Source organism: Ructibacterium gallinarum (assembly GCF_014982785.1).
Taxonomy (GTDB): Bacteria; Bacillota; Clostridia; order Monoglobales; family Monoglobaceae; genus Ructibacterium; species Ructibacterium gallinarum.
Genome location: NZ_JADCKB010000002.1, coordinates 115343 through 173013, shown reverse-complemented (window position 1 = coordinate 173013; position 57671 = coordinate 115343). Strand labels below are relative to the sequence as shown.

The 57671-nt window shown below is 47.8% G+C and carries 53 protein-coding genes (2 of these 53 running past the window's edge); 24 read left to right on the top strand and 29 right to left on the bottom strand.

Annotated elements, in window-relative coordinates; genetic code table 11:
• The 13 genes from INF28_RS02020 to INF28_RS01960 all read left to right on the top strand — a co-directional run.
• Positions 1-887 carry the 3' portion of a [Fe-Fe] hydrogenase large subunit C-terminal domain-containing protein gene (locus INF28_RS02020; RefSeq protein WP_226391808.1) on the top strand. Its footprint begins 790 nt before the window's first position, so only the last 887 of its 1677 coding nucleotides appear in the window; the start codon falls outside the window, past its left edge; it ends in the stop codon at positions 885-887.
• Positions 877-2052 (top strand): SpoIIE family protein phosphatase, encoded by a 1176-nt coding sequence (locus INF28_RS02015; protein ID WP_226391807.1) that lies wholly within the window; start codon positions 877-879, stop codon positions 2050-2052. The genes INF28_RS02020 and INF28_RS02015 overlap by 11 nt, the downstream gene beginning before the upstream one ends.
• Before the next feature lie 17 nt (positions 2053-2069).
• Positions 2070-3509: a 4Fe-4S dicluster domain-containing protein gene (locus tag INF28_RS02010; protein ID WP_226391806.1), complete on the top strand. Its 1440-nt coding sequence runs from the start codon at positions 2070-2072 to the stop codon at positions 3507-3509.
• A gap of 144 nt (positions 3510-3653) precedes the next feature.
• The gene (locus INF28_RS02005; RefSeq protein WP_226391805.1) at positions 3654-4328 is read left to right on the top strand and encodes a polyphosphate polymerase domain-containing protein; all 675 of its coding nucleotides are present in this window, start codon (positions 3654-3656) and stop codon (positions 4326-4328) included.
• A gap of 21 nt (positions 4329-4349) precedes the next feature.
• Positions 4350-5021, top strand: a complete 672-nt coding sequence (locus INF28_RS02000; RefSeq protein ID WP_226391804.1) for a DUF4956 domain-containing protein — start codon at positions 4350-4352, stop codon at positions 5019-5021.
• A gap of 16 nt (positions 5022-5037) precedes the next feature.
• The gene (locus tag INF28_RS01995; protein ID WP_226391803.1) at positions 5038-7194 is read left to right on the top strand and encodes a CotH kinase family protein; all 2157 of its coding nucleotides are present in this window, start codon (positions 5038-5040) and stop codon (positions 7192-7194) included.
• 157 nt (positions 7195-7351) lie between these two features.
• Positions 7352-8086, top strand: a complete 735-nt coding sequence (locus tag INF28_RS01990; RefSeq protein ID WP_226391802.1) for a LytR/AlgR family response regulator transcription factor — start codon at positions 7352-7354, stop codon at positions 8084-8086.
• A complete protein-coding gene (locus INF28_RS01985) occupies positions 8083-9381 on the top strand; it encodes a sensor histidine kinase (RefSeq protein ID WP_226391801.1) in 1299 nt (432 codons plus the stop codon). The genes INF28_RS01990 and INF28_RS01985 overlap by 4 nt, the downstream gene beginning before the upstream one ends.
• Positions 9382-9501: 120 nt before the next feature.
• A complete protein-coding gene (locus INF28_RS01980; protein ID WP_226391800.1) occupies positions 9502-10089 on the top strand; it encodes an accessory gene regulator B family protein in 588 nt (195 codons plus the stop codon).
• Positions 10082-10231, top strand: coding sequence for a hypothetical protein (locus INF28_RS01975; RefSeq protein WP_226391799.1), 150 nt, complete (start codon positions 10082-10084; stop codon positions 10229-10231). The genes INF28_RS01980 and INF28_RS01975 overlap by 8 nt, the downstream gene beginning before the upstream one ends.
• A 117-nt stretch (positions 10232-10348) precedes the next feature.
• Complete coding sequence (locus INF28_RS01970; RefSeq protein WP_226391798.1) at positions 10349-10882, top strand: hypothetical protein; 534 nt, start codon at positions 10349-10351, stop codon at positions 10880-10882.
• A gap of 24 nt (positions 10883-10906) precedes the next feature.
• Positions 10907-11467 carry a hypothetical protein gene (locus tag INF28_RS01965; RefSeq protein ID WP_226391797.1) on the top strand — a complete coding sequence of 187 codons (561 nt, stop codon included), beginning with the start codon at positions 10907-10909 and terminating at the stop codon, positions 11465-11467.
• A gap of 24 nt (positions 11468-11491) precedes the next feature.
• On the top strand, positions 11492-12460 hold the full coding sequence (locus INF28_RS01960) for an S-layer homology domain-containing protein (protein ID WP_226391796.1): 969 nt from the start codon (positions 11492-11494) through the stop codon (positions 12458-12460).
• Between the two features lie 147 nt (positions 12461-12607).
• Here INF28_RS01960 and INF28_RS01955 read toward each other — a convergent pair whose 3' ends face one another.
• The 6 genes from INF28_RS01955 to INF28_RS01930 form a co-directional block, all read right to left on the bottom strand.
• Positions 12608-12892, bottom strand: coding sequence for a DUF1292 domain-containing protein (locus INF28_RS01955; protein WP_226391795.1), 285 nt, complete (start codon positions 12890-12892; stop codon positions 12608-12610).
• Positions 12893-12905: 13 nt separating this feature from the next.
• Complete coding sequence (ruvX, locus tag INF28_RS01950; RefSeq protein ID WP_226391794.1) at positions 12906-13316, bottom strand: Holliday junction resolvase RuvX; 411 nt, start codon at positions 13314-13316, stop codon at positions 12906-12908.
• Positions 13317-13419: 103 nt separating this feature from the next.
• The gene (locus INF28_RS01945) at positions 13420-14820 is read right to left on the bottom strand and encodes a phage terminase large subunit (protein ID WP_226391793.1); all 1401 of its coding nucleotides are present in this window, start codon (positions 14818-14820) and stop codon (positions 13420-13422) included.
• Complete coding sequence (locus INF28_RS01940; protein ID WP_226391792.1) at positions 14801-15112, bottom strand: hypothetical protein; 312 nt, start codon at positions 15110-15112, stop codon at positions 14801-14803. Before INF28_RS01940 ends, INF28_RS01945 begins: the two co-directional genes overlap by 20 nt.
• Complete coding sequence (locus tag INF28_RS01935; RefSeq protein ID WP_226391791.1) at positions 15093-15500, bottom strand: hypothetical protein; 408 nt, start codon at positions 15498-15500, stop codon at positions 15093-15095. The genes INF28_RS01940 and INF28_RS01935 overlap by 20 nt, the downstream gene beginning before the upstream one ends.
• A gap of 26 nt (positions 15501-15526) precedes the next feature.
• On the bottom strand, positions 15527-15721 hold the full coding sequence (locus INF28_RS01930; protein WP_226391790.1) for a hypothetical protein: 195 nt from the start codon (positions 15719-15721) through the stop codon (positions 15527-15529).
• Positions 15722-16041: 320 nt separating this feature from the next.
• Between INF28_RS01930 and INF28_RS01925 the strand changes: the two genes are divergently transcribed.
• Positions 16042-16779, top strand: coding sequence for an XRE family transcriptional regulator (locus INF28_RS01925; protein ID WP_226391789.1), 738 nt, complete (start codon positions 16042-16044; stop codon positions 16777-16779).
• On the opposite strand, the gene INF28_RS01920 is transcribed toward INF28_RS01925, so the two are convergent.
• Positions 16738-18360 carry a portal protein gene (locus tag INF28_RS01920; RefSeq protein WP_226391788.1) on the bottom strand — a complete coding sequence of 541 codons (1623 nt, stop codon included), beginning with the start codon at positions 18358-18360 and terminating at the stop codon, positions 16738-16740. The two genes, INF28_RS01925 and INF28_RS01920, sit on opposite strands and share 42 nt — an antisense overlap.
• A gap of 17 nt (positions 18361-18377) precedes the next feature.
• Positions 18378-19262, bottom strand: coding sequence for a hypothetical protein (locus INF28_RS01915; protein WP_226391787.1), 885 nt, complete (start codon positions 19260-19262; stop codon positions 18378-18380).
• 157 nt (positions 19263-19419) lie between these two features.
• Between INF28_RS01915 and INF28_RS01910 the strand changes: the two genes are divergently transcribed.
• Entirely contained in the window at positions 19420-19899 is a 480-nt protein-coding gene (locus INF28_RS01910) for a GNAT family N-acetyltransferase (RefSeq protein WP_226391786.1), read from the top strand.
• 17 nt (positions 19900-19916) lie between these two features.
• Positions 19917-20681, top strand: a complete 765-nt coding sequence (locus INF28_RS01905) for a 4Fe-4S binding protein (RefSeq protein ID WP_226391785.1) — start codon at positions 19917-19919, stop codon at positions 20679-20681.
• A gap of 286 nt (positions 20682-20967) precedes the next feature.
• On the opposite strand, the gene INF28_RS01900 is transcribed toward INF28_RS01905, so the two are convergent.
• On the bottom strand, positions 20968-21501 hold the full coding sequence (locus INF28_RS01900) for a DUF5662 family protein (protein ID WP_226391784.1): 534 nt from the start codon (positions 21499-21501) through the stop codon (positions 20968-20970).
• Between the two features lie 14 nt (positions 21502-21515).
• Positions 21516-21953 carry a GNAT family N-acetyltransferase gene (locus tag INF28_RS01895; protein WP_226391783.1) on the bottom strand — a complete coding sequence of 146 codons (438 nt, stop codon included), beginning with the start codon at positions 21951-21953 and terminating at the stop codon, positions 21516-21518.
• A 209-nt stretch (positions 21954-22162) separates the two neighbouring features.
• Here INF28_RS01895 and mreB point away from each other — a divergent pair, with 209 nt between their 5' ends.
• Positions 22163-23188: a rod shape-determining protein gene (gene mreB / locus INF28_RS01890; RefSeq protein WP_226391782.1), complete on the top strand. Its 1026-nt coding sequence runs from the start codon at positions 22163-22165 to the stop codon at positions 23186-23188.
• A gap of 20 nt (positions 23189-23208) precedes the next feature.
• On the top strand, positions 23209-23640 hold the full coding sequence (gene fabZ, locus INF28_RS01885; RefSeq protein WP_226391781.1) for a 3-hydroxyacyl-ACP dehydratase FabZ: 432 nt from the start codon (positions 23209-23211) through the stop codon (positions 23638-23640).
• A 131-nt stretch (positions 23641-23771) separates the two neighbouring features.
• Here fabZ and INF28_RS01880 read toward each other — a convergent pair whose 3' ends face one another.
• The 4 genes from INF28_RS01880 to guaB form a co-directional block, all read right to left on the bottom strand.
• On the bottom strand, positions 23772-25904 hold the full coding sequence (locus tag INF28_RS01880) for an S-layer homology domain-containing protein (RefSeq protein ID WP_226391780.1): 2133 nt from the start codon (positions 25902-25904) through the stop codon (positions 23772-23774).
• Between the two features lie 82 nt (positions 25905-25986).
• Entirely contained in the window at positions 25987-26682 is a 696-nt protein-coding gene (locus tag INF28_RS01875) for a hypothetical protein (RefSeq protein ID WP_226391779.1), read from the bottom strand.
• Between the two features lie 172 nt (positions 26683-26854).
• The gene (locus INF28_RS01870) at positions 26855-27769 is read right to left on the bottom strand and encodes a Ppx/GppA phosphatase family protein (RefSeq protein WP_226391778.1); all 915 of its coding nucleotides are present in this window, start codon (positions 27767-27769) and stop codon (positions 26855-26857) included.
• Positions 27770-27833: 64 nt separating this feature from the next.
• Positions 27834-29306 carry an IMP dehydrogenase gene (gene guaB / locus INF28_RS01865; protein WP_226391777.1) on the bottom strand — a complete coding sequence of 491 codons (1473 nt, stop codon included), beginning with the start codon at positions 29304-29306 and terminating at the stop codon, positions 27834-27836.
• Between the two features lie 437 nt (positions 29307-29743).
• On the opposite strand from guaB, the gene INF28_RS01860 reads away from it, so the two are divergent.
• Both INF28_RS01860 and INF28_RS01855 read left to right on the top strand, forming a co-directional pair.
• A complete protein-coding gene (locus INF28_RS01860; RefSeq protein WP_226391776.1) occupies positions 29744-30235 on the top strand; it encodes an RNA polymerase sigma factor in 492 nt (163 codons plus the stop codon).
• Positions 30232-30969 carry a hypothetical protein gene (locus tag INF28_RS01855; RefSeq protein WP_226391775.1) on the top strand — a complete coding sequence of 246 codons (738 nt, stop codon included), beginning with the start codon at positions 30232-30234 and terminating at the stop codon, positions 30967-30969. Before INF28_RS01860 ends, INF28_RS01855 begins: the two co-directional genes overlap by 4 nt.
• Positions 30970-31087: 118 nt before the next feature.
• Here INF28_RS01855 and serS read toward each other — a convergent pair whose 3' ends face one another.
• The 9 genes from serS to INF28_RS01810 all read right to left on the bottom strand — a co-directional run bounded on the left by serS (position 31088) and on the right by INF28_RS01810 (position 45802).
• Positions 31088-32365 (bottom strand): serine--tRNA ligase, encoded by a 1278-nt coding sequence (gene serS, locus INF28_RS01850; RefSeq protein ID WP_226391774.1) that lies wholly within the window; start codon positions 32363-32365, stop codon positions 31088-31090.
• 33 nt (positions 32366-32398) lie between these two features.
• Positions 32399-32839 carry a hypothetical protein gene (locus INF28_RS01845; protein ID WP_226391773.1) on the bottom strand — a complete coding sequence of 147 codons (441 nt, stop codon included), beginning with the start codon at positions 32837-32839 and terminating at the stop codon, positions 32399-32401.
• A gap of 197 nt (positions 32840-33036) precedes the next feature.
• Entirely contained in the window at positions 33037-33963 is a 927-nt protein-coding gene (locus INF28_RS01840; RefSeq protein ID WP_226391772.1) for a ParB/RepB/Spo0J family partition protein, read from the bottom strand.
• Positions 33964-34005: 42 nt separating this feature from the next.
• Positions 34006-34770 (bottom strand): ParA family protein, encoded by a 765-nt coding sequence (locus INF28_RS01835; RefSeq protein WP_226391771.1) that lies wholly within the window; start codon positions 34768-34770, stop codon positions 34006-34008.
• A 538-nt stretch (positions 34771-35308) separates the two neighbouring features.
• On the bottom strand, positions 35309-36652 hold the full coding sequence (locus tag INF28_RS01830) for an MATE family efflux transporter (RefSeq protein ID WP_226391770.1): 1344 nt from the start codon (positions 36650-36652) through the stop codon (positions 35309-35311).
• Between the two features lie 39 nt (positions 36653-36691).
• Positions 36692-38851 (bottom strand): Tex family protein, encoded by a 2160-nt coding sequence (locus tag INF28_RS01825; RefSeq protein ID WP_226391769.1) that lies wholly within the window; start codon positions 38849-38851, stop codon positions 36692-36694.
• A gap of 17 nt (positions 38852-38868) precedes the next feature.
• Entirely contained in the window at positions 38869-43182 is a 4314-nt protein-coding gene (locus tag INF28_RS01820) for a PolC-type DNA polymerase III (RefSeq protein WP_226391768.1), read from the bottom strand.
• Positions 43179-44219, bottom strand: coding sequence for a flavodoxin-dependent (E)-4-hydroxy-3-methylbut-2-enyl-diphosphate synthase (gene ispG, locus INF28_RS01815; protein ID WP_226391767.1), 1041 nt, complete (start codon positions 44217-44219; stop codon positions 43179-43181). The genes INF28_RS01820 and ispG overlap by 4 nt, the downstream gene beginning before the upstream one ends.
• 35 nt (positions 44220-44254) lie before the next feature.
• On the bottom strand, positions 44255-45802 hold the full coding sequence (locus INF28_RS01810; RefSeq protein ID WP_226391766.1) for an alpha-L-rhamnosidase-related protein: 1548 nt from the start codon (positions 45800-45802) through the stop codon (positions 44255-44257).
• Positions 45803-46013: 211 nt separating this feature from the next.
• On the opposite strand from INF28_RS01810, the gene INF28_RS01805 reads away from it, so the two are divergent.
• From INF28_RS01805 to INF28_RS01795, 3 genes are all read left to right on the top strand, one after another.
• On the top strand, positions 46014-46616 hold the full coding sequence (locus INF28_RS01805; protein ID WP_226391765.1) for an XTP/dITP diphosphatase: 603 nt from the start codon (positions 46014-46016) through the stop codon (positions 46614-46616).
• A gap of 121 nt (positions 46617-46737) precedes the next feature.
• Entirely contained in the window at positions 46738-47547 is an 810-nt protein-coding gene (locus INF28_RS01800; RefSeq protein WP_226391764.1) for a GTP pyrophosphokinase, read from the top strand.
• 14 nt (positions 47548-47561) lie between these two features.
• Positions 47562-48113, top strand: coding sequence for a hypothetical protein (locus INF28_RS01795; protein WP_226391763.1), 552 nt, complete (start codon positions 47562-47564; stop codon positions 48111-48113).
• A gap of 212 nt (positions 48114-48325) precedes the next feature.
• Here the strand turns inward: INF28_RS01795 and INF28_RS01790 are convergent, their stop codons facing one another.
• The 5 genes from INF28_RS01790 to murJ are packed head-to-tail and all read right to left on the bottom strand — an operon-like array spanning position 48326 to position 53893.
• A complete protein-coding gene (locus INF28_RS01790; RefSeq protein ID WP_226391762.1) occupies positions 48326-48814 on the bottom strand; it encodes a DUF4330 domain-containing protein in 489 nt (162 codons plus the stop codon).
• Positions 48815-48825: 11 nt separating this feature from the next.
• Positions 48826-49296, bottom strand: a complete 471-nt coding sequence (locus INF28_RS01785; protein ID WP_226391761.1) for a DUF4330 domain-containing protein — start codon at positions 49294-49296, stop codon at positions 48826-48828.
• Positions 49280-50434: a glycosyltransferase family 4 protein gene (locus INF28_RS01780; protein WP_226391760.1), complete on the bottom strand. Its 1155-nt coding sequence runs from the start codon at positions 50432-50434 to the stop codon at positions 49280-49282. The genes INF28_RS01785 and INF28_RS01780 overlap by 17 nt, the downstream gene beginning before the upstream one ends.
• Complete coding sequence (locus INF28_RS01775) at positions 50431-52311, bottom strand: O-antigen ligase family protein (protein WP_226391759.1); 1881 nt, start codon at positions 52309-52311, stop codon at positions 50431-50433. The genes INF28_RS01780 and INF28_RS01775 overlap by 4 nt, the downstream gene beginning before the upstream one ends.
• Before the next feature lies 1 nt (position 52312).
• Complete coding sequence (murJ, locus tag INF28_RS01770) at positions 52313-53893, bottom strand: murein biosynthesis integral membrane protein MurJ (protein ID WP_226391758.1); 1581 nt, start codon at positions 53891-53893, stop codon at positions 52313-52315.
• A gap of 314 nt (positions 53894-54207) precedes the next feature.
• On the opposite strand from murJ, the gene carB reads away from it, so the two are divergent.
• On the top strand, positions 54208-57435 hold the full coding sequence (gene carB, locus INF28_RS01765) for a carbamoyl-phosphate synthase large subunit (RefSeq protein ID WP_226391757.1): 3228 nt from the start codon (positions 54208-54210) through the stop codon (positions 57433-57435).
• A 106-nt stretch (positions 57436-57541) separates the two neighbouring features.
• On the opposite strand, the gene INF28_RS01760 is transcribed toward carB, so the two are convergent.
• Positions 57542-57671 carry the 3' end of a cation:proton antiporter domain-containing protein gene (locus tag INF28_RS01760; RefSeq protein ID WP_226391756.1) on the bottom strand. The gene runs 1046 nt beyond the window's last position, so 130 of the gene's 1176 nt are visible here — the last part of the coding sequence; its start codon lies off the right edge, out of view; its stop codon occupies positions 57542-57544.

Here is a 57671-nt window from a genome sequence, read left to right as displayed (position 1 = left end):
CTCTTGAAGATATTGAAAGCGGCAATTTAAATAACTGTTTTATTGAGATGTCAGCTTGCTCCGGAAGCTGTCTGGGCGGCCCTGCCATGGACAAAGAGAATATGCACCATCTGCAGGAGCTGGCGGCTCTCAAAAAGACGGCCAAAAAGGTAGATCATGACCTTTTGATGCCGGATAAGTCGGTACTTCACAAATCCATGCCCTTTGAGGGCAAGAGCAGGCAGATGCCGGGAAGCGCGGCCATTGAGGAAATTCTCAGAAAAATGGGTAAGCACAATAAGGATCAGGAGCTTAACTGCGGCAGCTGCGGCTATAACACCTGCCGGGAAAAGGCGGTTGCGGTGCTGGCTGGAAAAGCGGATCTTACCATGTGTCTGCCGTATTTAAAGGAAAAGGCGGAGTCTTTTTCAGATAAAATCATTAACAATACGCCAAATGGGATTATTGTGCTGAATGAGCAGCTGGAGCTGCAGCAGATGAATACGGCGGCGCAGGAGATCTTGAACATCAAAAATCAGGCGGAGTATCAGGGAGAGCCTGTGGTGCGGCTTTTGAACCCGGCGGATTATCTGCTTTGTATGACCGAGGGCAAAAATATTTATGAAAAGAAAAAATATCTTGATGAATATCAAAAATATGTAGAAGAAACGGTCATTTATGATAAAGAATACCATATTATCATGAGTATTATGAAGGATGTGACCGAGGAAGAAAAAATGCGGGAAAATAAGGAATCCCATAACCGTCAGGTGATAGAAATTACGGATAAAGTAGTAGAAAAGCAGATGCGTGTGGTACAGGAGATTGCATCCCTGCTGGGAGAGACCACGGCGGAGACCAAGATTGCCCTGACCAAGCTGAAGGAGACGCTGGCCGATGAAGAATAGATTATTTGCTGACGTTGGAACCCTTAGTTTAAACAAGCGGGGAGAACAGCTTTGCGGGGATATGGTGGAGATTATCCGGAAAGAAAACGCGGAACTGATTGTGGTTTTGGCAGATGGTTTGGGAAGCGGAGTGAAGGCAAATATTTTGTCTACCTTAACCTCAAAAATTATTTCTACCATGATTGCGGCGGGGCTGAGTGTGGATGAATGTGTATCCACCATTGCAGCGACACTTCCGGTGTGTCAGAAACGGGGCGTTGCCTATTCCACTTTTACCATTATGCGGTTTATCGAAAACCGGGAGGTGGAAATGATCCAGTTTGACAACCCCATGGTGATTCTGCTCCGAAACGGCAAACATTATGACTATCCGGTAACCAGCCGGGTGGTGGAGGGAAAGACCATTCATGAGACCCGGCTGACTCTGGAACTGAATGACGTATTTATTGCCATGAGTGACGGCGCCATCTATGCCGGGGTGGGGGAAGTCCTGAATTACGGCTGGCAGAGGGAAAATATTATAACCTTTATTGAAGAGCGGTATAACTGGACGCTGACCGCCAAGACCATTACCTCATTGATTTCGGATGAGTGTAACCGTTTGTATGCGGGCCGGCCGGGGGATGATACCACCATTACCACGGTGCAGATTAGAAAAAGGAAAACCTGTAATTTAATGATTGGACCGCCGGCGGACAAAAAAGACGATGCGGCGATGCTGTCTAAGTTCTTCTCAGAAGAGGGCAAACATATTGTATGCGGCGGGACGTCAAGCGCCATTGCCGCCCGTTATCTGGGCAAAGAGGTGATACCGGAGATGGATTATTTTGATCCTCATATTCCGCCTACTGCCAAAATTGAAGGGGTGGATCTGGTAACCGAAGGGGTCATCACCATCAGCCGTGTTTTGGAATATGCCAGAAATTATCTTGACAACAACAGCCTGTTTGAAGAGTGGGGCTATCACCAGGATGGGGCTTCTCAAATCGCAAGGCTTTTGTTTCAGGAGGCAACGGATGTGAATTTTTATGCGGGCCGTGCGATTAATTCTGCCCACCAGAATCCGGATCTTCCGATCACCTTTAGTATAAAGATGCGGCTGATTGAGGAGCTGACCGAGTGCCTGAAAAAAATGGGCAAAACGGTTACCATTGAGTATTACTGATTCAGGAGAGGTGTATTATGACAATAAAAAAATTTGATACCCAGGTACAGTATCTGGAATATAAGGTTTTGCGGGAGGTGGCCCGGCACGCGTGGGATGATACGCTGGTTGGCAGCTTTGACGCCATTGCCGGGAATATTGTGGGAGATAAACCCACCATGCGCTGCTGTATCTATAAAGAACGCGCTATTGTTGCCCAGCGGATTGATATGGCGTCGGGAGGGCATAAGGACAATCCCAATGTGATTGAAGTTTTGAATATTGCCTGTGACGGCTGCCCGGTAGGCGGCTATCAAGTAACGGATAACTGCCGGGGTTGTATTGCGCACCGCTGTGAGGACGCTTGTAAAAAGGGTGCTATCACCTTTGATGAAAATCAAAAAGCGCATATTGATAAAGAAAAATGCGTCAACTGCGGTATGTGCGCCAAGGTTTGTCCTTACAGCGCCATTAAGGATTATCAGCGTCCTTGTGTGGAGGCCTGCAAAATCGGCGCCATTGGAATGAATGAATATGATAAGTCTGCAAAGATTGACAACGAAAAATGTATCGCCTGCGGCGCCTGCGTGTATCAGTGTCCTTTTGGTGCGATTATGGATAAGTCCTATATCTTGGAAGTCATTGATATGATTAAAAAGAGTGAGAATAACACCAAGTATAAAGTATATGCGGTCATTGCGCCTTCTATTGCCTCTCAGTTTACCTATGACAGCTCTTTAAAGCTGGGACAGGTGGTCAGCGGAATCAAAGCGCTGGGTTTTCATAGTGTGGTAGAAGCGGCGCTGGGCGCGGATATGGTGGCATATAACGAAGCGGCAGAACTTGCAGAAAAGGGATTTTTGACCAGTTCCTGCTGTCCGGCTTTTGTATCTTATGTGCAAAAGGCATTTCCACAGCTGAAAGAGAATGTTTCGCATAATCTCTCTCCTATGGCAACCATTTCAAAGAAAATCAAAGAAATGGATCCAGAGGGAAAGGTGGTATTTATCGGCCCCTGTACGGCAAAGAAAATGGAGATTCGGCTGGATACGGTAAAACCTTATGTAGACAGCGCCCTGACTTTTGCAGAACTGCAGGCTTTAATTGACAGCCGGAATATTGATATGACTTCCTTAGAAGAAAGTCCGCTTGATAATGCGTCCTATTACGGCCGGATTTTTGCCCGGTGCGGCGGTCTTGCAGACGCGGTGGCAGAAGCACTGCTTGAGCAGGGTGTTACGGATTTCCAACTGGAAGGCATTTCCTGCGATGGAATTGAGGAATGCCGTATGGCACTGCTGAAAGCGTCAAAAGGTGTGCTTAAGGCCAACTTTATTGAAGGTATGGCTTGTGTGGGCGGATGTATCGGCGGCGCCGGCTGTTTGACCCATGGACCGAAAAATAAACTTGAAATTGATAAATATGGAAAAGAAGCCAAAGAAAAAAGCATCGAGGATGCCATCAAGCATTTTCGCTAAGAAAAAGATGCAAAAGAGCCGGTTATTTTTGCCGGCTCTTTTTTTGTTTACAAAGGATTTACAAACCGTTCATAAATAAGACGGCTTTTTTAAGTTAATTTTAAGGTTTCGCTCTTACAATAACAGCAGAAAGAGGTGATTGTCATGAAAATGCGGCATGAGTATAAGTATCCCATTAATTATATGGATTATCTTGTGCTGAAACAGCGGCTGGACGCGGTGATGAAAAAGGATCCTCATACCGGGAAAAACGGAATGTACCATATTAGAAGCCTGTATTTTGATACACCGGATGATAAAGCGCTGAAAGAAAAAATTGATGGAGTCAATAAACGGGAAAAGTTTCGAATCCGGTTTTATAATGGCAACGATAGTGTAATTCATCTTGAAAAAAAGAGTAAAATTAACGGTCTGTGTAATAAGAAATCCGTACCAATTACCCGGGAAGAAACCGAAAAAATTCTTGCAGGGGATATTTCCTGGATGGCAACGGAAACAGAAAGGCCGCTTCTTTCGGAGTTGTATTCCAAGATGAAGAGCCAGCTTTTGCAGCCAAAAACCCTGGTGGATTATGAAAGGATTCCCTATGTTTTTTCTGCGGGAAATGTAAGAATTACCATTGACAAAAATATCCGAACCGGGGTATATCAAAAAGATTTTTTTGATGTTTTTGTTCCCACGGTTTCCGCATCGGAAACGGTGCTTTTGGAGGTAAAGTATGATGCTTTCATTCCCCAGTTTATTTTAGATATTTTGCAGTTAAACAACCGGCGGACACAGGCATTTTCCAAATATGCGGCCTGCCGAATTTATGGATAATCAAAGTGTGAGGAGAAGATTATGAGCTTTCAGGATATATTTAAATCGAGTTTTTTGGAAAATGTAAGTGCGGTTACCATTCTTGATATGGTAATTGCGCTGGGTTTGGCGTTTGGTATTGGTATTTTTATCTTTTTAATTTATAAAAAGACCTTCCGCGGTGTGATGTATTCTTCCGGTTTTGGGGTAACCTTGATTGCCTTGACTATGATCAGTACTTTGGTCATTTTGGCGGTTACCAGTAACGTGGTACTGTCCCTTGGTATGGTTGGTGCGCTGTCTATTGTGCGTTTTCGTACCGCCATCAAAGAACCCCTTGACATTGCGTTTTTATTCTGGTCCATTGCGGTTGGTATTGTGCTTGCGGCGGGTATGATTCCCCTTGCGGTGTTCGGAAGCGTCTTTATCGGGCTGATCCTTTTGATTTTTGTCAATAAGAAAACCCGCGACACCCCATATATTATGGTATTGCAGTGCCGGGATCAGGCGGCGGAAACCGCTGTGACCGAATTTCTGAAGAATCATGTCAGCAAACTGATTGTGAAGAGTAAAACTGTTACCGATGACCACATTGAAATGAATTTTGAAATTAGACTAAAAGATGAAGATACCTCTTTTGTCAACAGCGCATCAAAGATTGAAGGTATCAGCTCTGCGGTTTTGGTCAGCTATAACGGCGATTATATGGGCTAAGATAGGATGATGGACAATGATAAAAAGCAAATATACCATAGTGGTGTGCATCCTTCTTGTAGTTTTGACGGTTTTTGCGGCATTGTTTTTTTCCTATTCTCCATGGGTAAAAGAAAAATTCATCAGTCAAAGCACCGTACAATATGCGGATAAAATATTTAACCAGGGCGTAGTACACAGCATTGATATTGAAGTTGAGGAAACGGAATTTTATGATATGCTGGAAAACGCCATGGAAAAGGAATATATCAAGTGTAATCTCACCATAGACGGGGAAAAATTCAACAATGTAGCAATTCGTACCAAAGGAAATACCTCGTTGACAAATGTGAAAAGTATGGATTCTGACCGTTACAGCTTCAAGGTGGAATTTGACCATTATGACAGCAGTATCAATTATTATGGACTGGATAAGCTGGCGCTGAATAATATCATTCAGGATAATACCTATATGAAAGATTATCTTTCCTATAAAATGATGAATGATATGGGAGCTTTGGCGCCCCTTGCAAGTTTTTGCAATATTACGTTAAATGGCCAGCCGTGGGGGCTTTACCTTGCGGTAGAGGGGATCGAAGAAGGATTTTTGGAAAGAAATTTTGGATCGGTAACCGGGGAATTGTATAAACCGGACACCATGCAGATGGGCGGCGGAAACCGCAATGGAGAGAAGGGCGGCGGCGCGCCTCCAGATATGGGAGAAATGCCCCAGGGCGGACCTCCGGATATGCAGATGACGGAAACCCCGCCGGATATGGCACAGAATCATAGTATGCAGAATGGACAGGAGGTGACAGAAAATGCGGAGCAGGATACTGCGACGACCCCGGCAGAAGACGCTGGGGCAGATGGTGAGGTTCCAATGCCCGGTGGAAACGGTGAAAGACCTGAGATGCCGGGCGGAGGCGGCGGCTTTGGCGGCGGAAGCGATGCCACGGCGCTGATTTATACCGATGATGATTATGACAGTTATTCTACCATTTTTGATTCCGCGGTGATGGACATTGATAACAGTGACAAGGATCGGCTGATATCTTCTCTGAAAACCCTGAATCAGGGGGAAAACCCGGCGGAAGCAGTGAATACAGATGAAGTCATTCGGTACTTTGTGGTACACAATTTTGTCAATAGCTATGATAGCTATACCGGGAATATGAAGCATAATTATTACCTATACGAAAACAATGGTATTTTGTCCATGGTGGCTTGGGACTATAATCTGGCATTCAGCGGGTTTGGAAACGGTTTTGGCGGCGGCCGCGGCTTTGGAGCCACCCAAAGTGAAACAAATGTGGATAACGCCACAGAGCAGATCAATTATCCCATTGATACGCCGCTTTCCGGCGCTTCCATGGAAGATCGGCCAATGCTTGCCTGGATTTTCAATGACCCTCAGTATTTAGAGCAGTATCATCAGGTATTTGATGAATTGATTACGAATTATTTTGAATCGGGCAAAATAGAGGATGAAATCAACCGAGTATTTAATATGATTGCACCCTATGTACAGGAAGATGTCAGTGCCTTTTGTACTTTTGAAGAATTTGAAGAAGGGGTAGAAACCCTGAAACAATATTGCTCTCTGCGTGCCCAAAGCGTACGAAAACAGTTAAACGGCGAAATCCCCAGCACCCAGGAAGGACAGAGCCAGGACAGCAGTAACTTTGTGGACGCTTCTTTTTTGAATATTGACGCCATGGGAAACATGGGGCACGGCGGCGGCCGGGGCGGCACGGAAAACGGTAATCAATCCCAAACCGGAGACCAAAATTTAAGTGACGGGCAAACAACAAATTCTGACCAAGCGATACGTCAAAGTCAACCGCAAAATGGCGGCCAGCCGCCCGCAGCACAGCAAGGCACTGCCACAAGCCAAGCACCCGGTGAAAATCAAGCGGCCGCAGGCAGCCAGATGACCGGTGACGGCCAGAATGCAGGCAGTGAGCAAGCAGCTGCAGGCGGACAGGAAGGCGACCAGACCTCTGGAACGGGGCAAAACTTTGACCGCCGACAGGGAGCAGAAAATGGCGGAAATCAGCAGAAAAGAATGATGCCGGACGGCTTTGGCGGCAGCGCAGCCCAGAATACGGCGCAGAACTGGATCCTCTATCTTGTTGTACTTTTGGTACTTGCCGGAGGAATTGCATTTGCCGTTTTATATAGAAGAAAATAAGAGAAAATATATTTTTTAAGAGCATAGCCTTTGGCTGTGCTCGTTTTTGTTATATGGATATTTCTTGCAATTTTATGGATTATTATGTATAATAAAAATATATTTATTTTTGTGTTGCTTGTGAATTGAGATAATGTGAACAAGGGGTTTTATTGATATGGAAAAAAACAATATCAAAATATATTTATGTGATGATAATATTCCATTTATTGAAGAAATTGGTGTATGGATTCAAAAAATATTACAAAACCGCCGGGAATATCAAATTGAGACATTTACAAGCGGACGGGATTTATTAAAACAATGGAAGCTTTCTTTTTCGGATGTCGTATTTTTGGATATTGATATGCCGGGCATGAACGGTTTTGAAATTGCCTCATTGATTCAAAAAAGCAAAGAAGATGTTTTTATCATCTTTGTTACCAGCCATGAGGATATGGTATATCAATCTTATGAATATCATCCTTTTTGGTTTGTCAGAAAAAGCCATATGGAAGATTTGAAAATTGTATTGCCGAAACTTTTAAGAAAAATCGATGCGGAAGAGGAAAAAAAGAAATTTCTATATTATCTTCAAACAGATACCATGAAAATAGAACTTGATATTAATACTATCATGTATATTGAATCCATAAAAAATGATATTGTAATTAAAGATAGGGTTAAAGATGATATTAAAATTAGATGTAAACTATCAAATGCAGAAAAACAACTTTATCCACTACACATTATTCGAATACAAAATGGAATTTTGGTTAATTGCCGATTTATAGGAAAAATAACATGCAGAGAGGTTATTTTAACCAATGGAAAGAGATTTAATTTAAGCCGTGGAAAAATAGATTTTGTAAAAGAAGAATATCAACATTTTGTAAGGAGTAAAAGATTATGATAGAATTCTTTTTTGAAATTTTTATTAATCTTGTGGAAACCTTTATTTCTGTTGATTTTATAACTCGATATCTGGGTACAAAGTTTGAAGGAAAAAAGAAAACTGCCGTATTTTTAATTGTTTGGATGGTTTCCTTTATAGAGCTTTGCACTATCAATCAAATTACTGTCTTTGAAACCTTTGGATCTTATATACCAATGGTAATTTATGCTATATACGCAATAGCTTGCCTCAAAGGAAGCTTAACTTTAAAATTATGGATAGCAGTGGTAACGCATTTGATTGTTATTATTACAGCAATTTTATCAAATCTGATGATTTGTAATTTGATTGGATATGATCCATATCAAATGATAACAGTTTTTAATGGAATTCGTGTTATTAGTGTAATCATCACAAAAGGAATTCAATTTTATGTAACAAGAATATTATTGAAGATAAAAAGAAAAAGTCCAATGAACAGACATAGATTTTTGAGTCTTGTAATGATACCTGCAATATCAGTTATTTCTTTATGTGCATTAATGAAAGCGGCTTTTTACAATGACCATATTCAACCATATATTTTAATAGGTATGGGTTGCATTGTACTTGCTAATATCATGACGTATTATTTTTTTATTATTATTAACAAGGAGTATGAAAATGATTTACAAGTGAAGCTTTTAAAATTACAAAATGATAATTTTGAAAAAGATATTGAAAACATGGAAAACTTTATAAATGAAATGAAATCTGTGAAACATGATATAAAAAATCAATTATTAACAATAAACAATTATTTAAATTCTAACAAAATAAAAGAAGCTAAAAATTATATTAACGCATTAACAAACGAATATTTGCCAAATATTCAAAATGTTATTGTAACAAAAAATAATGCCTTTGATGCAATCATAAATTCCAAAATTGCTTTTGCAGTGAAAAAAAATATTTTTATGGAAGTAAATATAAGAAAAGATACTATTGTGAATTGGAATGCGGCAGAAATAACAGCCTTATTTGGAAATTTGTTGGATAATGCCATAGAGGCAGCACAATTAAGTAAAGAAAAAAGAATTGAACTAAATATTTGTCAAGAAGGCGAGTATTTATCTATTTTAATTACAAATAGCATTCGATCTTCTGTTTTAAAAGAGAACCAATCGCTTGAGACGTCAAAGAAAAACAAGGAACTGCATGGTATAGGATTAAAATCGATTCAAAACATTGTAAAAAAACATAATGGAATGATTCAATTCTATGAAGAAGAAAATGAATTTTGCTGTCATATTTTACTTGATATTCATGAATAAGCCGATGCTCAGTCGGCTTATTTTTTTTGTGTAAATCATCACACTATATGTGTATTTTATCACAAGGTAATTGAACTATTAAAATTATCAATTATAATAAAATAAAAAAGGAAGAAAAACATGGAAAAAACAGCAAAATTGATTACGCAATATTTTATTAGAAAAAATATAATATTGAAAGAAAAAGCAGATATATATTGTTATGGATTGAAATTAATTTTTGCCGATATAATAAACTTTTCTATAATTATACTGCTTGGATTTTTATTGAATAGAATATTTGAAAGTATAGCGTTTTTAATCGCATTATGCGGAATTAGGAGATTTAGCGGCGGATTTCATGCAAAAACATTTTGGTTATGCCGTTTATCAATGATGGCAACATATATTTGTGTTATGGAAGTTGTTTCTATTATACTACATACAAATATGCAATTACTGCTTATATTGTTATGCGATATTATTGTAATAATATTTATTAGTATATTTGCGCCGGTAGAACATCCAAATAAACCTTTGTCACAAAGTCAGAGGAAACAAAATAAAAGAAAAGCTGTGATAACAACTTTTTTTTTATCATTTTTTTCAATATTTTTGGTTTTTATAAAAATAAATTTAGGTGTAACAATATCAATAACCTTAGTTGCAGTTATGTTCTTAATGATAATCAGCATGGTATTACAGAAGGGGGGGAAAAAGAATGTTTGATTGGATCCTTAGTATTTTGGCATCTGTATCTTATGGTACAGCTGTCTCTTCGGCTGGATTGGCTTCATCAAATGGTATGCACCAGATGAAAGAACCTGAAGGTTTGCAGGAAGAAGCAAAACAGGCAAAGGAAAGAAACTAAAGTTAAAAAAGCAAGAAATAGGGTTTTCTTTATAAATGACGAAATATTATTTTTATCAATCTGATTTTATAAAGAAAACAGTTTCTTGCTTGAAATTAGGGGTGATTCCAATGGGCTATGCAGCGTTTTAATAAAAAAATCACAAAAGAAAAAAATAATTTTAAAAGGGAGCGTACTATTATGAAAAAATTATTTGCAATGGGTTTGGCAATTATAATGGCAGTTTCTTCTCTGTGTTGTATCAGTGCTTTTGCGGCCGAGGAAATACCTAATCTAAATAATTCTTTAACGCGTGGAAGTAATATACCAGATACAGATAATGTTTTATATCTTCCAGGAAATACAGATTCTTTTACATATCAATTAAATTCAAACATTTATCAATATTCTGATTTTGTTATATCAACGACTCAAAATAATACAGGAATAGGATGCAGATATACAGCAACTGATAATAGTCATATATTAACAATTGAATTACTTAGACGTAATGATAATGTAGTTGTAGGAACGAAAAGAGTAACTGCTTCAGTTGGTGTAACAAAGGAATTTAAATTTGATTTTTACGATTATAATATTATACCTTTATTAGGATATTATTTGAGACTTTCATCCAGTAATAATGGAAGTGGAACAATAACAGTATATTAAAAAATGATAAAGGGGTGTTTACGCATGAAAAAAATTTTTTCATTATTTATTATTTTATCTGTAATAACTTTTTCTTTTAGTATATTTGCGACAGAAGAATTAAAAGAATTATCATATAATGATGTTATATTAAACAATTTTAATTCAGAGTTTAAAACATTAATTAATGAAAAAATTCAAGAAGGAATGAAAATATATTATGGAGAAGGAACAGAAATAAATCAAACAATTTTTGGAAATACAAGATCATTTTCTCAAACAATAAATTTACCAGAAAGTGGTACAGTATTTTCATTTAATTTTAGTTCTATTGGACAAACACTTACATCTCCATGTCTTTTTAATGTAACTTCAAATTGTACTATGAAAGTATCTATGACTTCTACAGAATGGAAAGATAGTAGTGTTGTTAGAATAAAAATTATAGATCAAACAACAGGACAAACAATATATGATGAAAATGAAATTTTTGAACCTGTAAATAACATATTAAGTATTAATGTAAACGCAGGACACAAATATTATGTAACAGGAACATCTACAGAATTACCTTCTTATGCAAGTTTATTTGTTTATGGAGAATAATATTTAGACAAAGGAGCAAAAGTTATGAAAAGAGCCAGTATCATTTTTCTAACGCTGATATTCTCATTTAGTGTTATTGCTGCCTCTTATGCGGAAGAAAATACGGAATATATAGCGGCAGAACAGTTTTATTCCCAGCTGGCCGAGATTTTGCGGGAAAAACATCAAGGAGATTTTGAAAATACGACGGAACCCAAAGCCTATTTGGAAAGTTTGGGTGTTTTAGAAAATGTCCCGTATTCTGCATACGGCGGCAGTCCGGTATCCTGTGCAGAAGCAGTTACCCTTGCGATGAATGCAATTTCTGTGGATAAAACGTCGATTCTTAAAGCAGGCAATGGTGTATATCCAGAAAATTATATTGCGGCGTACCGGTTTCTGACCGGGATGCGGTTTGTGCTTTTGCAGAATCAAAATCCTGCAGAAATATACGTGACCAGTGCAGATGCCCAAATCCTGTTGGAAGATGTGCGGCATTTTGCAGTGGATCGTCTTTGGACTGTACCAAGGGAGGCGCTGGAGCAGGACGGTATTTTTCTTAGCGCAGATACGGCGCAAAATATGACCCGCGGCGAAATGGCAATAGGAATTGCCAAAGTGCTGGAGAAAAAAGAGGGCTTTTCCTATGCGGAGCCAGATTTTTGGGATGTGGATAAAAACAGTGACGCGGCACAGGCGATCGGCGGTCTGCAAAAAATCGGTGTTTTCAATGGCTATGAGGATGGCAGTTTTCGTCCGGAACAGGAAGCTGAAAGGGCGGAGTTTTGGAAAACCTGTATTTTAGCGGCAGGACTGGATATGGGTACCGGGGAATATCCTGATTATTATGCCGGGATGATGCGGTATTGGCAGTTGTTTGGCGGCCTAGGCAATGAAAATGAAATATGCAGAGATTTGGAAGGGCCGGTTTGTTTTGGAGAAGGTATGCAGGTGCTTTATAATATCTGGTATGATCAGGGAAACACCATGTTAAACCAAAGAAATAAAGAATAAAAAAATTTTCTTTTGCACAATTTATTTGATACTTTTCTTGTGATTTGAATAGAAACAGCGGCAGGGGAAGAGACACGTATCGGTCTTCTTCCTCTGCCGCTTATGTTAGACATCAAAAAAGGGTTCCTTGCGGGACAGCGCAGGAGATCAGTCCTCAAAATCAAACATTTCCCCGTTGCGCTCTTTAAAAATCTCGTAGACGGCGGACAGAATCTCGGGATTTTCCACCTGTTCCAAGCAGTCGTCTTCCTTGTCCTTGTTGATCAGGAAAATCACCACTTCCGTTACAACCTCTTCGTCATCATCGTAGGGAATACAAATCACATAATCCTTACCCTTATACTGCACCGTATCCAGATGTTCAAAGGTCACCGTGTTTCCGTCCTCATCGATCAGATCCACAAGATGTGGGTTCTCGGGTAATTCAGCCATGGCGTGCTCCTCCTTATTTTAAGCTGTCAAGATAGGACTGAAGGATATAGGCCGCAGAAACGCTGTCAAGACGGGCTTTGCGTTTTTTGCCCCGAACATCGGTCTCGTTCATGAGATGCTGGGCAGAAACGGTGGTCAGCCGCTCGTCCCAAAAGATGACCTCCATGGAAACCCGCTCTGCAAGGAGGGCCGCAAATTCCCGGGTGCGCTCGCCCCGGAAGCCCACAGAACCGTCCATATTTTTGGGAAGCCCCAGTACAATTTTTTCCGCCTGCTTCTCCTTTGCCAAAGCCGCGGCATAGTCCGCTGTTTTGCGCATGTTTTTCTCATGCAGGAGGGGCAGGGTGGTGACCCCGAATCCCAGCGGGTCCGAAATCGCAAAGCCTGTTCGGCTGTCTCCGAAATCAATGCCAAGTATCCGCATATTCCTACCTCAGATTCTGCTTTTGTATATGGGGTATTGTACCACAGTTTTTTCAAATAATCAACCCTGTTTCATCGGAAATTCCGCTTTTTATAGGAAAAACCTACAAAATAAACCTTCCATAACTGTGAATTTTTTCCTCTGCCAGCGGATTATAGAGGGTGGTTTTGGGCTTTTTGGGCATACGGGACGGCAAAGGATTGCTCATGAGAAAATATTTCAGCGCGTCATAGAGATGATCCTCCTGCCTTGTGTCCACATCCTCGGGATTGACGCTGTCATAGCGCAGTTGAGGCAGGGTGCGGATCATGTTTTTGCAGTTTTGAAAAATATAGAGCATGGGAAGGCCTTCGTCGTCAAAGGCAAGCCGGTAATGCACCTGCATTTTTCCTGCCAAGCGATCATTTTTTCCCTTTTCAAAATAGACTCCCTTTTTTTCCATCATTTCCGCGATGCTGCCCTCTTCTGAACCGGTGCTGTTCCAGATGGCGGGATCCGCAAACCCGGTGATGGTGCATCCCTTCTCTTCCTTTTCCTCGATCTCTCGAATTTTTTCGGCGATTCTGGCGGCGGTCCACCGAACGCCGGTATCCGGCTCTCCGGTACAGCCGTAAAGCTCCCGGTAGTTATAAGCTCGTCCGTCCTGATCCACCGCATACCAGGAAACCGCAAAGGGTTTGGCATAGCCGAAGTCAAAGGTGCGAAACCGCCGCCACTCCTTGGGAATGGGAAAGGGGCGGATGACATGGCTCCACCTGCGGGTGTCGTATTCCTCCGGGGCGTTGCGCCATTCGGTAAATACCTGCCCGTCAAAAATATCCCACTGGCCGTAAAGCAGAGCCTTGCGTTCTGCCTCCGGCAGCTGAAGCAGGCGGCGCTGATAATTCTGGTCTGCCCGCATGAGAAAGACATTGTCCTGCACAAAGGAAGGAATAAAAATGCGGGTGTTGCCGGTTTCTTGGTCCAGAAATTTCTCACTGGGGGTGTGGCCGTCAATAAACCGGCGCTTGACCCAGCTGTGGCCAATGCCGCCGGGGTTGGTGCTGGATTTGATCTGCTTGGGATAGGCATTGACCCCACGGATCCGGGAAATTAGATAAGTATACTGATCCTCGGTAAAATGGGTCAGTTCGTCAAAGCGGATGGTGTCATATTCGGCGCCCTGATAGCGCAGGACATCTTTTTCTGCCGCACAGTAGCCAAACTCAATCAAAGAGCCATTGAGAAACTCCCATGTATGGGCGGAGGCGCGGTATTTGGCGGCCTTTGCGGGATAAAACTGCAAAGAGGTAAAGATGATGGAATGCTCCAGTTCCCCAAAGGTGCGCCGCAGGATCAGCTGGCGGCTTTTGGGATAGCGCAGGGCAAAGACCAAAGCGTCTGCCAGCTGGCCATAGGATTTCCCACCCCCTGCCGCCCCGCCGAACAAAACCTCGTCTGCGTCCGCATCCATAAACTGCTTTTGCGTAGCGGTCAGGGAAAGATTAAGCTTTAACGTCTTCACGGCCGTCCTCCTGTTGTTCAATCCGAATCCGCACTTCAATTTTTATGGGTTCTGTTGCTTCCTCCTGCTTTTCCCTCTCCCGCTGTGCTTCCTTGAGGGCAATCAGCTCCTTGGCGGCAGAGAGTTCAATCCGTTCGTTGCCGCAGTGGAGCAGCTCAAGCAGCTTTTCCTCTGGACTGAAAAGGGGCGGCATTTCCTCCGGGGTGCTATATGCTATATCTTCTTCCTTGGTTTCGGGCACTTTTTGTACTTTTTCCTTTGTTGGCAAGGAATCAATTCTTTCTTTTTTCATTTTCCTCCTCCTCTCCCACCGTAAAGCCGACCAGCTTTTTCAGCGCCCGATTATGTATCCGTATGGCTTGCCGCTCACTAAAATATACATGAAAGCGGATACAGCTCCACAAAATATGCCGCACATACCGGGCGGTTAGAATCAGCCGTTCGTCCGGCTCCAATATCTCCAGCATCCGATCAAAATCTTTGTCCGCTTGCCGCAGCCTTTGTTCCAGCTTTTGTATTTGTGAAAAATAATATGCGCTGTGTTTTTTGCCTGCCTCCTTTAGCTTTTTCATGTCCTGTGTCAAATCCTGATAAAAGGCAATTTTGAGTTTCATTTCCTGCCGCATGACAGGAAGACTGCCAAGCCATTTTTTAACTTCTTCTACGGAATTCAGTTGCATCCTTGTCACCCTTTCTTTTCTTTTGTTTAAATATGCCGGATTTCGTAGTATTCGTGACAGCAGTCCATACTGCAGAACATACCGTCCGTGCTTTCCGTAAGCTCTGTGTCACCTTCAAACAGCGGTTCGTCACAGTACAGGCAATATCCTATTTTGTGCGGCGCACTTTCCGGCGGAAGATAACCCAGTTTTTCCATGGTCAGAATGTCGGGATGTGTCATATTTTCTCCTTTCTATAAACTATTGTTATGTTTTCCTATGATATTTCCAACAATCTGATTGGTGTATACTTATTATACAACAATATTATTGTTTGTCAATAGGAAAAATAACAATATTTTTGTTGTAATATATCGAAATTTGTGTTATACTATAATCGAAGCACAGATGTCCCCTGCCTCTTAGGCGGCGGGTTCCATTTCAGAATTTCAGAGGGAGTTATCATCTCCCTCTGAAACCCTGAGGAGCGAACGCTCCCTGTGATAGCTACAATCTGTCGCAAGCTCTGCTTTAAGCAAGCTTAGCAGGAGCGTTGCTCCGATTGAAAGACAATGAGGTGATTGTTATGGCAAATATGAACATTAGTCAAAAGTTAAAAGAGGCGCGAAAGGCGGCGGGGTTAACCCAGCAGGATGTGTATGACTGGCTGGGGATAGGGCAGTCTACCTTCAGCGCTTGGGAGACGGGAAAGGGTGAACCGTCTATAGAGGTATTTTTAAAGCTGTGCCAAAAGTATGAGATCAAAGACATTGCGGCGTTTTTTCTGCCGGATCCGGATACGGGGGCAACGGCACAGATGCTGGAGCCTGTCTTTGTCAGAAAGATGCTGTCTTTGCCCAAGCGGAGCCAGGATGCGGTGCGCAACTGTCTGGAGTTTGAGTATAACAACAGTCCAGTGAAACTAAAACCCAGCCAGTGGAAGCGGCGGCGGATACCCATATATACGCAGCCGGCGGCTGCGGGCAGAGGAAATTATATGGACGATCCGGACGCAGAGCTGAGGGAAATGGAAGCGCCGGAGGAGGCAACATTTGGCGTATTGATTTCCGGTGACAGTATGGAGCCGGTTATCCATGACGGAGATATTGTGTTTGTACATCAACAGCAGGAGCTCAATTCTGGCGATATCGGGATTTTTACATGCAACGGGGAGAGTTTTTGCAAAATGTGGCAGAATCGAAACGGGATGCCAAGGCTGGTTTCCATGAACAAGGCATATCCGCCTATTTTTTTAACCTCAGCCGACCGGCTGATCGTGCACGGCAGGGTCTTGCTGTAAGTTGTTTTGGTTTTTGCGGATTTCTTCCAGAAGTTTTTCCTTTCCCTCAAGATACATCCGCTCAAGAAGCAGAGAGGCGGCTGGAGCAGCTTCTGGCTGAAAGACACCTAGTTTCCAAAGCTCCATTAGGGTTTGATTTTGGGTAACCCGGCTGTAAGGGTTGTTTTTTTCAGCGCTGACGGCAACGTCAAATTCAACTGGATGGGACATTGCATTTGCCTTCAGGTTTCGATTGGAAAACCGGATATATTCCCTGCCGCCGGTGGCGCTTTCTACCCGATAGGATCGGGGCTGGTCGTAGAACTGGCGGATCAGTTCAAGGCACAGGCAGACAATCTGTTTGAAAGCGTGATAGCCCTCTGCGATCATGTCCCGGCTGAGCTTTTCGCCGGCCTGCTGAAGGGCAACTATGGCGGAATAGGCGGTGACGCCGCCGCTGGTTTCACCCTGCTGAAAGTCACGGTTTCCGGCTACCTCTTTGAGTTCTTCGATTTTATTCTGCCGGTGCTGGATGATATAGCTGTGCAAAGGTTTTGCCTGGAGCTCCCGAATATTCTCATCTCCTACCGATCCGGCCACATGAATGATGTCTTTGGAAAGGTCAGAGAGCTCATATTCATTCAGGCCACCGTTGTCTTTGATCATGAACCGGGTTTTTCCGGCGATCATGGCATTGCGGCTGATCAGGCTGTCCAGCCGATCGATATAGAGCTGGGGGCTTTTGATGATGTCCACCAGTCCAAAGCCCACCGGGCTGTCCTCGTCGGGATAGAGTACGTCCAGGACAAAGGGATACATACCGTGGTCATAGATTCCCTTCTCCCCCATATCCTCTGACGCTTGCAATATGGTACTGCCGCAGAATTTCATCAGCTCTACCGTCTGGATATTCCCCCGCTGTTTTTTATAATAGCAGTCAATGACCAGCACCTTGTCTTGAAGCTGGTCGGTGCCCACCGTGTTCTGCATATCGTCATAGGTCTGGATTTCAAGCGGGGTATCGCCGGTGAGCTGGTCGGCATAGGCCGGGTACTGCTGTTTCAGCTCCTCCTTGTCCGCAAGAGCGGTGAGGAAAAGGAAACGGCTGTCTTGAATGTCAGTAATGCCCGGCTCCCAGAAGAGGTTTAAAAGATCGATTTTTCGAATGTCGATCTCTCCAAGGCCGTTTCGCAGGGCGGGGTTGTAAAAAACGCCATAGCAGGCGGCGCCGTTTTTGAGTTTGTACCACCAGGCTCGGCTGTAGGTATTGCGGAAATTGCAGTGATCCAGCTGCACCGGCAGGATTCGGGTAAAGGTTTCTGCGATTTCCCGGTCCTCCTCCTGCCGCTCTAAAATATTGGGTGCGGGATAATTGTCCATGGCGTCGGCGTGCTTGTTGGCAATGGCGTTAAACAGATAGGGCGTGGTGGGAGATGGCATTTCGCCGGTCTGCTCGCTTTGATACCGGGATTTGAACCAGCGGTTGTTTTCGATGATCCGCCGGTCAAACAGCTGTTTGTGTTCCTTATAGCGGCGGAACTGTTCCGTCACTTTGTCAAAAAATTCGGGCTTGATCTTCCCGTGATAAGATGAACTTAGCATACTTCTTCCTCCTTTATTTACATGGATTCTAAGGCTTGCACCCGGCTTTCCAGTTCCTGGATTTTGCTCATGGGGTCAATGCCGTTGATAAGAACTCTCTGGCCGGACAGCCAGAGCTCCCCGCTTTCCTCCCAGAAGGAGATAAAGGGGGCATAACCCACCAGACCCATGCTGGCATACTGGTCGTTTTTCTCCAGTTTAAAAGAGCCGTTGGTATAGACAACGCCGTTGATGTTGTGGGAACCCTCGCCGTTGCCGGCGCCTAGCACTATATAGGCGGTGCCGTCATCACCTACTGACATACCAAGCTTTTGCTTGCGGACGCCGTTTTGATCCTGCATCATTTTGATGCCGGTGGGGTCAAGCTGGGCAAAGACGCCGCCGGTTGTTCCGGTATAGGATATGCTGTCGGTGCCGACAATGGTAGAAGAGAAAATGGAGGCGCTTTCTACCTTTCCGGTAAAGACTGCATTACCGCCGCTGCCAATATAGACAGCCGGTACGCCGTTTTTGTCGCAGAGAACAAAATCAAACCGGCCGGTGGATTTGTCATAGGCCGCCCGAAACCGCTCATAGTTTTGGTCGCTGATGGTGATTTGGGAATCGGAAAGGGTGAGACATCCGTCGCTGCTGGATACGGTGACCTTGCCGGTATCAATGGTGCCGGCGGTCAGTTTGTCGGCGGTCAGTGCACCAATCTGGGCGTTGGTGATTTTGGCATTTGCGGTGTCAATATTTTCTGCCTTGACCGACGCGGCCTCGCTGACGTTGCCGGCATCCAGATTGTGAAACAGATAGGTCAGCTCGTCAATCAGGGCGGTACCCCATTCTTTGAGAAGTTTGACGTCCTGCTGGGTCTGCCCCGTCAGCCGGGGCGGTATGGGTGTTGTTAGATTTGGCATATGTTTTCCTCCTTTTAATTGGTGTCAAGGGTATTATAGAGGAAAAGGAACTGACATGGCATGACATGTGGGAATAATAAGAAAAATAGGAAAAAAACATGACAAAAAGAGAAAAAGATGGTATAATGAAAGAAAACAACAGGAGAAGATGGGGAAAATGACAGTAAGACAGTATCAGGAAGCGGATTTGCCTGCAATGACACAGATTTGGAACCAGGTGGTGACCGAGGGAAATGCTTTTCCCCAGCGGGAATGTCTAACCTTAGCGGAAGCGGCACGGTTTTTTGGGTCGCAAAGTTTTTGCGGCGTGGCAGAGGCGGATGGTGAAATTGTGGGGCTTTATATTCTGCATCCCAATAATGTGGGGCGGTGCGGACATATTGCCAACGCAAGCTATGCGGTGCGGCAGAAAGAGAGAGGCAAGCATATTGGGGAACAGCTGGTGCGGCATTGCCTGACCCAGGCTGGAAAGCTGGGGTTTCGGATTTTGCAGTTTAATGCGGTGGTTGCCTCCAACCTGGGCGCAATCGCCCTCTATGAGCGGCTTGGTTTTGTCAGGCTGGGAACGGTGCCGGGAGGTTTTTTGAACGGGAAAAACCAATACGAAGATATTATATTGTTTTATCATACCTTATAATACGAAAGGGGATTCTTATGAAAGTGTATCTCATTTATTTTAGCCCCACTGGGAGCACAGAAAAGGCGGTACGAGCTTTGGCATCTGGCATGGGCGGTGAAACAGAAGTGATTGATTTAAAGACCCCGCCGCCGAAGCAGACGTTTTCGGCGGAAGATGTGGTGATTTGGGGAGTTCCCTCCTTTGGAGGCAGGGTGCCGGGCGTGGCTATGGAGCGGTTTCATGCCTTTTCAGGGGCAAAAACGCCCTGTATTTTGCTGACCGCTTATGGAAACCGGGATTATGACGATACCCTGCTTGAGATGAAGGATGCGGCAGAGGCGGCTGGATTTTATCCCGTGGCGGCGGTTGCGGCAGTGTGCGAGCATTCCATTGTGCGGGAGTTTGCCGCCGGACGGCCCGATGCGGAGGATTTGGAACAGCTGAAACAAATTGGAGAAAAAGTCTGCAAGGCCATGGAGAATGGACAAGCCGGCGGGAAACTGAAGGTGAAGGGAAGCCGGCCGTATAAAGAAAAAAAGGCCGCAGCTCCTATGCCGATTATGGTAGGAGAGGGCTGTGTGAACTGTAAGCTGTGTGCCCGGGAGTGCCCGGTGCAGGCCATATCTTATGAGGATGTGACCAAAACCGCAGAGAACTGTATCTCTTGTATGCGCTGTATCAGCGTGTGTCCAGCAAAGGCACGCTCCCTGCCGGAACAGCTGATCAGCGGCTTGGCAGAAAAAATGCGGCCCGTTTGCTCTGTACATAAGGAAAACGAATGGTTTTTGGCAGAAGCGTAAAATCGTCGGCACAAACTGCGCTAATTACGCTTTGCCTAAAGGCGGCAAAGCTTTAGTCGCTCCGTTATGCCTCCTCTTTCCCAAAAAATGCCGGCGTTGGCCCGGCCATTTTTTGGAAGCCCTTAATGCCGAACAAATTTGAGGAAAAGGGGATATTTCAGTCCGCAGCCGCAGGTTAGACAAAAAATAAGCGACCGGTTTTGGGAGCTTTGCGCCCAAAGACCGGGCGCTATTTTTTTACGGCTGTGTGGGAGTCTTGTGTTTGATACACGAAGCACGTATTTTTTTACATCTGTTTCAGCTTTTGAAACATGGTATTCTCCCCTTCTTCCGCAAGCAAGGTCAGCATAGAAATGATTAGCTCTGAGGTTTCCGGCGCAATGAAGCGGTGGGTATTGCCCCGCAGATAATAAGAGAGAGGGTGCTCTGGGGTATACTTTTCTCCCTGATAGATCTTGCTGGCGGCAATCCGGTCACAGAGAAGTTCCTTGACATAGCGCATGGGCATAGGTACCGGCATCACCCTGCCGGCCTTTTTGTTATAATCGTTCCAGTATTCAAAATGGTGGCGGTTGCGGCCCTTGTGATGCAGCCATGCCTTGGAATAGCCATATGCCTCTCGTTCGCCTTCGTTGGGACTGCGGGTGCCGTCGGTGTAATACCGTGCGCCGGTGAGAAATTCCACCGGCGTATATTTGGACAGGTCATGAAAAAGTCCCTGCCACAAGATCCCGGCCTTGGCACAGTGGCGGATTACCATGTGACGATGCCGGGTAATGGTCTTAAAATGTCCCCATGCTTTGTTTAGGGTAATCTGCATAACCCCTTCCTCCTTTATTTGTCCAGTACCATCTGGAGATAGTCAAGGGGCTGATAGCCCATACGGCGGTACAGCCGTGCAGCGCCCTGGTTCTGCGGTGTGATTTCCAGCCGGAACCGAACGGCTTGGTCATATTCCTTTTGGATGGCATCAAGGGTTTTGCTCCCCAGCCCCTGCCCCTGAAACGCGGCGCGGATATAGATTTCCTCAATCCAGACTGTGAGCCCTCCGGCTTCGTTGGACCAGGTGAGAGATACCAGCACATAACCTGCCGTCTGACCGTCCTGTTCAATAATAAAAAGCCCAAGATAGGGTGAGCCCTCTGCTGCGGCGTCAAAGGTCGCTTTAAAATGTTCTGCGGCAATTTTGTGAAGAACTGCATCTGAACTGTAAAATTCCTGACCCAGGGTCAGAAACAGATCTTTGTCTTTTTTTTCAACTTTGCGTATCATAATAAAGTCCTTTCTTTTTTTATCCTTTCTTTAGTATAACCGTTCTGTTTCAAAAAGGCAAGCGCGGATTTCTCGGTCGAATGGTGACGAATCCGAACTTTTTTTCAGAATTTATGCAGAAGTCATTGACATCACACAGAAAATATTGTAAAATAATTTCTGTAACATAACTGTAACATAACTGTAATATATATAAAGGAGATTCTAGCATGTTAGGACAGGATATAGGTATCGATTTGGGTACCGCCTCCATCTTGGTATATGTAAGAGGCCGCGGAATTGTGGCCAAGGAACCTTCGGTTGTAGCTGTGGATAAGGATAGCAAGCGGCTTTTGGCAGTGGGGTCAGAAGCGCAGAAGATGCTGGGACGGACGCCGGGGAATATTGTGGCAGTGCGGCCGCTGCGGGAAGGTGTGATTTCGGATTATACGGTGACGGAGCGTATGCTGCGGTATTTTATGCAGCGGGTGACCAAACGTGGAATATTCAGCAGTTTTTTTAAGCCGCGGGTGATTATTTGTGTACCCAGCGGCGTGACCGAAGTGGAAGAGCGTGCGGTGATTGATGCGGGAATCCAGGCGGGAGCCAGAAAAGTGCATCTGATTGAAGAGCCTTTGGCGGCAGCGCTGGGGGTTGGCATTGACATCAGCCAGCCTTGCGGCAGTATGGTGGTGGATATTGGAGGCGGAACCAGCGATATAGCGGTGATTTCGCTGGGCGGTATTGTCATCAGCCGGTCGATCAAGGTGGCAGGCGATAATTTTGATGAAGCCATTATCCGGTATATCCGAAAGAAGTACAACATTCTGATCGGGGAGAGAACGGCTGAGGAGCTGAAGATCAAGATTGGCTGTGTCCGGAAGCGGGACAAGCTTCTTGCCATGGATATTCGGGGGCGGAGTTTGGTATCAGGGCTTCCCAAGACCATACAGGTGTCGTCGGATGAGATTTATGAGGCGCTTACTGAAACAGCCATGACCATTGTGGAAGAGGTTCGCAATGTTCTGGAGGAAACTCCGCCGGAGCTGGTAGGCGATATCAGCGCGGGCGGTATTGTGCTGACAGGCGGCGGCGCTTTGATTTACGGCATGGACAGGCTGATTCAGAATGAAACCGGAATTCGTGCTTATGTGGCAGAAGATGCAGAGTCCTGTGTGGCGTATGGCACAGGGAAGGCGCTGGAGCATATGGAAGTGCTGGACAGCTATCATTCCGCGGATCAGCGGGAAAATTGAGAAAATAAGGAGATTTTTATATGGAGTTAAATACAGCACAGATTATGGAGATTATTCCCCACCGGTATCCATTTTTGCTGGTGGATAAAATTATAGAATTTGAGGAAGGAAAACGGGCTGTGGGCATTAAGAATGTGACCATGAACGAGCCGTTTTTCCAGGGTCATTTTCCCGGGAGACCGATTATGCCGGGGGTGCTGATTTGTGAAGCGCTGGCTCAGGTGGGGGCCGTGGTGGTGCTCTCTGACCCGGCGCAGAAAGGGAAGCTGGCGGTGTTTACCGGTATTAACAACTTTAAGTTTAAACATCAGGTGGTACCGGGAGAGACGCTGCGTCTGGAGGTGGAAATGACCAAAATGCGCAGTGTGATGGGCAAAGCAGATGTTTGTGCCTATGTGGGCGATGAGGTAGCGGCAAAGGGCGAGATTTCCTTTGCTTTGGTAGACCGGTAAGCATAAAACCGCCGCGGATCAAGATGCTGTCCCGGCGGTTTTTCATGGAAAAGGGACGGACGCTTGTGCTGTGATGCACTTGCGTCCGTCCCTTTTTTTGCACCCAAACCCTGGGTGCAGGGATAATCTTTTTAGTTTGCAAGATAGTTATAGATCATAATGGCTGCATCGGCACGGGTCAGGGTTGCTTGCGGATTGAAACAGCCGTTTTCGTCACCGCCTACCATGCCGAAGCCTTTGGACAGAGCAACATAGCCGATCCGTCCCGGGGTAATTTGATCCTCGTCTGCAAAACCGGTGGTGAAAATACCGCTGAGCTTTGCAACGTTGTCATAGTTCAGGGCACGAATGATGAATACCAGGCCGTCTTCCCGGGTGGCAAGCGCTTCCGGGTCGATGGGGTCGTCAATGATACCATATCTCCGGGCGGTTTGCATGATGCTGCCGGCGGTGTCATAATAGGGGATATATCCCGTTTTCAGGCTGGAAACAAAGGCTAGAAGATCTTTTTGTGTAATGGCTTCATCCGGCCGGAAAGAGGTTTCCCCTTCCTTGAGCTGTAAAATACCAGATTCGATCAAGGTGTTGATCTGTTCCTGAGCATAATGGCCGTTAAGATCCTCCGGATAGACAACCGTGCTTTCTGACGGGTCATAAATATCGCCGGAATAGGTCAAAAGATCCCCGGTTTTTGCGCCGATATAGGTGGGCTTTTCCAGATCCAGCGTATATTTCAGCGCCATGGCCGGAATGGTTTCGGTGCCGTTTTGCGCCAGCGCGTAAGTGAGTTGCATTCCCACTTTTTCAATTAAGAGTTCCCCTGCCCGGTCTTCGCCCAGTACGCCGGCCGGATCTTCAAAGACAGTTTCTTTATCCCAGGTCTTGTAAAAGCTCTTGATCCGTCCGGTATTCTTGTCCACATTGATGGAAACATAATTTTGGTGATAGGGAATCTCGTTTTCATGCCGAACCAGTGCAACGGAATAGTCATAGGTCTGGGGTTCTTCTTCCTCTTCTTCCGTATTTTCAGAAATGGTTTTTATCTTTCCTGCGGTTTCCGGTGCATAAGCCTCTGCAAAGGCCAGCGCATTGGCGTTCGCCTCCTCCTGCGTAATTTTGGCAGGGTCGTCGTCATAACTGCCGTCATAGCTGAAATACTGCAAGAGTTCGCCGGTCATGGCGTCCATAACCACTTCAAACCGGTGTTCGTTCTCCTGATCTGCATTCTCCAGATACAGAAGGTGCGCCTGGTATTTGGAGTCTTTTGTGTCGTCTTCCCAGCTGACCAGATTGCGGTAGTTGCAGGAGACAAACTTTGCAGAATCAATGCCGGTGTTTTCCAAACTCTCTGCCTTGGCGCGCAGATCGGCTTCGCTCATAAGTCCTGCAACCTCGCCGATGTTTGCCAGTTCTTCCTCGGTGAGTGCCGCTTTGTCATTGGCAACTGCCGCTTCTTCTGCAGCCGCTCCGCCGCCGCCCGAAGCCGTACTGCCGTTTAAATAGCCATAGCGGAAGGGCGCAAATTCCTCGCCGGTTGCGGCGTTGATAGCAAAGGAACTGTCCTTTGGTCCATAGACCAATACTGCCTGATTTTCTTCATAACTGCGGTAGAACAGCTCCATGGGACTGTTTTTCAAAAAGATATTTGCGGCATCTTCTGCGGAAATCGCGATAGAGGGATCCGGAACACTTTCTGCGTAGATCCAATCAGAATACATAGCGGTCACTTCTCCGGTGCGGTTGTTGATGGAAATGTTGACCTGATTGCCGCAAAAGTCCAGGCCGTTTACCTGCCGGTGGAAGGTGACCCTGTCGGTGTCGCTTCTGACACTGCCCACCATGGGATATTCTGCGGCTTCATCGGGAAGCTCTGCCATCCAGCCGGGGTTTACGCCGGACAGCCAGTCTTTTGCAATCTGCAAAAGGGCGTCACCGGTGTAGTTGGCAAAGGCCATTTCGCTGTCGTTCCATTGGTTGTGGCTATAGGAAACCACATCCCCGCGGCTGTTGATGGTGATGTCCATGGATTTGGTAACCTGATATTCCTCAGGTTTGGTGGACCAGGTCAGATGAAATTCCTGATTGCCCAGTTCATCGGTAAAAATATTGCTTTCAAATTCGGTGTATTCTGCCGGAACCTCAATTTTACTTTTGGCGGAAAGAATCGCCTGTTCCAGTGCGGCGTCGTCTGCCGCAAATCCCAAAGACGGAACCAGCGAAACCAACATCAGTGCCGCCGTTATACCTGCTAACCATTTTTTCATTTTTCATTTCCCTCCTTTAATATGGTTGACGGGCAGTGCGGAAAAAAGGATTTTCCACACCGCCATTTTATTTTTTTCTGACTTAAGTGTCCATACGGGCGACTACTTCGCCCAAAAGATAGGCTGAGTAGGTCGTGCCGCTGTCATATACGGTAAGCTTAGTCAAAAGCAGATTATGTAACAGCCCTGTCATTTGTCCCAGGGTCAGCGGCTCTTCTTTTTGCTCTGCCGTAAGGTGATAGCTTCCGTCCGTATCATAGCGGTTTTGGAGAAGGCCCAGGTTTTCTGCTACGGTCCAGTAGGCATTGGCAAAGCCCTGCCGGTGCAATCGGGCAAGCTCTCCGGCGCCGCCGGTATACCAGTCAAGAAGCCGGACGGTAAAGATCACCGCCTCCTCTTCTGTGACAGTTTGGTCAAGGCCGGCAAAGCGAAGATAAGGATCTTCTTCATAACTGCCGCTTAGCATGTGGTAAACCGCCGCGGCGTTAACCGCAAGGGAACAGTCCTGGGTTCCGTCTTCAATATCGGTAAAGACAAAACCTGAGCCACTTTCAAGCACCGATTGGTCTGGGTAAGGAATAATGCCATAGACACATTGACACAGTGCGGTTAAAAGCTGACGCCGGGTGATTGGCATATCAAAATCCGGCGCAGTATCTTTTGAAAGCACGCCCCAGCTCTGCAATTGGGAAAAGGGTTCTGCCATGGGGGTTTCCTCAGCAAAGACCGGAATAAAAAAGATACAGACTGCCAGAAAAAGAGGTAAAATTCGTTTCATAGACACACCTCCGTTCATAAAAGGGGTGCGCAGGGGCATTTTTTGCCCCTGCTCTATTAAATTGGAAACAGGAAGGCAATATACGGGGAAAAGGGAGTAAAAAACAAAATATATAAAACCGTCCTGTTTCAGTTAAGCAGAATTTCTGCTTATTTGATTAGACGTCCTGCGTTTAAAAAAGTTCCAGATTTTTCTTAAAATTTTTTATACCGTGCTGAAGAATTGTAAAGAGCATACCTTCACGCAGGCCAGAGGACGAAAGGGAGAGTGCCGGTGGGGAAAGCTGGCGCAGCAGTGTCAGACAGGGAAGAATCCCAAAGCAGACCGTTTCCGACCGGCCCGGTTCAATGCCAGCATGAATCCGCTCTGCGGGGGACATATCGGCCAGCTTTTGATACAGCAGTTCTGCCCGGGCCGGGGATAGGGAAGCGCCGCCCAGCTCTGTTTGCGCGCCGGTAAAATATTGTTCTGCTGTCCAGAGACAGCAGACGCTGCCGCCAATACCAATCAGTGGTTTTTTTGCGGCGCGGTCTAAAAAGGGAACCTGCAAAAGTCCTTGCCGAACGGTTTCCTCTGCTTTTTTCAGGGTATTTGCCTGTTCATACAGGCTGGCGGCGCCAAGGGGCAGGCTGATTTTTTCCTGCAAGGTGCGGTTTTCAAACAGTATCAGTTCAGTACTTCCGCCGCCGGTATCCACAATTAGGCCGTTTTCTATTTCTGGTAGGGTCTGCATGATTCCCAAAAAATCCAGCTCTGCTTCTTTTTGGCCGCTGATGATATGGAGCTGGATCCCGGTTTCTGCAAGGACCCTGTCGCAGAATTCTCTGCCATTTGCGGCGCTGCGGACTGCCGCTGTTGCCGCCGCCAGTATGACGGCATTTTGTTCCTTGGCCTCTGTTGCAAAGGCGCGGAGCGCTTGCAAGGTTCTTTCCATAGGGCGCTCTTTCAGCCGCATATCTTCCTCCATTCCCTGTCGAAGCCTGGTCATTTCCCGCCGTTTTAAAAGCGTTGTTGCGGTATTGCCGTTTATTTCCGCAATGGTCATTCTGGCAGAGTTAGAGCCTAAGTCAATCAATGCAAAACGCATATTTTTCCTCCTTTATGATGCAAAAGGGGTGCGGAAGCCGTCTGCTTCCGCACCCCGAAGTTTTTTAAATATTGACAGAATAGTTGGGGGATTCTTTGATAATCTGCACATCGTGGGGATGGCTTTCCTTGAGTCCCGCACCAGTAATGCGGATAAACTTTCCGTTCTCTTTCAGGAGGGGAATATTTCTGGTGCCGCAGTAGCCCATACCAGCCCGCAGACCGCCCAGCAGCTGGAAAATGGTTTCAGAAACCGCACCCTTATATGGTACACGGCCTTCGACGCCTTCGGGAACCAGTTTTTTGGCGCCTTCCTGGAAATAGCGGTCACGGCTGCCGTTGTTCATGGCGCCAAGGGAGCCCATGCCGCGGTAAACCTTGAATTGCCGTCCCTGATAAATTTCCATATCGCCGGGGCTCTCTTCACAGCCGGCAAAGATGCTGCCCATCATGATCACGTCTGCACCGGCGGCAATAGCCTTAACCAGATCGCCGGAGAACTTGATACCACCGTCTGCAATTACCGGGATGCCGTATTTCATGGCCACTTCTGCCACATCGCAGATGGCTGTAATCTGAGGTACGCCAATACCTGCAACCACACGGGTGGTACAAATGGAGCCAGGGCCGATACCTACTTTGACTGCGTCTGCACCGGCTTTGATCAGAAATTCAGCAGCTTCGGCAGTGGCGATATTGCCGGCAATAACCTGAAGCTCCGGAAAAGCATCCTTAAGACTCCGCAGGCAAGAAGCAATGTTTTGGGAATGGCCGTGAGCCGAGTCCAAAACCACAGCGTCTACCTTGGCGGCTACTAGTTTTTCTGCACGTTCTAACACATCTGCCGTTACGCCCAAAGCGGCGCCCACCAGCAGTCTGCCGTTTTCGTCACGGGCGGAGTTGGGGTATTGAATGGCCTTTTCAATATCCTTAATGGTGATCAGGCCTTTTAAGCAATCGTTCTGGTCAACAATGGGAAGCTTTTCAATCTTGTTTCTGCGAAGGATCTCCTTTGCGTCCTCTAAAGTGGTGCCAACCGGGGCAGTGATTAGGTTTTCCTTGGTCATGCATTCCCGGATTTTTTTATTATAATCCGTTTCAAACTTCAAGTCACGGTTGGTAAGGATTCCTACCAGTTTTTCCCCTTCGGTGATGGGCACACCGGAAATTTTATATTTTGCCATCAGCGCTTCTGCGTCGTTTAAGGTGTGTTCAGGAGACAGGGAGAATGGATCAACAATAACGCCGTGCTCACTGCGCTTTACCTTGTCCACCTCTGCTGCCTGCTCCTCAATGGTCATATTTTTGTGAATAATACCAATACCGCCCTCTCTTGCCACAGCAATGGCCATATTGGATTCTGTTACGGTGTCCATGGCAGCGCTCATCATAGGGATATTCAGCTGAATTTTATTGGTAAGACGGGTGGAAAGATCCACATCTCTCGGCAAAAAGTTGGATTCCTGGGGTACCAGCAGGACGTCGTCAAAGGTAAGACCTTCTTTCGTAAATTTTTCAGTAAACAAGTTGATCCGCATCCTTTCTTTATTTTTTAAGACAGTATGCATACTGTCTTTTGTTCGGTAAAAATTTCAATAAGGGCTAAAAGCCCATCATTTGGCATTTCCAGTGGTAGAGTAATTCTTGCTAAAAAATGAAGTGGTACCCGCCGTCTGCAGGGGAGGGAGACATCTTCATTTGGTTATAAAAACCGCTGTCCCAAAAAAGACAACCTGGACAGCGCAAGCAACAAAAAATCCCTTGTTTCCCTTTATTTTAACACATAAACAAGAGTGTCGTCAACCATTATTTTTCACCAGAGGCGAAAGAAAAAGAGCGAGAGTTTGGGTATTTAGACCAAAAAGGAAGTTTTTCTTGTGAAACCTGTGTCTTTTGTGTTATGCTAAAAAAGAAAAGTTTTTATCACAATTAAGAAAGCTGAGGCGTGTTATAGGTGAAAGGAGCTGATAGAAAGATGAATCATTCAGTGCGGCCGGCTGATGATGCCATCGAAAAAACAGTAGACCAATATGCGGATATGCTGTTTCGTTTATGCTTTACTATTTTGGGCAGCAGCGCAGATGCGGAGGATGCGGTATCGGATACCTTTCTGCGGTATTTGACCAAAGCGCCGGAATTTCATAGTCCCGATCACGAAAAAGCATGGCTGATTCGTGTGGCGGTGAACATCAGCAAGGATATGCTCCGGGCCCGCAAGCGCCACGGCTGTATTTGTCTGGATGAAATCAGCCAATACGTTCAAACCCCGGAAGAAAGCACCATATTAGAGGAGGTATTGCTTCTGCCGGAAAAGTATAAGACGGTGCTGTATCTTTTTTACATAGAAGGTTACCAGACCGGGGAGATTGGCAGAATGCTGGCCATTTCTCCGGCGGCGGTAAGGAAACGCCTGCAATACGGGCGGGAAATGCTGAGAATGCAATATGGAAAGGATGGGTCAAAATGAAAGAAAAAGAACTGAAACAAGCAATCAGCCGCATAACCCTTTCTCCTGAAGCAAAGGAGAGAATGATGGATAGGTTAAAAAATCAAAAAGAGGAGAAATATGTGATGAAAACAAAGAAAAAAATGGTACTGGCCGTGGCGGCGGCTGTGATGATCCTTGGAGCGTCTGCCTTTGCGGCAGGGGGCATGATTACCGGCTGGTATGGATCTTCCAGGTCAATTCCAGACTATACCTCTCTTCCGACCCAAGAGGAATGCGTAAAGGATGTGGGTTTTACCCCAATTTTAAAAGAAGACTTTGCAAACGGCTATGCCTTTGACAACGGAAGCATAGTGAAAAACAATCTGACGGACGACAGCGGCAGTGTGGTGGAAAAGTTTAAGTCTCTGGTTTTCCGTTACAGCAAGGATGGGGATATGGTAGAGCTGTCCCAGGAGCAGTATGAATCCCAAATGCCCCAAAACGGTACGGCTTTTGATGAAAAAAATGGCGTGACCATTTATTTGACAGAATATACCAATAAAATGGTGCCGCCCAATTATGAGATGACCGAGGAAGACAGACAAGCCGAGGAAAGCGGCGCATTGGTGTTTAGCTGGGGCAGTGACCAAGTGGAGATTAAGCAGGTGCGCGGGGTGAACTGGGAAAAAGACGGAACCCATTTTGGCCTGCTTCAAATCGACGGGGATCTGTCGGCGCAGGAGCTTGCGGATATGGCAAAAGAACTGATATAGAAGAAAAAGGGAAGTCTATTTCCGCCGAATGGGCATAGAATAGAAGGGAAATACTTAAAAACCGCCGCAAATGCAAACAAAGCATTTGCGGCGGTTTGCGTTTCATATGAAACAAGATTTATTCGGCAGTAATGGTTTCCCGGCCGTTCATATACGGGCGCAGAACTTCCGGTATGGTAATGGTGCCGTCTGCGTTCTGATAGTTTTCTAAGATTGCGGCGGTGGTTCTGCCAATGGCCACGCCGGAGCCGTTTAAGGTGTGCACCAGCTGTGCCTTGTCCTTGGGATTGTTTTTATAGCGAATATTGGCGCGCCGTGCCTGGAAATCCTCAAAGTTACTGCAGGAGGAAATTTCCACATAGCGGCCATAGCTGGGCATCCAGACCTCGATATCGTATTTCATGGCGGCAGTAAAGCCCAGATCCCCAATACAGATCTTTACCACCCGGTAGGGAAGCTTTAACAGTTTTAATACGTCTTCTGCATCGGCGGTCAGTTTCTCCAGTTCTTCATAAGAATTTTCGGGCTTGGTAAATTTCACCAGCTCCACCTTGTTAAACTGGTGCTGGCGGATCAGCCCCCGGGTATCTCTGCCGGCGCTTCCGGCCTCTGCCCGGAAACAGGCGGTATAGGCGCAGTATTTAATAGGAAGCTTGTTGCCGTCTAAGATTTCATCCCGGTGCATGTTGGTGACCGGAACCTCTGCGGTGGGAACCAGGAAATACTCTGTCCCGGCTACCTTAAAGGCGTCCTCTTCAAATTTGGGCAGCTGGCCGGTGCCGATCATGCTGTTTCTGTGCACCATAAACGGCGGAAAAATTTCCTTGTAGCCATGCTTTTGGGTATGGGTGTCCAGAAAGAAATTCATGATGGCACGCTCAAGCTGCGCGCCGGCGCCGCGGTAGACGGTGAATCGAGTACCCGTGATTTTTGCGGCGGTTTCCGGATCCAGGATGCCAAGATCCGCACCAAGATCCCAGTGTGCCTTGGGTTCAAAATCAAATTCCGTTGGGGTAAGGTATCTGCGGATTTCCACATTATCCTCATCGGTGTCGCCGTCGGGTACGGTGGGGTTTGGCAGATTAGGAATGGTATAGGAAATAGCGGTAATTTTTTCGTCCAGTTCTCGGATTTTATCATCGCAAGTCTTAATTTCATCGGAAAGCTGTTTCATCTCCGCAAAGACAGCGGTGGTATCCTCCCCTGCCTTTTTCATGGCAGGAATTTTTTTGGAAACGGCGTTTTGCTGGGCTTTTTTCTGCTCCGCCTCATACATAACTTCCCGTTTTTCCTTGTCCAGAGCAAGAAGACCTTCAATGTCCACCTTTTCCTTTCTGCGTGCCAGTGCGGCAATGACCTTTTCCGGTTCGGTTCTAAGTAATTTCATATCAATCATAGTTTTATCCTCTCTTCCTTTTTTCGGTTCTGTTTATTCCTGGGGCGTATTATCAGCAGGCTGTGCCGCTGCGGCAATTAAGCCGTCCAGTAGCTCAAAATGGATTTTTTCTTCATCAGATAAGGATTCCCGTTGAATTTCGCTGAGTTTTGCAGCAGCTTCTTCCATTTTTCCTTGCTGATAGTATTCCCAGCCCTGCGTCATTGCAGTATAAAAGGAAAGGCTTGCCTTGGCTTCCGCGGAAGCTTGTTCCAGTTCCTCCTTTTCCTTTTGCAGCCGATAATTTTCATCTTTCAGGTTTACAATTTCGTTTTGAATGCTCATATTGGTTTCCTGTTGCTGATTAATCTGGTTTTCAAACTGCTGTTCCCGGTTGTCTGCCATGGCGGCTATAATAATAATGATTACCACCGCTAAAATCATAATCACTGCATAGGTGGTAAGATTTTTAAATTTCTTTTTCTCGTCGGGCAAAAGAGTCCACTCCTTTTTGCTTTTTAAGCGTATATTTATTCGTAATTTACAACCAAAACAACGACAAAACAATAATATGTATTATAAGCTTCAAAATTGCCTCTTAAATCCTCATTTGTATTTTAAGGTCAAATGTTATTGCTATATATTAAAATGAGGAAAATAAACAGCATTTTTTAATGGCAAAATTTGTAAATTTAACTGCGCAGCTCAAAAAGAATGCGTTCTAAATCCTCTTTGCTGTAGTATTCAATCTCGATTTTCCCTTTTTTGTTTCCTTCCTGAATTTTTACTTTGGTACCCAGGCGGGAGGAGAGAGAATTTTCTACATCTTCATAATACTTGCGCATCAGAGGATTTTCGACTTTTTTCGGCTTCACTGGCTTCTCTTTGCCAAGAGAAGCCACCAGGGCTTCTACCTGCCGTACATTGAGGCCTTCTTTGAGAATGCGCTCCGCCAGCGTTTGCTGAAGCTGGGGATCTTCTACTGGCAAAAGGGTGCGGGCGTGGCCTTGGCTCAGCCTGCCGTCAATCACCATTTCCTTAACCGGCTGGCTCAGATTGTTCAGCCGCAGGGCATTGGCAACAGCGCTTCGGCTTTTTCCTACTCGTTGACCAATTTCTTCCTGGGTCAGCTGGAAAGTATCCATGAGTTTTTGATAACCTTCTGCTTCCTCTATGGGATTTAAGTCTTCTCTCTGGAGATTTTCTACCAGGGCAAGCTCCATGACCTTTTGTTCTTCAAATTCCCGAATAATACAGGGCATTTCTTTTAATCCGGCCATTTTGGCGGCTCGCCAGCGGCGTTCTCCGGCCACAATGCGGTAGGTGCCGCTGTTGGTTGGGGTAACCAGAATGGGCTGTACCACCCCGTGTTCCCGGATGGATTCGCTGAGGGCTTCCAGCTTGTCCGGATCAAAATGCTTTCTGGGCTGTCCTTTGTTGGGTTCAATATCAATAATTTTTAGTGTAACCACCTGCTTTCCATCTGCGGCGGGCGCACCAATTTTCTCAATTTCATGAATAATATCAAGTTCAGATTCCGGCTCTGCGCCGGAGGTATCCATAAACAAAGCGCCAAGGCCCTTTCCCAGGCCTTTTTTTTGTTTTTTATTCTCTGGCATAGCTTCACTTCCTATTCTGCGGTATCTTTTATGGGGATTTCCCTATGTATTCATTTTAATGACCTCTCCGGCCAATTTTTGGTAGCATTTTGCGCCCTTAGAGCGTTTGTCAAAGGCCAGAACGGGCTGACCGTAGCTTGGCGCTTCGGAAAGGCGGACATTTCGCGGAATTACCGTTTTATAAACGGTAGCCCCAAAATATTTCCGTACTTCCTCCACTACCTGTACTGCAAGCCGGGTACGGGCGTCAAACATGGTCAAAAGAACCCCTTCGATTTTCAAATCTTTGTTTAGACCCTGCTTGACCATTTTGATGGTACGGGTTAGTTGGCTGAGCCCCTCTAAGGCGTAGTATTCGCACTGAATGGGGATCAGTACACTGTCTGCCGCACCAAAGGCGTTAAGGGTGAGCAGGCCCAGGGAGGGAGGGCAGTCAATGATAATAAAATCATAGTTCTCACGAATGGGAGAAACGGCGTTTTTCAGCTGATATTCCCGGTTTTTCTGTTCCACCAGCTCCAGTTCAGCCCCTGCCAGACTGATATTGCCAGGACACAGCCAAAGATTTTTATAATCTGTTTTTACAATAGCGTCCTGCATGGGAACTTCGTTGACCAGACAGTCATAGGTAGAGTTTTCCGCCTGATTTCCGTCTATACCCAATCCGCTTGAGGTATTTCCCTGGGGGTCACTGTCAATCAGCAAAACCTTCTTCCCCTTTTCTCCTAAACTTGCGCTTAAATTGATGGCGGTGGTGGTTTTTCCCACGCCGCCTTTTTGATTTGCAATGGCAATAATTTTTCCCATAATCTCCTCCAAACAGGATACATCTTTTGTGTCAAGTTCTATTATAGCACAGAATAAAAAAAATACAAGAAAAAACCGTCGTTTTGAGAAAATATTTTTATGTTTCACGTGAAACATAAAAAAAGTGGATGGTTTCATAAGAACCATCCACTCAGCGTGTCGATAAAGTATCGACACGCTGGCAGATGCCGAAAAAGGAAGTTAGATTTTCCGCAATCGCTTTCGTCGGCGTACAAAGGTACGGTAGAGAGCGATTGCGGGAAAAGCAAGCAATGACGCCGGTTTCTCGATGAATCCGGCGTCATTTTATACGAAAACATAAAGTTTATGAAAAGGAAGCGCGTTTTGTTTTTATTGTCTCGCTTGCGGTATAACGACTTTTTCGACAGTCTGAGTGGATGGTTTCATAAGAACCATCCACTCTCAAATGTCAAAGAAGCCGTTTCAATCGAAGCAATCCTCCTGCTAAGCTGACTTAAAACAGGTCTTGCGGCAAATTAAAACCCCCGCCTAAGAGGCGGGGGCATCTGCGCTTAGGTTATGCCGGGTCGGCAACCACATTTTTGATCCATTTTTTGCTCCGGAATCGCAAAACCGAAACAATAATCTTCATAACCTCTTCACAGCACATCATAGCATAAGTTACTACCAGCGGCAGATGCAGAACCAGTCCGCCCAGCACCACCATGGGAACGCCTACCAGCCAAACACAGCCAACATCAATCAAAAAGGCGCTTCTGGTGTCCCCGCCATTGCGGAACACACCAACTATAAACAAAAAGGTCAAAGATTTGATGTTCATCATCACTGCCATGACAATCATTAGCTGCATGGCCTGGTCATGTACTTGAGCAGAAACTTGATACGGCAGTAAGATAATAGGCCGAATCAAAACAAATATAACCGAAAGGACCAGGGCAGTCATCAGGGACAAAAATGCCAGCTTTTTGGCATAGACATAAGCCTGATTGTATTTCTTTGCGCCTACCGCCTTTCCGATAAACACGCCGCCGGCATTGCCGCCGCCGTGGAAAAAAACCAGCATCAGCCGCTCTATGTTCTGTACAATGGTAATGACCACAATGGCCTCGGTACTGATCCGGGCAAACACCCAGGAATACATGGTAACGCCAATGGCCCAAGCCATTTCATTAAACACCACCGGCGCCGAGGTCTTTGCAAACCGGATCCATAAATCCTTTGGAATGGTGAACAATTCTTTGGGACCCGCCGCCTGTATCATTTTCTTTCCGTAGACCACCGAGAGCATCACTGCCAGCTCGGAAAAACGTGCAATGACGGTTGCAATGGCGGCACCTTCTACGCCCAGCGCCGGTGCGCCCAAATGCCCAAATATCAGCACCCAGTTTAGACAGACATTGACGACCAGGCCCACTGCCCGAACCAAAAACGGAAGTCCTGCCCGTTCACTGCAGCATACGCTCATGTCAAAAGCGGTGGTAATGGCGGTGGCCAGATAACCAATGCATACAATGCGGAGATAACCTACGCCTTCCGCAATCACAGCCGGTTCTGCCTTAAAGGCCTCAAAAATCTGAACCGGAAAAATAGACGCCGCCAGTACAAACAGACAAGAGAGGAGGAAAGAGAGGAGGAGGTTAAGTCCCAAAATCTTCCGCATTCCCTTCACATCCTGCGTTCCCCAGAACTGGGAAGCAAAAACGCCTGCGCCGCAGCTCATGCCGAACAAAAACACGGTATACAAAAAGTACACCTGGTTTCCAATGCCCACAGCGGCAATGGAGGTCTCTCCCAGCTGCCCCACCATAATGGTGTCAACCAAATTGACCAGGGAAGAAATCAGCTCCTTCAGCGCCATGGGTATCATCAGTATAAAAAATTTCTTATAAAACGACCGCATAACTCCTTTATAACCTTTCAAATATACGATATTTAATAATTATTTATTATCTAAACCTTTCATGGTAAGACTGATCCGTTTCTTTTTGGGATCGGCTTCCAGCACCATGACTTTGACAATATCGCCAATGGATACCACGTCCATGGGGTGCTTGACGTATTTGTCAGACAGCTGGGAAATGTGCACCAATCCGTCCTGATGAACGCCAATGTCCACAAAGGCGCCAAAATCAATGACGTTGCGGACGGTGCCGGTCAAAATCATACCTTCTTTAAGATCCTCAATCTGCATGACATCACTGCGCAGAATGGGCTGTTCAATCTCGTCCCTGGGGTCACGGCCGGGTTTGTTCAGCTCCTGAATAATATCCCGCAAGGTAGGTTCGCCTACAGAGAGTTCCTGTGCCAGTGCGGCAATCCCCTGTTTTTCGGCATTTTTCTCCAAATCTGCCAAATGGTGTTCTTTTACGTCCTCAATAGAATACCCCAGCTTTTGAAGCAAAGCCTTGGCGGCCGGATAGCTTTCCGGGTGAACAGAGGTGTTATCCAGCACATTTTTACCGTCTTTGATCCGCAGGAACCCGGCGCACTGCTCAAAGGCCTTGGGACCCAGCTTGGGGACTTTTTTCAGCTGTGCCCGGTCGGTAAATACCCCGGTTTCCTCACGATAGGCCACAATGTTTTTGGCAATCGCAGCGGAAATGCCGGAAATCCGGTTCAGCAGAGGGGCAGAGGCGGTGTTGAGGTCTACGCCCACGCTGTTGACAGCGTCTTCCACCACGCCGCCCAAAGCTTCGCCCAGACGTTTCTGGTTCATGTCATGCTGATATTGACCAACGCCAATGGCTTTGGGTTCGATTTTGACCAGTTCGGCCAGCGGATCCTGTACCCGGCGGGCAATGGAGATTGCACTCCGGCGGGTTACGTCAAAATCCGGAAATTCCTCTGCACCCAGCTTGGAAGCAGAATAGACCGATGCCCCTGCCTCGTTGGTAATCAAATACCGCACCTTGGTGCCGGGCATAGATTTGAGCAGTTCTGCCGCAAACATCTCGGTTTCCTTGGAGGCGGTTCCGTTACCGATAGAAAGTAAATCTACGTCATATTTTTTGATTAAATCTTTAATGTAGGTTTCCGCCGCCTGTTTCTGTTCTTTGGAATGGGTGACATAGATCACGCCGGTATCCAGTACCTTTCCGGTGCCGTCCACTACGGCCACCTTACAGCCGGTACGGTAACCGGGATCCAGGCCGATGACCACCTTGTTGTGAATGGGCGGCTGCATCAGCAGGTTTTTCAGATTGACCTTAAAGACTTTGATGGCCTGTTCCTGGGCGGTTTCGGTCAGTTCGTTCCGGATTTCCCGCTCAATGGAGGGGGCAATCAGCCGGGAATAAGCGTCTTCTGCCGCAGCTTCTACCAGCGGCGTAGAGGGAGCAGAGTTTTTGGCCAGTTCTTTCTTTTTTATATAGGAAAGAATCCGTTCTGTGTCCGGCAGAATAGACACGGTCAAAAATTTTTCCTTTTCGCCCCGGTCAATGGCAAGGGTGCGGTGGGGGGCGATTTTTATGCAAGGCTCAGAAAAGTCGTAATACATCCGGTATACACTGTCCTCATCCCCTGCGGCCTTGACCGTTACCGTGCCGGTTTTAAAGGTCAATTCCCGGATCCGTTTGCGGTGGTCGGCATTGTCTGAAATTTGTTCCGCAATAATGTCCATGGCGCCCGCAATGGCGTCGCTTGCCGATTCCACCTCTTTTTCCGGATTTACAAAGGCTTCTGCCGCCGTTTCCGGGTCAAAGTCCGGCTCCTGGGCATAAATCTGCTGTGCCAGAGGTTCCAGTCCCTTTGCCTTTGCCACGGTTGCCCGGGTTTTCCGCTTGGGGCGGTAGGGGCGGTAGATGTCCTCCAGCTCGTTTAGGACGGTACAGGCGTCAATGGCGGCGGCAAGTTCTTCGGTCAGTTTGCCCTGCTCGCCGATCAGCCGTTTAATATCTTCTTTTCGCTCCGCCATACTGCGGAGGTAGTTCAGCCGTTCTTCCAGATTGCGCAGAACCTCATCATTTAATTCTCCGGTGGCCTCCTTGCGGTACCGGGAGATAAAGGGAATGGTGTTTCCCTCGTCAAGCAGAGCAATGGTATGCTCCACCTGCCAGTTCTTAAGCCCTAGCTCTGCGGCCAGCTGCTGTGCGATTTCCATAGGTTTCTCCTTTCGTTTTAAGCCTGCAGCATATCAAACAGGCTGATCTGACTGCTCTCCGGCAGTCCGCGCAGTACTCCGTTTGCGCTGAGGGTTTCAATCACTGCTTTGTTAATGCCCGCCCGGTTTTTCAGGTCGTCGCAGGAGAGGAAGGGGCCTTCCTTGGCGGCTTCCATAATGGCGTCCGCGGCCGCATCGCCCACGCCGGCAAAAGCGTTCAGCGGCGGCAGTATGGAATTCCCTACCTTTTGGAATTTTCGGGCATGGGAGCGGTATAAGTCCACCGGGAGAAAATCAATCCCCCGTTCGTACATTTCAAGACAGATTTCCAGTATGGTATACAGGGATTTTTCGTTGGCGGTCATGCTGTTGCCCTTTAAGGTCAGTTTCCGCATTTCATCCCGAACCTTGCCTGCGCCCTGGGTCATCAGCGCCGCGTCGAACAAATCCGCACGAACGGTGAAATAGGCAATATAAAATTCCACCGGGTAGTATACCTTGAAATAGGCAATCCGCACCGCCATCATCACATAGGCGGCGGCGTGGGCCTTGGGGAACATATATTTAATTTTTTTACAGGAGTCTAAGTACCAGTCCGGAATGGTGGGCTGGGCCTTGATGGCCTCCTCGTATTCCGGGGGCATGCCTTCCTTGGCGGCCCGGCCTTTTCTTACAAACTCCATGATTTTAAAGGCTAAACTTGGCTCTAACCCGTGCTGGATCAAAAAGACCATAATATCGTCACGCAGACCGATAACCTCGGACAGGGTGGCTTTTTTGGCCTTGATCAGATCCTGTGCGTTGTTGAGCCATACGTCCGTACCGTGGGACAGGCCGGAGATGATCAAAAGTTCTACAAAGGTAGAGGGCTTGGTATCCACCAGCATCTGCCGCACAAAGGAGGTGCCAAACTCCGGTACGCCCAGGGTTCCCACCTCACTGCCGATCTGGCTGGGCTTGATGCCAAGGGCTTCGGTACTGGAAAACAGGCTCATGGTTTTTTTATCATCAAGAGGGATCTCCATGGCGTTGACCCCGGTCAAATCCTCCAGCATACGGATGGTGGATGGATCATCGTGGCCTAAGATATCCAGCTTCAAAAGGTTATCATGAATGGAATGGAAATCAAAATGGGTGGTAATGATATCCGAATCCTTCTTGTCTGCCGGATGCTGAATGGGGCAGAAATCGTGAATATCCATGGTTTTGGGGCAGACAATAATGCCGCCGGGGTGCTGACCGGTGGTGCGTTTGACATCGATCATGCCTTTTGACACCCGCTTGAGCTCCGCATCAGGGGCATCAATTCCCTTTAGTTCATAGTATTTTTTGGCAAAGCCATAGGCGGTTTTTTCCGCAACGGTGCCAATGGTTCCGGCCTTGAATACATATTCGTCACCGAACAGCTCGCCTACGTATTTGTGGGCGGTGGCCTGGTATTCGCCGGAGAAGTTAAGGTCAATATCCGGGACCTTGTCGCCTTTGAAGCCCAGGAAGGTTTCAAAGGGAATGGTCAGTCCGTCTTTTCGCATCAGGGTGCCGCATTCGGGACAGTTTTTGTCCGGCATGTCAGGCCCTACAGCATATTCGCCGTGTTCAAAAAACTCGCTGTGCTTGCAGTCCGGATTGGGGCAGACATAGTGGGGGCAGAGGGCGTTGACCTCGGTAATATCGGACAAAAACGCCGCAAAGGAGGAGCCGACACTGCCACGGGAGCCTACCAGATATCCGGCTTCGTTGGATTTTTTGACCAGCTTGTGGGCGATCATATACATCACCGAATAGCCGTATTTGACAATACAGTCAAGCTCCTTGTCCATCCGCTCCTGTACTACTCTTGGAAGAACGTCGCCGTAGATTTTGTGCGCCTTTTTATGGCACATATCCACCAGATCCTGTTCGCAGTTTTCGATGGAGGGGGGATAGGAGCCGTCTTTTACCGGCTGAATGTTTTCAATCCGGTCGGCAATCTTATTTGGATTGGTAATGACCACCTCTTTGGCCTTTTCTTGGCCAAGATATGAAAATTCTTCCAGCATTTCCTCGGTGGTTCTAAAATACAGCGGCGCCTGCTGGTCGGCGTCCTCAAAGCCCTGGGCGCCCATCAAAACCCGGCGGTAAACCTCGTCCTTGGGATCCATAAAGTGTACGTCACAGGTGGCGGCGGTGGGAATTCCCAGCTTGTCGCCGATCTCCACAATCCGGCGGTTGAGATCCTTTAAGGCGTTTTCATCCGGCACGGTGCCGTTTCGTACCATAAACTGATTGTTGCCAAGGGGCTGAATCTCCAGATAGTCGTAAAAGGAGGCAATCTCCTCCAGTTCCCCTTTGGATTTTCCTGCAAGCATGGCCCGATATAGCTCGCCGGCTTCACAGGCAGAGCCAATGATGATCCCTTCCCGAAATTTTTGGATCACGCTCTTTGGCATCACCGGCTTGCGGTAGAAGTATTTCAGGTTGGACTTGGAAATCAGCCGATAGAGATTTTTCAGTCCGGTATAGTTTTGGGCAAGCAGGATGATGTGGTATTTGGGGTTTTTGATCAGGGACGGCCGGGTGTCAATGTTGACCTCCTGCACATCTCCGTATTGGTCGTGAATCATATCAAGAAATTTGAGGAAAATTTCTGCCGTGGCCGTGGCGTCATCCACAGCCCGGTGGTGGTTTTCCAGGGAAACGTCCAGCCGCTTTGCCACCGCGTCTAAGGAGTGCTTGGCGTGCTGGGGAAACAGTTCCCGTGAAAGCCGCAGGGTATCAATGATTTTATTGTGAAAGGCAAGGCCCCGCTCTGTGGCTTTCTGCCGGATAAATCCGGTATCAAAGCCGGCGTTGTGGGCAACCACCGGCGTATCTCCGCAAAATTCCAGAAACCGGGGCAGTACCTGGTCGATGGGGGGCTGATCCGCCACCATGTCGTCACTGATGCCGGTCAGCCGGGTGATCTCTGCCGGAATGGGGCAGAGGGGGTTGATCAGTTGGGAAAAGGTTTCTTTCATCTCGCCGTTTTCCACCCGCACCGCACCAATTTCGGTAATCTGATTCTTGCTGGCGCTGAGCCCGGTGGTTTCAATATCAAAGACAATGTATGCGCCCTTTTTGTCAAGGCTGGCAAGGCTGTGGGCGGCGGATTCGGTATCATTGATGAGATACCCCTCCACGCCGTAGAGCACCTTAAAGTCCTGCCCGCTCTTGCGGACGGCGGAAGCGGCCTTGTGGGCTTCCGGAAAGGCTTGGGCCACGCCGTGGTCGGTGATGGCAATGGCCTTGTGTCCCCATTTGGCGGCCCGCTTGATCAAATCGGTGGCAGAGGTGACTGCATCCATGGCGCTCATTTTGGTGTGCAGATGCAGTTCCACCCGTTTTTCCGGCGCATTGTCCTGCCGCATGGGCAGGGGGTCTAACAGCTCTATGGCAGAGATTTTCAAAAGGGGTTTGTGGGCATAGTCGTCTACTTCATAATCCCCCTGTATTTTCAGCCGCTGACCCTCGGCAACGGCCTTCATGGCCTTTGCCATGCGCTCCGTTTTGCCAAATAAACTGCAGGAGCAGGCCCAGCTGTCATCGCCGATGTCAAAGTCAATAACTGCATTTCCGGTCAGGCGGTTGTTGCGTTTCAGCTCCCGTACCTCGGCGCTGATGACCTCGCCTTCTACGACACAGCCCTTCATGCCCTCGGTCATGTCAATGATGGCCATGTTCTCTTTGGTGATGGGCTTACCGTAAACCGTGCCGGAAACGGGTTTGCTTCCGCCATCGCTCTTGGCGGAGGAAGCAGGAGCGCTTCCCCGTACCGCCGCCGCCTGCTCTGCCAGACGCTGGGTGTCTTTTTCCCGGTTTTCAAGATAGGCTTCCATATCAATGGTATCAAAGGAAAGTGATATGGTAATTTCTGTCCCGGTTTCTTCCCGGGTGGTTGTTATTATTTTTTCGGTGAACTGCCGCTGGCGCAGCAAATCTTCTCCGCCCCGAATTCTGCTGACGGTCAGCTGTCCGTCAGCAAACGCTATCTCCGCACCGTCCAGGCAGCTGCGGCAGGCGCTGTTGTCCTGCAAAAAGGCCGCTAACAAATCTTCAAAATAAGCCTTTGTGGGTGCAAGGCCTGGATAGCGCAGACAAAAATCCAGTTTTTTCAGGTGATACACCTTTTCCACCGCATCTTGATAGGCAAAAAGCTCCCTGCGGTCAAGAAAGGCGGGGGCGCTGAGTTCGATCTCCGCCCGGTTCTCCTGAAGATAGAGATCACAGCGGTTTAAGACGGTTTTTTCCAGCGTTTGGGCAAAGGCTTCGGTCACCGTTACTTTATCGAATAAATCCAAAATTCCTGTTTTCATTCTGTCATTCTCCTAATTTCGGTCAGCAGGCATTCCACAATCTGATCCTCCGGGATCTTGCGGATGACCTGTCCCTTTTTGAATAAGACGGCACAGCCGTCGCCACCGGCAATGCCGATATCGGCGTCCTTGGCCTCGCCGGGGCCGTTGACCACACAGCCCATCACCGCAACTTTCAGCTGGGCGGGGATCTGCTCCACCGCTTCGGTCACTGCCTTGGCAATGGGAATCAGGTCAATTTTGGTTCTGCCGCAGGTGGGGCAGGACACCACCTGAATGCAGTTTTCCTCAAGGTCAAGGGCCCTTAGGATCAGGTGTCCCGCCTCCGCTTCTTTGACAGGGTCGTCTGTCAAGGATACCCGAATGGTGTCGCCGATACCGTCGGCAAGCAGGGCGCCGATGCCAATGGCGGATTTGACTATGCCGCTCTTTAAGGTTCCCGCTTCGGTCACCCCCAGATGCAGGGGATAGGGGAAGGTTTCCCGGGCCAGACGGTAGGCGGCAATGGTGGTTTTTACGTCCGAGGATTTCATGGAAAGCACAATATCGTCAAAGTCATAGCGGTTTAAAATGGCAATGTGGCGTTTGGCGCTTTCCACCATGGCACGGGCCAAATCGCCGCCGCACTTTTCCAGCAGGCCTTTTTCCAAGGAACCGCCGTTAACTCCAATGCGGATGGGGATTCCCTTTTGCCGGGCGGCTTTTGCCACGGCGCCAGCCCGTTCCTCACTGCCGATATTGCCCGGATTGATCCGGATTTTATGCACCCCGCGTTCTATGCACATCAGCGCCAGGCGGTAGTCAAAGTGGATGTCCGCAACCAGCGGGACGGAGGTATGGGCAAGAATGGTTTCCATGGCACAGGCGGCGGCCTCATCCGGCACTGCCAGACGGACAATATCACAGCCGGCCTTTGCCAGCTGGTTCACCTGGTTGATGGCGGCGTCTGCGTCGCTGGTTGCCACATTGGTCATGGACTGCACCGCAATGGGATTACCGTTTCCGATGGTTACCTTTCCGATGGTTACGGTTTTCATATAGCATTCCTCCTGTAAAAATTCATGCTTTGGGGCTATTTATCCAAGTATTTCCGGATAAAATAGCAGGGCGTACTGCTCCACGCATGGCAGTAACTGTTTTTTGCCCTCGTGCCGTATGGGGAAGAGAGCGGGTTTTGGGGGTCGTATATCTCATAAAAGCAGTCGGCGCCCTCTTTCACCATACCGCCCCAATAGTTTTTGATATGCAAAAAGGCTTCTTCCTTAAGTCCGCTTGCCAGCAGTGCTTCCACAAAGTAATGGTGCAGATAGGGCGTCACCATGTTGATTTTGGGATTCGTTTTCATCAGCCGCTTTAACAGCGCCGCGTTCTGCTGCGGATCAAGGATCTCTGCCAAAACCAGCCATATCTGGGAAGCCCAGGAGATCTGACGCTGATCGCCGCTGCGGAAAAAGCCGCTTGTTTCATCCCATAAAAATTGCAGGGCGCTGTCGCTCAGCCGCCGAATCAAGCGGTCACTTTCTTCCGCTCTGGCGGTATCGCCGAGAATGTTTGCCAGTTCTTTTGCTCTTTTCAGGGTATAAATCAAAACGCCCTGGGCGCTTGCCTGTTTGTTTAGGTTTGGGTTCCAGTCAATAAAACAATCCCAGTCCTTGCTGTCGGGGAGCAGGCCGTTTTCATCGACTCGCTGTAATGCGATTTCTATCTGGCGGTATGCGGTGTCCCAAAGCTCTTTTAAAAAGGGCATATCCTTGGTTTCCATGTAATAGTCATACAGACAGCAGACGTACAAAAGGGTATAGTCAAACAGATAAATGCGGTCGGCCACCGGCTGTGGCTGAACATACAGGCAGGAGCCAACCTGGCCGTCTTCGTTTGCGGTGCCCGCAAAAAGGTACATACAGCGCTTGACAAGATCATAATTTTGAAAGGTTTCATAATCCGCCAGGGCTTCCAGCCTTAAATCGCCGATCCACAGACGCCTGTCACGTTTTGGCCCGTCTTCAAACACATCCTGCGCACATTCTGCCATGGTCTTGATGGAAATGCTGTCAATTTTGTCAAGGGTGCTGTCTATGCCGCCGCAGGGTTTTATGGTATCCATATCCACGGCAGAAACACTTTCGCACAGCACGTTGTCTATTGTAATTTTATAGTAAGGAGAGGTGTCCAGCACCTCAATTTCCATAAAGCGAAAAGCGTATCTCCGAGGCAGGCTGATTCTTTGCGGCAGAATATCAATATGTATAGATTCTTCTTGTATCCAGCTGGAGCTTATGCTTGTGGCCGCAGAAACATCACTTTGGCTGAATTTTTCTGCGATCTCACAGATCCGTTCGCCAAATTTCAGTTTGATATATGCGGGAGCATCCGGCAGTCCCTCCTTGGGCGTGATGGTAAAGTGCAGGTACCCCACCTGATGATCTCCAAAGTCCAGGCAAATTTTATCGCCTTTGCCCAGAACCATAGAGGAGAGCTCCGCCGCATCGCAAATTTTTTTATATTCCCAGTCCGATGCACCCATAAAAGGCGCTATCATGGCAATGGGTGCCGTTTCTTTGCGGCAAAGGGAAGGTTTGTATACTTCCGCTTTGGTTAAAAATATTTCTTTGGTGTCCATAGTATATAATCTCCCGGGTATTGTTTTACAGTTTATTGTACTAAATTGGCATTTTGTTTCCGCATGAGGGCATAAACAACCATTTTAAATATTATAACACATTGCCGCGCCGGCAACAAGGGGGAAAGCCTGCTTTTTGTAAAGTTTTTTTGTGGTTTACAACGACGCGGGGTTATGGTATGATAAAGATGTGGAAAGGACGGAAGAAAGTATGAGAACATATGTACTGGCAAGTAAAAACGCCCATAAGGCGGAGGAAATTAGGGAGATACTGGGGATGGGGTTTGAGATCATTACCCAAACCGAAGCGGGAGCCGGGGAGATAGAAGTGGTGGAAGACGGCGCAAGCTTTGAAGAAAACGCCGCCAAAAAGGCGGAAACCATTATGAGGGCAACGGGAAAGGCGGTGATCGCCGATGACAGCGGATTGTGCGTGGATTATCTGTCCGGCGCCCCGGGGATTTATACGGCAAGGTATGCTGGAGAAAACGCTTCGGATGGGGATAATATCAAAAAACTGCTGACCGCCCTTGACGGTGTGCCGCCCCAGGAGCGGACGGCGCGGTTTGTCTGCGTGATTGCCCTTGCCCGGCCGGGAAAGGAGACTCGGTTTTTCCGGGGGGAATGCGAAGGCCGGATCACTGCGGAGCCAAAAGGGGAGAGCGGTTTTGGCTATGACCCGGTTTTTTATACGGAAAAGTATGCCAGGACACTTGCGGAATTAGAGCCCTATATCAAGAATGCCATCAGCCACAGGAGCCGTGCGCTTCGCGCCTTTTATGATGCGGTCATGGAGGAAGAGGCGGAATTGTAAACGATCCGTAAACAGTTTATGTCTTTTTTAATAATTCTTTTTGATTCGCTTGACTTTCGGTCTGGAATGGAGTATGGTAGGGCTGTAAGAAAAGTGTTGCAGGGAGAGAGGAGGAAGAAGGATGAATGAAATGGATCTTCAAATGCAGGAATATACGCCCTCGGAGGAGGAATCCAAATCCCTGATTCAGCTTTCCGCAGAAGTGATGGGAGTTGGAGAAGAACAGGCAGAAGCGCTGTTCCTTCGCTCCAAGGAAATGATGAATACCATGATCGGCTATAAGGAGCTGCGCATGCGCTATGCCTGTGCCATGAAGGAGATCCGCACCAAGTTTGATGTGCTCAACACTGAGTTTAATGTGCTGTACCAGCGCAATCCCATCAAGTTCATCAAGTCCCGGCTCAAGACCACCACCAGCATTGGGGATAAGCTGGATCGTTTGGATATCCCTTTTTCCCTTGCCAATATTGAAAAGAATATTCATGACGTGGCAGGGGTGCGGGTGATTTGTGCCTATGTGGACGATATTTACGCGGTGGCAAAGACGCTGATTCAGCAGGACGATATCGAACTGATTGCAAGGAAGGATTATATCGCAAACCCCAAGCCCAACGGGTACCGGAGTTTGCATCTGATTGTACGGGTGCCGGTGTTTTTCGCCAACGAGACCCGAAAGATGACGGTGGAGGTACAGATTCGTACCATTGCCATGGATTTTTGGGCGAGCCTTGAGCATCAGCTGAAATACAAGCAGGAGATCGCGGACGAGAAGCGGATTGTACAGGAGCTCAAGGAATGCGCTGATGTGATTGCCGGCACGGACGCCAGAATGCTGGAGATCCGCAAGAGCCTGGAGGCGGCAACCGGAGAACAGAGCGAGGACGATATTTTACTGGAGAAACTGAGTAAGTTTGATGTACCCTTTGAATAAAGGAGGAGACAGAAATGAGCAGATTAACCGAATTTATGGAAATTTTAACAGGGACTTTTAACAATGCACAGCAGTATCAGGAAAGAAAAGGGGACGGGACTAATTTTCCCTATGCAGAGCATGTCAACACGGCCTGCAATGCCAAGATCAAAAACCTGCCGCCGGATTTTGCGGGGGAGTTTATGATTGAGGAGAGCTATTATACGGTGGGGGAAAACCGAAATCCGTCGCCGCATTTGTTTTTGTTTACGGAAGAGGCGGAAGGGATCCGGCTGACCTCTTATGAGATGCCCCTGGGCTTTGACAAAAACACCTTTTCCTATGCCAATGTAGAGCAGCTTGATTTTGAGGAACTGAAACCCTCTGCAAAGTTTGTCCCCGCCCTGTATACGGAAAAGGAGGGTGTCTGGGAAGGCGGGAGCGTGAGTATGTTTTCGCCGGTTCTGAAATTTACATTGCACGAGCGGTTTTCTAAGGAGGTGCTGGAGGTCAGCGAATCCATGGAAGTAAACGGAAAAAGGACCTTTGGCTATGATACGCCCATCCTCTATCGCCGGGAATCGTGATTTTGCGCCTGCCGCATTTTAGTTTCCTTTATGCCGCGGGGAATATAAGAAAAAAGGCTCCCAAAAGACCGGATTTGCCCGGCCATTTTTTGGGAGCTTTGTTTTTTTTGGCTTTTGCCGGGACAGCACCTTTTTGGCAAACCTTCTCCTCTTTTCAAAAAAACGGCCCGCATTAAGCGCGGCCGTTTTTCGGGAGTTTTGCACGTGTGTTTCTATTGGGCGTGTCTTACTTCATAAATGGTGCCGTCGCACTGGGAATATTTGGCGTTCATTCCCAGGGAGGAACCGGCGGCCATCTGTTTATTGGTAGCGGTGTAATAGCCGCCGTCACTTTCTTTGCCGTCAAAGGCGATGGTGACATAGGCGTTGTACCGGCCTTCGGTTTCCACATTGCGGTAAGAGCCGTCGTTTAAAAGCAGAGTCGTTTCACCCGGCTCGGTGGTAACGCCGGTAATGGTGCCAATGTATTCCTTGGTGGTCTTGTCAAAGACCGGGCCGCCTTTTTTCAAGGCTTCTACCGTATAATCCCGGACATTTTTCACCTGTACCACACATTCCAGTTTTTCACCGGAGGAAACCGGTACATTTTGGTTGCCGGAAAACTTAATCAATACCCCGGCGGCCAGCAATACAACAATAAGAATGACAGCAATGTCAATTATGCTGATTTTTCCAAACAATTTTCCGTCTTTTTTCAACATGGCAAATCCTCCTATTGTACCACATCCGCGGTAAGCACAAATCCAAAGCCGGCCCAGTTTTTGCTCTTCATGGCGGCGCCCATGCCTACGCGAATGGCGTTATTGTTAATTTCCAGTGTGTTTTCGGTCTCCATACCATCGCCCTGCAGAGTGATCTGCACGTCATAACGGTCGGGGACGGTGGTTTCAAAGATACGGCCGTTTACCGTGTCATAGCCCATGGTTTTTGCGGGCAGAACCTCCACCTTGGTAACGGTGGCAGGCATTTTCTCTTTTTCGCCCACGCTGACGCTGTCACCCACCTGAGGAAGATCCGCAAATTCTTTTTCCTGCGAGGTCAGCTCTACCATAAATTCAATTTTGGCGTTTTGGGTCACACCTTTTTGATTACTGCGCTTGGACAGAAACAGGCTTCCGGCGGCCAGCGCGGCAATCAAAAGGATTAAAATCACAAAGTCAATGGCATTAAATTTCGGTTTCATCTATTTTTTCACCTTTCTTTCTGCGTTTTTGCATGACCGCTTCACGGTATACCTGTTCAACGGCCCGGGTATTGATTTCGGCAGTAAATTTTGCCGCATAAATTTTCTTACAGTTATCTGCCATGGTATCGTACAGCGTTTGGTCGGTCAGCAGTTTTTTGATCCCGTCTGCCACCGCATACGGATCATGGGTGGGGGTCAAAAATCCGTTGACGCCGTCAAAGATCACGCCGGGATTGCCGCCAAAGTCAGAGACCACGGCGGGCTTTCCAAGGCTCATTCCTTCCAAAAGGGAAAGACTGGTGGCTTCGGTGCCATAAGAGCAGTTGACCTGTACATCCATCAGGTGCATCAGCGGGGATACATCCTGTAAAAAACCTAAGAAAATGACCGTGTCCTCAAGCCCGGCCTCTCTGACCTGGGTCTTGAGGGCGTTTTCGGTTTCCCCGGTGCCCGCAATCAGGAATTTACAGCGGATGCCCGCGTCTTTTACCAGCTTTGCGGCCTCTATAAAATACTTGTGGCCCTTGACCGGGTTCAGCCGGGCAATGATGGCCGCCACCTTTTCATCCGGCCGGATATGATACTGCATCCGTATCTTGCCAATGGCTTCTTCGGGACAGGGAGGAAGGGCTTCTACCCCGTTTAAGATGACCTGAATTTTCTTTTCGTCCACCCCGGTATCGGTCAGATTTTCCTTGGCGGCTTCTGCCACCGCAATGATTTTGTCAGCAGTCAGATTATTGATAAAGCCGCTGATCTGCTTTCCGGGAAAGGTGGTCAGCTTTTTGGGTGGAGGAAAGACGCTGTGCCGGGTATAGACCACCGGAATCCCCAGGCTCTTGGCGGCAATCCGGGCGGACATACTGGCATGGGTATGCACCAGATCCGGTTTGAGATACCGAAACAGCTTGCGCAGGCGGCTGACTGCATGAAAATCCAGAGATTTTTCCGCCAGGTGCTCCACTTCAAAGACCTTAATTCGGCAGTCGTCCATTTCGGGCTTGAGCAAACTGCCTTTGGGAATCACTGCCGAAACGTCAAAAGCCTCACGGTCAAAGTTCTTCAAAAAGGTCAGAATACATTTTCCGGCGCCGCCGATATTGGAATCGGAAGACACCTCAATTACTTTTATCACGCCATATCCTCCTTTGATAGTGATTTTGCGATATAGGTACATGCCATGGCAATGCCGATGACATACCAGAAGATCAGCAGTACCCGATAGTTATAGAAGCAGTTGTCAAACATGCCCTGCAGAAGGAATCCGCAGACCCCCGCGGAGAGGGCACAGATCAGGGTGGAAAGGGGCGCGCCCTTGCCGCCGCCTGCCTGATAGCCGGTCATCATCTTTTTCAGGAAAAACAGAAGAATCAGCAAAAATACCAAAATGCCGCCAATGCCGGACTCTACCAGGATCTGCAAAAACAGGTTGTGGGAGTGCGGCGCCACAATGCCGTTATAGGCATAGAAGGGATAGATTTCGGTAAAGGCCTCAGAACCCATGCCAATGCCGGAAATCCAGAAATCCTGGATCATGGCAAGGGTACCCATCCAGATGTATACCCGGTAAGAGGTGGAGGAATCCTTCAGGTCGCCGATGCTGGTAAAGCGGTTGATAATGCTCTCCGGCAGAACGGCGGGCAGAAGGGGAACAATAATCAGAACAAGTCCCCACAGCTTTCCTGCGACAAAGGTGACAAACACGGCGGCTGACGCCATGAATCCCAGCCAGCAGCCCCGGGATGAGGTGAGAAGCAGGGCAAGAAACATCACTGCGGAAATGCCGGCATAGACAATTTTTTGCAGGGCGCCCTTTCTGGTCCACATCAGCCCAATGGCGGCGGGAAGCACCAGAAGGATATATTCGCCCAGCACGTTGGGGTTGTCCAGCGTCGAATAAATCCGCATCTTGATGTCGCTGAACATTTCCTCATCCATCCAGGCCTGGGCTGTATCCCAGCCAAAGACATACTGGGCAATGCCATAAAGGCAGACGCAAAGGCCGGACAAGACAAATACGGTCAGCACCCGGTCAAGCTGTTTTCTGTTCTTTACCAGGTGAATGATCAGGAAATATGCCGCCATAAACACCAGATAAATGGCCCAAATGCTCAGGCTTTTCATCATGGCAAAGGAGGTGATCCCTGCAAAGAGATAAATCAGAATAAAGGACAGGATCAAAAATCCCATGCTGTCAAATTTCCATGCAAAGTCCGCATCGGTCAGGCTTTTTATGATCAGGGAGAAAAGACAGAGGATAGAAAGCCCGGCCATGGCCATGGTGGGCGCAAGCGGCGCCAGGAATACCAAAAACAGCATCCCTGCCTCCGGCTTTTTCAGAATCAAAAACAATACCGCAAGCCCGGGCAGCAGGGCAAGACCGATAAGGGGCGAGCCCAGACCGCCGGCAATTCCGCAGAGCAGACCTGCCGCCGCGCCAATCAAAAGCCGGGGCTTTCCCTGTACCTTTTCGTTTTGGTACCAGTTAAAATCCGCCTCAATGCCGAAGCAGGCACAGACAAAGGAAACCAGCCGAGAGTGTTTCAGCCAGTCGGTGAGGTTGATGTCCAGCGCAAATAACAGGATGCCCAGCACCAGCGGCAAAGCAGGCAGGTATCCAAGAGGGACGCCGCCCAGAATCAGACCGCCGCCCGCAAAAAAGAGGGTGATTCCCAAAAACCGCAGGTTCAGCGCCAGAAAGTTATTGAGATAGGTGTCGCAAATGCCAAGAAATACGCTGTGCTTTATTTTTTCTGTCAGGGTTTTGCCGCACCGCCGCCTGAGCCATTCCAAAAAGGTAAAGGGCAGGCGAAGAATCCGGCCAGCCAGACTGGCAGAAAGGAAATCTTCTGAAAAGTTTTCCCGCCGAAACCAGCCGGTGATCCGGCTGCGGCGCCAGGAGCTGGAGATGCCGTCATAGATCCGGCGGAGCAGACGGTAAGTACCGCTTTGCCGGATATAGCCCCAAAGGACAGCCCAAAGGGCTTCAAAATAACCAATGTTGTGGTTCATGTTATCCCCGCTTTCTCAAGAAATTTGTTTTGATTTGCGCTGTTTCGTCTACCCGCAGTAAAAACGCAAGAACCAGATAGACCGCTGCGGCGGGCAGAGCCGTAATGGTAAGACGAATCAGGGTCATTACCATTCCCCCGTCCAGGAAAACGGACATGGGATAAATCAGATATGCGGTCAAATATGCGGCAAGACCGCATAGGAGCATTTTCAAAATATTCAGCAGAAAGCCGGCAGTAATAATGCCGGGCCGCCTGCGGTTGATCATAAACATCAGGCAGAGGGCAATGGCAATGGAACTGACAGCGGAGGCCAGCGCCAGGCCGCCCACACCCATTTTCAAAATCCCTGCCAGCAAAAACGCCCCCAAGAGATTCACCAGAATCCCGATGATAGAGGTAAACATGGGCGTTTTTCCGTCCTGAATGGCATAAAAGCTCTTGTTGAGCACTTCGCAGACGGCATAACCCACCATGCCGAAGGAGTAGTAAAACAAAGCCGTTGCGGTAATGGCGGTGGAATCCGCGGTAAAGGCGCCCCGTTCAAAGACCACCTTAATAATGGGGGAGGACAGGGCAAGGAAGAGGGCGGACACCAGGGTGATAATAAAAAGGATCCAGCCCACAGACAGCCGGGTCATTTTGACAAAGCCGCCGGAATCCTCCCCGGCGCTGAGCCGTGACAGCTTGGGGAAGATAAAGTTGGTGATGGCATAGGCAAAAACGCCTACCATAATAATATATATCTTGTTGGCCCAGTTTAAGGCAGACACTGCGCCATCGCCCAGGCCGGAGCCAAAGGACATATTAATCACGTTGCAAAGGGGCTGTACCCAGGAGCTGATCAGCACAGGCAGGGCAATCCTTGCGGCCTGGCGGATGCCCGGGTCTTTCAGATCAAACCGAAACCGAAAGGTGCAGCCAAATTTTTTCAGCCAGGGCAGTTGGATCAAAAGCTGCAGCGCCCAGGCAATCAGCATGGAAACCGCAACACCGGTAAGCCCCAGCCGGTTGCCAAACAGCATAAGATACAGAATCATGACCCCGTTTGACACCACGCTGATCAGGGAGGGGATGGTGAATTCTCCAAAGGATTGGAGCATGCCCACTGCGATATAGGCCACCGCGGTAAAGACAATGGAAGGAAACAAAATCCGCAAAAGCTGTGCGGTTTGTTCTACCTTGCCGGGTACGTCGGCATAGCCGGGGGTCATCAGATGTACCAGCGGCTCTGCGAATAAAATACCCAGCAACGCGGCCGCCGCGGCCACCGAGCCCACGATAGTGGTAAAGTTGTGGGCAAAGGCCATGGCAGAGGCTTTGCCCTCTTTTTTCAGGTATTGATTAAAAACCGGCACAAAGGTGGAGAGGATTGCCACGCCCAGAACCATATCGAAAAAGAGCAGGGGGATCTGGGTGGAGGTATTGATCATATCTGATTCCATGCCCTGTCCGTAGATGCGGGCAATCAGGGTTTCTCGGAACAGCCCCATGAATTTTGCCAGTAGAATGATCACCGCCATCAAACCGATGGTTCGGACGGCTTTTTTGCCGGAAGATGCGGCAGTGCCATTGTTGTTCATAGCATCCATCCTCTCTGAGGTATACGCCCCCAGTTTTCATAATTATACATAGTATACCGTAATTTTCAGGTTATGTAAATACCTGCGCGAGGAAAATAACAAAAATGTAACAACCTGGAAGAAAAAAGCGCAAAAGGGCAGGAGAAAAAAAGAAATTTGTCAGATTGCCGAAACAAAGGTTTTAGAAGGTTTTTAATACTGTATAGCTCTACAATATTTACAAAAACTGAAAAAAGCCCCTTGATTCTGATAAAATTTGTGGTATAATTGTAAAAATGGTGTATTCAAAATCTAAGGAAGAAGTGAGGTAGCGTATGAAAAGAGAAGACATTCATAAGGTGCTGATTATTGGTTCCGGACCGATTATTATCGGTCAGGCGTGTGAGTTTGACTACTCCGGGACGCAGGCGTGTAAGGCGCTGAAGAAGCTGGGGTATGAGATCGTGCTGGTAAACTCCAATCCGGCAACCATTATGACGGATCCGGAAACAGCGGATGTAACGTATATTGAACCTTTGAATGTGGAGCGGCTGGAGCAGATTATAGAGAAGGAACGGCCGGATGCCCTGTTGCCGAATTTGGGCGGGCAGTCGGGACTGAATCTTTGCAGTGAGCTCCAGACAGCAGGCGTTTTGGATAAATACAACGTCAAGGTGATCGGCGTACAGGTAGACGCCATAGAGCGGGGCGAGGACAGAATTGAATTTAAGCATACCATGAACCAGCTGGGAATCGAGATGGCACGCAGTGAGGTGGCGTATTCGGTAGAGGAAGCTCTTGCCATTGCGGACAAGCTGGGATATCCGGTGGTGCTGCGCCCGGCGTATACCATGGGCGGCGCCGGCGGCGGACTGGTATATAACATGGAAGAACTCAAGACCGTCTGTGCCAGAGGCCTGCAGGCCAGTCTGGTGGGGCAGGTATTGGTAGAAGAATCCATTTTGGGCTGGGAAGAACTGGAACTTGAAGTGGTTCGAGATGCCAAGAACAATATGATCACTGTCTGCTTTATCGAAAATATTGATCCTTTGGGGATACACACGGGCGATTCTTTCTGCAGTGCGCCGATGCTGACCATTTCAGAGGAAACGCAGAAGAAATTACAGGAGCAGGCATATAAAATTGTAGAAGCCATAGAAGTAATCGGCGGCACCAATGTACAGTTTGCCCATGACCCAGTGACCGACCGGATTATTGTGATTGAAATCAACCCCAGAACCTCACGTTCTTCCGCACTTGCGTCCAAAGCGACAGGGTTCCCCATTGCGTTGGTATCGGCCATGCTGGCAAGCGGGCTGACCCTTGATGAGATCCCCTGCGGCAAGTACGGAACCTTAGATAAATACGTACCCTCCGGCGATTATGTGGTAATCAAATTTGCCCGCTGGGCCTTTGAGAAATTTAAGGGGGCACAGGACAAGCTGGGAACCCAGATGAAAGCCGTGGGCGAAGTCATGAGCATTGGCAAAACCTATAAAGAGGCGTTTCAAAAGGCGATCCGCAGTTTGGAGATCGGCAGATACGGTCTGGGCGGCGCCAAAGATTTTAAAGAGAAAACCAAGGAAGAACTTCTTGACATGCTGGTAACCCCCAGCAGTGAGCGGCATTTTATCATGTATGAGGCTCTGCGCAAGGGAGCGACTGCCGACGAGATTTTTGAGCGCACCAAAGTAAAGCACTATTTTATTGAGCAGATGAAAGAGTTGGTAGAGGAAGAAGAAGCCCTGCTTTCCTATGCAGGAAAGATTCCGCCTGTTGATGTACTGCGGCAGGCCAAACAGGACGGTTTTTCGGATAAATATTTGAGCCAGCTTTTAGGTGTGACGGAGGAAGAAATTCGAAAAGCACGCACCGAAGCGGGCATTGTTGAAAAATGGGAAGGTGTACACGTCAGCGGAACCCAGGATGCGGCATACTACTATTCCAGCTATAATATCAAGGAAGACTGCAAAGAACCGGTGACCGGCAAGCCCAAAATCATGATCCTGGGCGGCGGCCCCAACCGGATCGGGCAGGGTATTGAATTTGACTACTGCTGTGTCCATGCGGCCAAAGCGCTGAAAGAGCTGGGTTTTGAAACCATTATTGTAAACTGTAACCCGGAGACGGTATCCACAGACTATGACACCTCTGACCGTCTGTATTTTGAGCCGCTGACCTTAGAGGACGTGCTGAGCATTCACGGAAAGGAAAAGCCGGTGGGTGTCATCGCCCAGTTCGGCGGCCAGACGCCGTTGAACCTGGCGGCATCGCTGAAAAAGGCGGGTGTCAATATTCTGGGTACCACGCCGGAGACCATTGACATGGCGGAGGATCGGGATCGGTTCCGTGCCATGATGGATAAGCTTGGCATTCCCATGCCGGAATCGGGCATGGCGGTTACCACCGATGACGCGCTGGCCATTGCGGACCGGATCGGTTATCCGGTCATGGTTCGTCCGTCCTATGTGCTGGGCGGCCGAGGCATGGAAGTGGTATATGACAGCGACGCCATGATCTATTATATGAAAGAAGCGGTTGGTGTTACGCCGGATCGGCCGATTTTGATTGACCGGTTCCTGCACAATGCCACCGAGTGTGAAGCAGACGCCATCAGTGACGGAGAGAATGTGTTTGTGCCGTCCGTGATGGAACATATTGAGCTTGCCGGGGTACATTCGGGCGACTCTGCCTGCGTGATCCCGCCCAAGAGCCTGACACACGAGCAGATCGAAACGATTAAGGATTACACCCGCCGGATTGCCACCGAAATGAATGTGGTAGGCCTGATGAATATGCAGTATGCCATTGAGGACGGTAAGGTTTATGTTTTGGAAGCAAATCCCCGGGCGTCCCGTACCGTGCCGCTGGTATCCAAGGTCTGCGGCATCAATATGGTAAAACTGGCAACCGATATCATGACAGGACACCTGACCGGAAGAAAATCCCCGGTGCCGGAGCTAAAGGAGAAGAAGTTCTCCCATTACGGCGTGAAAGAAGCGGTATTCCCCTTTAATATGTTCCCGGAGGTTGACCCGCTGCTGGGACCGGAAATGCGGTCCACCGGCGAGGTGCTGGGCATTGCATCCAACTTTGGCGAAGCATTCTATAAAGCGCAGGAAGCCACTAAAACGACTCAGTTACCGTTGTCAGGCACAGTGCTGATCAGTGTCAGCGATATGGACAAGCCTCAGGCGGTGGAAGTGGCAAAAGGCTTTTATGACTGCGGCTTTAAACTGATGGCAACCGAGGGCACCTATAACCTGATTCGGTCTGCCGGCATCCCGGTGGAGCGGGTGGCAAAAATCCGTGAGGGACGACCCAATATTGTGGATAAGATAACCAATCATGAGATAGACTTTATCATCAATACGCCGGTGGGTAAGAAAGGTGCAGATGATGACAGCTATATCAGAAAGGCCGCCATCAAGAACCGGATCCCGCATATGACCACCATGGCGGCGGCGCAGGCGGCGGTAGAGGGAATCAAAGCGGTGAAGAAGTCTGGCAAGCTGGATGTGAAATCCCTGCAGGCCTTCCACAGCGAGATTACCGAAAAATAATGTTCTAACCCGTCAGGGTAATGTTATCATAATAATGAGAAAAAAGCCGGAACCAGCGTTCCGGCTTTTTGCACAGAAATGTGCCGGTTTTATGCCGGCACATTTTTTATGAAGAAAGCAATTTTTGGCAGGTCATATCAATCGCAAAGGCGCCCAAGGGGGCGGTAATCAAGATCGCGAGTACCGCAATGGTTAAAACCGTATTTCCACAGGAGAGCCCCATGGCAAGGGGAATC

What these genes read in the sequence shown, in the direction of transcription:
- INF28_RS02015 (WP_226391807.1), top strand. Translation starts at nt 877, where the DNA reads ATGAAGAATAGATTATTTGCTGACGTTGGAACCCTTAGTTTAAACAAG.
- INF28_RS02010 (WP_226391806.1), top strand. Translation starts at nt 2,070, where the DNA reads ATGACAATAAAAAAATTTGATACCCAGGTACAGTATCTGGAATATAAG.
- INF28_RS02005 (WP_226391805.1), top strand. Translation starts at nt 3,654, where the DNA reads ATGAAAATGCGGCATGAGTATAAGTATCCCATTAATTATATGGATTAT.
- INF28_RS02000 (WP_226391804.1), top strand. Translation starts at nt 4,350, where the DNA reads ATGAGCTTTCAGGATATATTTAAATCGAGTTTTTTGGAAAATGTAAGT.
- INF28_RS01995 (WP_226391803.1), top strand. Translation starts at nt 5,038, where the DNA reads ATGATAAAAAGCAAATATACCATAGTGGTGTGCATCCTTCTTGTAGTT.
- INF28_RS01990 (WP_226391802.1), top strand. Translation starts at nt 7,352, where the DNA reads ATGGAAAAAAACAATATCAAAATATATTTATGTGATGATAATATTCCA.
- INF28_RS01985 (WP_226391801.1), top strand. Translation starts at nt 8,083, where the DNA reads ATGATAGAATTCTTTTTTGAAATTTTTATTAATCTTGTGGAAACCTTT.
- INF28_RS01980 (WP_226391800.1), top strand. Translation starts at nt 9,502, where the DNA reads ATGGAAAAAACAGCAAAATTGATTACGCAATATTTTATTAGAAAAAAT.
- INF28_RS01975 (WP_226391799.1), top strand. Translation starts at nt 10,082, where the DNA reads ATGTTTGATTGGATCCTTAGTATTTTGGCATCTGTATCTTATGGTACA.
- INF28_RS01970 (WP_226391798.1), top strand. Translation starts at nt 10,349, where the DNA reads ATGCAGCGTTTTAATAAAAAAATCACAAAAGAAAAAAATAATTTTAAA.
- INF28_RS01965 (WP_226391797.1), top strand. Translation starts at nt 10,907, where the DNA reads ATGAAAAAAATTTTTTCATTATTTATTATTTTATCTGTAATAACTTTT.
- INF28_RS01960 (WP_226391796.1), top strand. Translation starts at nt 11,492, where the DNA reads ATGAAAAGAGCCAGTATCATTTTTCTAACGCTGATATTCTCATTTAGT.
- INF28_RS01955 (WP_226391795.1), bottom strand. Translation starts at nt 12,892, where the DNA reads ATGGCTGAATTACCCGAGAACCCACATCTTGTGGATCTGATCGATGAG.
- ruvX (WP_226391794.1), bottom strand. Translation starts at nt 13,316, where the DNA reads ATGCGGATACTTGGCATTGATTTCGGAGACAGCCGAACAGGCTTTGCG.
- INF28_RS01940 (WP_226391792.1), bottom strand. Translation starts at nt 15,112, where the DNA reads ATGAAAAAAGAAAGAATTGATTCCTTGCCAACAAAGGAAAAAGTACAA.
- INF28_RS01935 (WP_226391791.1), bottom strand. Translation starts at nt 15,500, where the DNA reads ATGCAACTGAATTCCGTAGAAGAAGTTAAAAAATGGCTTGGCAGTCTT.
- INF28_RS01930 (WP_226391790.1), bottom strand. Translation starts at nt 15,721, where the DNA reads ATGACACATCCCGACATTCTGACCATGGAAAAACTGGGTTATCTTCCG.
- INF28_RS01920 (WP_226391788.1), bottom strand. Translation starts at nt 18,360, where the DNA reads ATGCTAAGTTCATCTTATCACGGGAAGATCAAGCCCGAATTTTTTGAC.
- INF28_RS01915 (WP_226391787.1), bottom strand. Translation starts at nt 19,262, where the DNA reads ATGCCAAATCTAACAACACCCATACCGCCCCGGCTGACGGGGCAGACC.
- INF28_RS01910 (WP_226391786.1), top strand. Translation starts at nt 19,420, where the DNA reads ATGACAGTAAGACAGTATCAGGAAGCGGATTTGCCTGCAATGACACAG.
- INF28_RS01905 (WP_226391785.1), top strand. Translation starts at nt 19,917, where the DNA reads ATGAAAGTGTATCTCATTTATTTTAGCCCCACTGGGAGCACAGAAAAG.
- INF28_RS01900 (WP_226391784.1), bottom strand. Translation starts at nt 21,501, where the DNA reads ATGCAGATTACCCTAAACAAAGCATGGGGACATTTTAAGACCATTACC.
- INF28_RS01895 (WP_226391783.1), bottom strand. Translation starts at nt 21,953, where the DNA reads ATGATACGCAAAGTTGAAAAAAAAGACAAAGATCTGTTTCTGACCCTG.
- mreB (WP_226391782.1), top strand. Translation starts at nt 22,163, where the DNA reads ATGTTAGGACAGGATATAGGTATCGATTTGGGTACCGCCTCCATCTTG.
- fabZ (WP_226391781.1), top strand. Translation starts at nt 23,209, where the DNA reads ATGGAGTTAAATACAGCACAGATTATGGAGATTATTCCCCACCGGTAT.
- INF28_RS01880 (WP_226391780.1), bottom strand. Translation starts at nt 25,904, where the DNA reads ATGAAAAAATGGTTAGCAGGTATAACGGCGGCACTGATGTTGGTTTCG.
- INF28_RS01875 (WP_226391779.1), bottom strand. Translation starts at nt 26,682, where the DNA reads ATGAAACGAATTTTACCTCTTTTTCTGGCAGTCTGTATCTTTTTTATT.
- INF28_RS01870 (WP_226391778.1), bottom strand. Translation starts at nt 27,769, where the DNA reads ATGCGTTTTGCATTGATTGACTTAGGCTCTAACTCTGCCAGAATGACC.
- guaB (WP_226391777.1), bottom strand. Translation starts at nt 29,306, where the DNA reads ATGCGGATCAACTTGTTTACTGAAAAATTTACGAAAGAAGGTCTTACC.
- INF28_RS01860 (WP_226391776.1), top strand. Translation starts at nt 29,744, where the DNA reads ATGAATCATTCAGTGCGGCCGGCTGATGATGCCATCGAAAAAACAGTA.
- INF28_RS01855 (WP_226391775.1), top strand. Translation starts at nt 30,232, where the DNA reads ATGAAAGAAAAAGAACTGAAACAAGCAATCAGCCGCATAACCCTTTCT.
- serS (WP_226391774.1), bottom strand. Translation starts at nt 32,365, where the DNA reads ATGATTGATATGAAATTACTTAGAACCGAACCGGAAAAGGTCATTGCC.
- INF28_RS01840 (WP_226391772.1), bottom strand. Translation starts at nt 33,963, where the DNA reads ATGCCAGAGAATAAAAAACAAAAAAAAGGCCTGGGAAAGGGCCTTGGC.
- INF28_RS01835 (WP_226391771.1), bottom strand. Translation starts at nt 34,770, where the DNA reads ATGGGAAAAATTATTGCCATTGCAAATCAAAAAGGCGGCGTGGGAAAA.
- INF28_RS01830 (WP_226391770.1), bottom strand. Translation starts at nt 36,652, where the DNA reads ATGCGGTCGTTTTATAAGAAATTTTTTATACTGATGATACCCATGGCG.
- INF28_RS01825 (WP_226391769.1), bottom strand. Translation starts at nt 38,851, where the DNA reads ATGGAAATCGCACAGCAGCTGGCCGCAGAGCTAGGGCTTAAGAACTGG.
- INF28_RS01820 (WP_226391768.1), bottom strand. Translation starts at nt 43,182, where the DNA reads ATGAAAACAGGAATTTTGGATTTATTCGATAAAGTAACGGTGACCGAA.
- ispG (WP_226391767.1), bottom strand. Translation starts at nt 44,219, where the DNA reads ATGAAAACCGTAACCATCGGAAAGGTAACCATCGGAAACGGTAATCCC.
- INF28_RS01810 (WP_226391766.1), bottom strand. Translation starts at nt 45,802, where the DNA reads ATGGACACCAAAGAAATATTTTTAACCAAAGCGGAAGTATACAAACCT.
- INF28_RS01805 (WP_226391765.1), top strand. Translation starts at nt 46,014, where the DNA reads ATGAGAACATATGTACTGGCAAGTAAAAACGCCCATAAGGCGGAGGAA.
- INF28_RS01800 (WP_226391764.1), top strand. Translation starts at nt 46,738, where the DNA reads ATGAATGAAATGGATCTTCAAATGCAGGAATATACGCCCTCGGAGGAG.
- INF28_RS01795 (WP_226391763.1), top strand. Translation starts at nt 47,562, where the DNA reads ATGAGCAGATTAACCGAATTTATGGAAATTTTAACAGGGACTTTTAAC.
- INF28_RS01790 (WP_226391762.1), bottom strand. Translation starts at nt 48,814, where the DNA reads ATGTTGAAAAAAGACGGAAAATTGTTTGGAAAAATCAGCATAATTGAC.
- INF28_RS01785 (WP_226391761.1), bottom strand. Translation starts at nt 49,296, where the DNA reads ATGAAACCGAAATTTAATGCCATTGACTTTGTGATTTTAATCCTTTTG.
- INF28_RS01775 (WP_226391759.1), bottom strand. Translation starts at nt 52,311, where the DNA reads ATGAACCACAACATTGGTTATTTTGAAGCCCTTTGGGCTGTCCTTTGG.
- murJ (WP_226391758.1), bottom strand. Translation starts at nt 53,893, where the DNA reads ATGAACAACAATGGCACTGCCGCATCTTCCGGCAAAAAAGCCGTCCGA.
- carB (WP_226391757.1), top strand. Translation starts at nt 54,208, where the DNA reads ATGAAAAGAGAAGACATTCATAAGGTGCTGATTATTGGTTCCGGACCG.